Source organism: Streptomyces sp. NPDC048370 (genome assembly GCF_043200825.1).
In the GTDB taxonomy this organism is placed as follows: Bacteria; Actinomycetota; Actinomycetes; order Streptomycetales; family Streptomycetaceae; genus Streptomyces.
On record NZ_JBICYI010000007.1, the window covers coordinates 1 to 57,671 of the forward strand.

Below are 57,671 nucleotides of genomic sequence, written 5' to 3' on the forward strand. Positions count from 1 at the left end.
GGGACCCTGTGGGAGAGTAGGACGCCGCCGAACAATCATTGTGGGAAAGCCCCGCACCTTCTGGTGCGGGGCTTTTCTGCGTTCCAGGGCCGTTTCCCAGGAGCCTGTGGGCTCCTTTTCGGATCCACAGGCTCCGTCTCAGAGGCGGCCGGCTGCTTTCAGGGCGAGGTAGGCGTCTGCCAGGGCCGGGGCGAGGTTTTCTGGGGTGGCGTCGACGACTGTGACGCCGTAGCGGCGGAGTTGGTCCGCCGTGCGGTGGCGCTGGGCTTGGGCCTGGGTGGCGGCCGCGGCTTCGTAGACGCCCTCGATCGTGCCTCGGCGAGAGGCCATGCGGTCGGTGTGCGGGTCCGCGACCGAGGCCACGAGCACCGTGTGGCGCTGTGTGAGCTGCGGGAGGACCGGGAGGAGGCCCTCCTCGATCGGGGCCGCGTCGAGGCTGGTGAGGAGAACGAGGAGCGAGCGGCGGGGGGCTCGGGCCAGGGCCGTCGCCGCGAGGGCGCGAGCGTCGGTCTCGACGAGTTCCGGCTCCAGCGGGGCCAGGGCGTTGACCACGGCGGGCAGGACGTCGCCGGCAGAGCGGCCCTGTACCTGGGCGCGGAGGCGGCGGTCGTAGGCAAGGAGGTCGACGCGGTCGCCGGCGCGGGAGGCGAGGGCGGTGAGGAGGAGAGCGGCGTCCATCGCGGCGTCGAGACGGGGGACGTCGCCGACGCGGCCGGCCGATGTGCGGCCGGTGTCGAGGACGATCAGGATGTGCCGGTCGCGCTCGGGGCGCCAGGTGCGGACGGCGACGGTGGTCTGGCGTGCGGTGGCCCGCCAGTCGATGGAGCGGGTGTCGTCGCCGGGGACGTACTCGCGGAGGCTGTCGAACTCCGTGCCCTCGCCGCGGGTGAGGACGCTGGTGCGGCCGTCGAGCTCGCGGAGGCGGGCCAGGCGGGACGGCAGGTGCTTGCGGCTGGTGAACGGGGGCAGGACGCGGAGCGTCCACGGCACGGTGTGGTTGCCCTGGCGGGCGGCCAGGCCGAGGGGGCCGTAGGAGCGGACGGTGACGCGGGCGGCGTGGCGGTCGCCTCGACGGGTGGGGCGCAGGGACGTCGTGAGGCGTCGGCGCTCGCCGGCGGGGACGGTCAACTTCTGGCGTGAGGCGGCCTGTTCGGTGCCGGGGAGCCAGCTGCTGGGCGGCCACGCGTCGCGGAGTTGGGCGCGCAGACGGCGGCGGGAGGGGTTGGTGACGGTCAGCTGGACCTCCGCGCCGTCACCCAGTCGAACTGTTGTGTCACCGCTTCGGGTGAACTGCAGCGTTCGCACTGGCGCGGCCATCGCGTAGTCGCACAGAATTGCGAGTGAGAGGGGCGCGTTCACCGCGAGCATCCCCGTCCAGCTGGGGGCGAGGATGCCCACGGGGAGTGATCCGAGGGCGGTGAGCAGGGCGGTTCGTCCGGTGAGGGCCATGGGGCGCCGTTCTCAGCGGGGTACGGGGACGTGGGCGAGGATCGAGTTGATGACGGAGTCGGCGGTGACGCCCTCCATCTCGGCCTCGGGCCGCAGTTGGACACGGTGGCGGAGAGTGGGGAGCGCGAGGGCCTTCACATCGTCCGGGGTGACGTAGTCCCGGCCGGTGAGCCAGGCCCAGGCGCGGGCGGTGGAGAGCAGGGCGGTGGCACCTCGGGGGGAGACACCGAGGGTGAGCGAGGGGGAATGGCGAGTGGCACGACAGATATCGACGACGTAGCCGGCGATCTCGGGGGAGACCGAAGTCTTGGCGACGGCATCGCGGGCGGCCCCGAGTTCGGCGGGGCCGGCGACCGGGCGGACCCCGGCGGCCTTGAGGTCGCGTGGGTCGAAGCCGTTCGCGTGCCGGGTCAGGACGTTGATCTCGTCCTCGCGCGAAGGCAGGGGGACCGTCAGCTTCAGGAGGAAACGGTCGAGTTGGGCCTCGGGGAGGGGGTAGGTGCCCTCGTACTCGACCGGGTTCTGGGTCGCGGCGACGAGGAACGGGTCGGGGAGCGGGCGGGGTGTTCCGTCGACGGTGACCTGACGTTCCTCCATGGCCTCGAGGAGGGAGGCCTGGGTCTTGGGGGGCGTGCGGTTGATCTCGTCGGCCAGGAGCAGGTTGGTGAAGACAGGGCCGGGCTGGAAGGAGAACTCTGCGGTGCGGGCGTCGTAGACCAGTGAGCCGGTGACATCGCTCGGCATCAGGTCGGGGGTGAACTGGACGCGCTTGGTGTCGAGTTCGAGCGTGGCGGCGAGCGCGCGGACCAGGAGCGTCTTGGCGACGCCGGGGACTCCTTCGAGGAGGACGTGGCCGCGGCAGAGGAGGGCGACGACGAGTCCGGTGACGGCGGGGTCCTGGCCGACCACGGCCTTCGCGATCTCGGTGCGCAGGGCCTCCAGGGAGGCGCGGGCGCTGTCCGGATCCGTAGGGGTCTCGGGGGTCGGGGCGCTCATGAGGTGCGTACCTCTCTTTCGAGGGCGTCGAGTTGGTCTGCCAGGCGGATGAGTGCGGCGTCGTCGGCGGGAGCCGCGCCGAAGAGGAGGTCCCTGGGGTCCGCGTCGGTTCCGTCGAGCCGGGCGGTGAGCGCGGGGAGCAGGGTCTCGGGTGAGTGGGCGTCCTGGGCGGCGACGCCGAGGAGCGGGGCGATCCGGGTACGGGTCGCGGTGCGCAGGACGGCGGCGGCGCGGTCGCGGGCGTCGGCCTTGCGGTAGAGGCGGGCGCGGCCCTCGGTGGCTTCGGAGGCGCGGATGGCGACCGGGAGGGGCTCGGTCACCAGGGGGCCGAGGCGGCGGCCTCGCCAGATGGCGGCGAGGACGGCGGCGAGGGCGAGTTGGAGCGCGCCCCACAGCCAGCCCGAGGGGATGAGGGAGAAGAAGCTGTCGGTGGTGCTGCCGGGGGTCTCGCCCTCGGTGACGGATGTGTCGGAGAGCGAAGGGAGGTACCAGACGAGATGGGGGCGGGAGCCGAGGAGTTGCAGGGCGAGCGAGGCGTTGCCCTGCTGGTCGAGGTGTTCGTTGGTGAGGATGTCGGCGGAGCCGAGGAGGACGGTGTCGCCGCCGCCCGAGGTCGGGAGGGTGACGAGGGTGGGCTGCCCGTCGGCGGGGTAGCAGGTGGTCGCCTCGTCGAGGTCGGTGGTGTATCGCTCGCCGCCGAGGTCGACGCTGCCGGCGCGGACGGCGGCGGGAAGGGCGCAGCTTGGCTCGCGGACCGTCACCGAGGCGCTGGTGGCGGTGGTGACGCCGGGGGCGAGGGCGCCGAGGGAGGTGGCTCCGGCGCCGACGAGGAGGGTGCGGCCGCCGGAGACGGTCATGGCCCGGTGCAGGGTGGACTGTTGATGGTCGGTCAGCAGGTCCGGTGTGGTGACCAGGAGGGTGCTGTCGGAGTCGGCGGCGGTGGTCGCCTCGTCGAGGGTGGTGACCACCTGGAGGGTGACGCCCTGGGCCTTGAGGATCTCGGCGACGGCCCGGCTGCCGTCGGGGTCGGCGGAGCGGGGGTCGAGGTGGCCGTGGTGGTCGGCGGAGCGCACGGTCGCCAGGACGACGCCGCCGATGAGGATCAGGGCGAGGACGAGGAGGACGCCTCGGGTCCGGGTCCAGAGCTGGCGGGGGGTGAGCGACGCCGAGGTGGTGCTGGTGGGAGGCCGGGTCATCGGGGCGCTCCCGCGGCGGCGGTGTCGAGGGTCGGCCTGGTCCGCTCCAGGGAGGTGTCCAGGTCCTCGATGCGGCGGTACGCGGGCTCGTCGGCGGTGCGGCCGCCGTATGTGATGTCGTCGAAGGAGCGGGCCGCGGCGCGGAGTTCGTCGGTGTGCGAGGGCAGGGTGCGGGCCGCCTCGGCGGCTGCCTCGTCGGCGGTGCGGCCAGGGCGGGGGTCGAGCAGGGTGCGCTCCTCCAGGGAGCGGACGATGGCCCGCATCCGTTCCTGGACGGCCTGGTTCCAGCGGCCGGCGTCGGCGTGCCGGGCGGCGGCGGCCCGGTGGTCGTCGGCGGTGCGAGGGCCGTCCTCGAAGAGGGAGTCCCCGGTGGTGGGGGTGCGCCGGGGGGTGCCGAGCCGCCACCAGACTCCGCCGACCAGGGCGAGTACGACCACGACGATCACGAGAAGTCCGAGCAGGCCGCCGGGGGTTGCTCCCGCCGCCGCGTCGAAGAGGCCGCCGACCCACTCCCAGAAGCGGGTGAGGCCGCGTTCGAGGAGGTTGGGTTCGTTCTCGTGGTACATCGGCTTGGACAGTTCCCGCTCCGCCGCCTCCCGTGCGGGGACGCGGGGAACGTCCACGGGTACGTCGTCGGCGCCTAGGAGCGGCCTCCGCGCCGTGATCGTGCCCCCCGTTTCGATCACCCTGTCAGCTCCCGGTGGCCGTATCGCCGGGGGCGGGGCCGTAGCCGGGGACACCGGCGGCGCGGGCGAGTTCGAGGTCCAGGGCTTCGCGGCGGATGCGCTGGTCGATGTAGAGGAGGACGGTCACGCCGGCCGAGATCGGGTACGTGATCGCGTTGATGACGACGCCGCCGATGCCGGTGATGATCAGGAACGTCCAGCCGAACTCGGGGGTGGATCCGGAGAGGAGGCCGTCGAAGCCCTTGCCGTCCAGGGCGATCCCGAGGATCGAGAACGGGATCGCGATGATCATCGCCACGAGGAAGAGCATCAGCTGCGTCAGGAGCGTGATGCCGAAGATCCGCCACCAGGCGCCCTGGACCAGCTTGGCGGAGCGCTTCAGCGACGGGACGATGCCCTGTCGCTCCAGCATCAGGGCGGGCGTGGCCAGGCTGAAGCGGACCATCAGCCAGATGACGACGGCCAGGCCGCCGAACGCGCCGAGGAGGACGAGCGCCGCGCCGGCGGCGGAGCCGACGAGGAGGCCGGGCAGCAGGGCGACCAGCATGATGGCCGCGCTCATCAGCGGCAGGAGCAGGGTCAGCCCGAGCAGTCGGAGCAGCCGGGGCCGGGCCTCCTGCCAGGCGGCGCCGAGCGAGACCGGGCGGCCGAGGACCGCGCGGCTGATGACCACGGTGAGCAGCGCGGCGCTGACCAGGGTGGCCATGAGGAGGATGAGGATCGCCGGGATCGAGCCGACGAGGCTCGTCTGCAGGGTGTCGCCGAGCTGGGCGAGCGCCTCGTCCGGGCTCGCGTCCGCGTCGATCTTGGGCGGCCTCGGGACGAGGAAGCGTTGGACGAGGATGTCGGCGGTCTGGGAGATCACCGCGACGGTGACCGTGATCGTGAGGACGGTGCGCCAGTAGGTACGCATCGTCGACACCGCGCCGTCGAGGATCTCGCCCATGCCCAGGGGGCGCAGCGGGATCACACCGGGCTTGGCGGCCGGGGGCCTGCCCCAGTTCCCCTGCGGCGGCGGGCCGCCCCAGCCCTGGCCGGGCCGGGGGCCGGGCGCCTGGCCGGGGACCGGCGCGGTCGGCGGGGTCCACTGTCCGGCGGGCGGCTGGTCCTTGGACCACTGGGGGGCGGAGCCGTTCGCGTCACCGGGCGTCGTGGGCCGGGGGACTCCGGCGCCGTCGTGGCCGTCGGAGGGAGCAGATCCGGGCGAGGTCCAGCCCGGAGTGTCGTTCACGGTCGTCCACCTCGAGGAATGGTCGCGGGGCCGACTCGGCGAGCCGGCGCGGTCACAGTGGCCGTTCCCCTGTCGGGGCGGCGGGCCGTGAGCCATCGTGCCACGAGGGGCCCGCCGGTGGGCGGGGCCCGCTATCACGTTCGTACCTTCCTTGCGGGAGCGTCCGGGGGTGGGCCAGGGGGCAGACTGGGCCGATGCCTGATCAGTACGCACAAACCGCGGCGGTGGCGGGGCGGCGAACGCGTGCTGGGGGAGAGTCCATGATCCGGGCCGGGCGGTTCCGTGGGCCGAGTGAGGCCGGTCAGGGTACGGTTCAGCACGGCCGACGGGGGCTACGGGGGTGACATCCATGTCTGACATCGACACCCACAGGCACCGACCGTCAACGGCGGGCAACCGCGGACGTCACCGCAGGTCAGTGAGGTATCTCACCAGCCGCCTTGAGACTGATACGGAAATGGGATGATGTCGATATGAAGGGACGCGTTCTCGTCGTCGACGACGACACCGCACTGGCCGAGATGCTCGGGATCGTGCTGCGGGGTGAAGGGTTCGAGCCGTCGTTCGTCGCGGACGGCGACAAGGCGCTCGCCGCATTCCGGGAGGTCAAGCCGGACCTGGTGCTGCTGGACCTGATGCTGCCCGGAAGGGACGGCATCGAGGTGTGCCGGCTCATCAGGGCCGAGTCCGGGGTGCCCATCGTCATGCTGACCGCCAAGAGCGACACGGTCGACGTCGTCGTGGGGCTCGAGTCCGGGGCCGACGACTACATCGTCAAGCCGTTCAAGCCGAAGGAGCTCGTCGCCCGGATCCGGGCGCGGCTGCGGAGGTCGGAGGAGCCCGCGCCGGAGCAGCTCGCCATCGGTGACCTGGTCATCGACGTGGCCGGGCACTCCGTGAAGCGCGACGGGCAGTCCATCGCCCTGACGCCGCTCGAATTCGACCTGCTCGTCGCGCTGGCCCGTAAGCCGTGGCAGGTCTTCACCCGTGAGGTCCTGCTGGAGCAGGTCTGGGGCTACCGGCACGCGGCCGACACCCGCCTGGTGAACGTGCACGTCCAGCGGCTGCGCTCGAAGGTCGAGAAGGACCCCGAGCGCCCGGAGATCGTGGTGACGGTCCGCGGTGTCGGCTACAAGGCGGGGCCGAGCTGACATGAGCAAGGGCAGTTCTGCTCCTGAGGCCGGGGACCGAGGAGTCCGGTCGGGGCGGGCTGTCGGACCGGGGCGGGGGGGCTCGCGATTCGGCCGTCTGCTCCAGGACGGGGCGCCTGGTGGTTCGGCGCTCCGGCTCCTCGCGCGCTGGGTACGTCGTCCGCTGCTGCCTGCCGTACGGCTGTGGCGGCGGAACATCCAGCTGCGGGTGGTCGCGGGCACCCTCCTGATGTCGCTCGGTGTGGTCCTGCTGCTCGGCCTGGTCGTCATCGGCCAGGTCCGTAACGGACTTCTCGACGCCAAGGAGCAGGCCGCCCAGAGCCAGGCCGCCGGTGGTTTCTCCGCCGCGCAGGACAAGGCGGCGACCACGCCGGCGGGGCCGGGCGGGCAGGAGGGCGGCCGGGCCGGTTCCTCGCTCACCTGGCGTTCCACGCTGGTGGAGCAGCTCGCGAGTGGTGGCCAGAGCGCGTTCAACGTGGTCGCGCTCTCCCTGGAGGACTCCGACGGGCCCGCGAGCCGGGGCGCCCGAGCCTCCGGCGAGGTCGATCCGGCCACGAGTATCCCCGCCGACCTGCGGCACTCCGTGGCCCAGGGCGCCGGCACCTTCCAGACGTACACCCGTGTCCACTACACCAACGGCAAGGGCTCCGAGCCGGGGCTCGTGGTCGGCAAGCGGCTCAACGACGCCGAGGGCACCCAGTACGAGCTGTACTACCTCTTTCCACTGACGCAGGAGGAGGACTCCCTCACCCTGGTCAAGGGCACGCTGGCGACCGCCGGGCTCTTCGTGGTGGTGCTGCTCGGCGCCATCGCCTGGCTCGTGGTGCGCCAGATCGTCACACCCGTGCGGATGGCGGCCGGGGTCGCGGAGCGGCTGTCGGCCGGACGTCTGCAGGAGCGGATGAAGGTCACCGGCGAGGACGACATCGCCCGCCTCGGTGAGGCCTTCAACAAGATGGCGCAGAACCTTCAGCTGAAGATCCAGCAGCTGGAGGAGCTCTCGCGGATGCAGCGGCGGTTCGTCTCGGACGTGTCGCACGAGCTGCGGACCCCGCTGACGACCGTACGGATGGCGGCCGACGTCATCCACGAGGCGCGCGTCGACTTCGATCCGGTCACCGCGCGCTCCGCCGAGCTGCTCGGCGACCAGCTCGACCGCTTCGAGTCGCTGCTCTCCGATCTGCTGGAGATCAGCCGCTTCGACGCGGGCGCGGCGGCGCTTGAGGCCGAGCCGATAGACCTGCGCCAGGTCGTACGGCGGGTGATCGGCGGCGCCGAGCCGCTCGCCGAGCGCAAGGGCGGCCGGATCGTGGTCGTCGGCGACGAGCAGCCGGTCGTGGCCGAGGCGGATGCCCGCCGGGTCGAGCGGGTGCTGCGCAACCTCGTGGTCAACGCCGTCGAGCACGGCGAGGGCAAGGACGTGATCGTCAGGCTGGCCTCGGCCGGCGGGGCCGTCGCGGTCGCCGTACGGGACTACGGAGTGGGCCTCAAGCCCGGCGAGGCGACCCGGGTGTTCAACCGGTTCTGGCGGGCCGACCCGGCACGCGCGCGTACCACCGGCGGGACGGGCCTGGGCCTGTCCATCGCGGTGGAGGACGCGCGGCTGCACGGTGGCTGGCTGCAGGCCTGGGGCGAGCCCGGTGGCGGCTCGCAGTTCCGGCTCACCCTGCCGCGCACCGCGGACGAGCCGCTGCGCGGATCCCCGATCCCGCTGGAGCCGGAGGACTCCCGGCGCAACCGGGAGCAGGCCAAGGCCCGGCCCGGGACCCGGGGGCAGGCCCAGGGGGAGACGCGGCAGGGCGCGGCGCGCCACGTGTCGTTGCCGGTGCAGCCGGTGGGAGACCGTCCGGCCCTGCCCGTACCGCCGCGGGTGCCGCCCGCGGCGCGGGCCACGGTGGACCCGACGGCGCTGCCGGGCAGTGGTGCCCGGGTGGTCGCGAGGGCGGCGGCCGAGGCCGACAGCGGGGAAGCGATGGCGTCGACGCACGCCGAGGGGGAGGACGGGACACGTGGGCGCTGACTTCCGAGGAGGGCGGAAGACGGCCAGGTCGAGCGTGCTTCTCGCGTGCGGCGGGCTGCTGGTGGCCGGGTGCGCGACGATGCCCGACAACGGGGACGTACGGCAGGTGAAGGCGTCCAACCCGGGCGACTCGCAGGTCCGCGTCTATGCCGTGCAGCCGCGGGAGAACGCCGAGCCCGACGAGATCGTCGACGGCTTCCTCGAAGCCATGACCAGTGACGATCCCGGCTTCGCGACGGCCAAGAAGTACCTGACGAAGCAGGCCGCGCGGTCCTGGAAGCCTGAGCAGAGCATCACGGTGCTCACCACGGCGCCGGACCGCGAGCAGGCCGACCGGCTCCCCGACCCCGAGACCCAGGGGCGGTCCTATCCGATCCGCGGCCGGCAGATCGGATACGTGGACGCCCGGCACGCCTACCAGCCGCGCAAGCCCACCGACTACCGGGACTTCATCCACGTCGTGCAGCAGCCCGCCGCCGACGGCAAGGGCAAGGAGTGGCGCATCGACCACCTGCCCCCCGGCCTTGTGCTCAGCGATGCCGACTTCCAGCGGAACTACCGCTCCGTCAACACCTACTACTTCGCGTCCGGTGAGGACTGGGTCGTCGCCGACCCGGTGTACATCCGGCAGCGGCAGGACCCGGTGACCCGGATGGATCCGGTGACGCAGACCGTCAGGGCGCTCCTGGAGGGGCCGACGAACTGGCTGAAGCCGGCCGTCGATTCGCGTTTCCCGTCCGGTACGCAGCTGAAGGAGGGCGTCACCACGCTCACGACGGACGACCAGTCCACGCTGAAGGTGCCGCTCAACTCCAAGGCCGACCGGGTGGGCGGGGAGGTGTGCCGGCGGATGGCGGCTCAGCTGCTGTTCACGCTCGGCGATCTGACGTCCGTACGGGTCGAACAGGTGGAGCTGCAGCGGGGTTCCGACGGTGGGCGGCTGTGCGTGCTGTCCAAGGCGCAGGCCGAGGAGTTCGCCCCGGTGCGCGACACGGGACGGGCGGAGAACCCGTTCTTCGTCGACGAGGAGGGCACGCTGAAGACGCTGCCCATCGGCGGCAAGGAGGACGCGCAGGCGGACGCGACGCTGGGGCCGTTCGGCAAGGGCGCCACGCCGCTGCGGTCGGTCGCCGTCGACCGGGACGAGAGCCGCGCGGCCGGGGTCGGCAAGGACGGGCGGGAGCTGCGCGTGGCGTCGATCCTCACCGACCAGGAGCTGCGCCCCGCGCTGGTGACGAGCACCGCGGCCAGGCCCGAGGACCGGTTGTCGGCGCCCAGCTGGGACGGCCGCGGGGATCTGTGGGTCGCCGACCGCAACCCGGCCGAGCCGAAGCTGTGGACGGTTCCGGACGGTGAGGGCACGCCCGTGGAGGTACGGGCGCCCTGGATGACGGGCGGCGCGCGCCTGGAGTCGCTGCGGGTCTCCGCCGACGGCGTGCGGATCGCTCTTCTCCTGAAGGAGAAGGACGGCCGGACGACCCTGAAGATCGGGCGGGTGGAGCGCGAGGGTGACGCGTCGCGGCCGACGGTGTCCGTCGTGGACCTGCAGTCCGTGGCGCCGCGCATGGAGACGGTCACGGCCGTGTCCTGGGCCGGTCCGAGCCGGCTCGTGGTGGTCGGCAAGGAAGCCGGTGGCGTCCAGCAGGTCCGGTACGTCCAGACCGACGGCGCGACGTCGGCGGCCTCGGTGCTGCCGGGCCTCAACGGGGTGACGGCGGTCGCCGCCCCCAACGACGACAAGGCGCCCGTCGTCGCCGACTCCGGCAACGACGGCATCGTGCGGCTGGTGCCGGGCGCGAACTGGCAGCGACTCGTCAAGATCGCGGGCACCGCTCCCGTCTACCCGGGGTAGCCACCGCCCCCCTCCGGGCGTTCCGGGCGTTCCGGGCGTTGTCCACAGGGGTGGCCGGGTGGGTCCCGCAGGAGGACAGTGGGAGCCATGCGGGGGTGGTGGCGCGAGATCGCCGGACTGGTGCTGCCGGTCGCCTGCGGAGGCTGCGGCAGGCCCCGTACGGAGTTGTGCCCGCCGTGCCGTGACGAGCTGACGGGTCCCGGGCCGCGCCGGGTCAGACCCCTGCCCGAGCCCGCCGGTCTGCCGGTGGTGCATGCCGCCGCGCCCTACGCCGACGCCGTACGTTCCGTCCTGCTCGCCCACAAGGAGCGCGGCGCGCTCTGGCTCGCCGGACCGCTCGGCTCCGCCCTTGCGGGCGCCGTGGAGGCGGCTGCCGGGCGCTCTGACGGCCCGGGGGCCGGTCCCCTTCTCCTCGTACCGGTGCCGTCGTCCCGGCGCTCGGTGCGGGCACGTGGCCACGATCCGACCCGGCGCATCGCGCTGGCCGCCGCCGGTCGGTTGCGCGGTCGGGGGCGGGCCGCACGGGTGATTCCGGTACTGCGCCAGCGCCGTGCCGTCGCGGACCAGTCGGGGCTCGGCGCCCCCGGGCGGTTCGCCAACCTGGCCGGGGCGCTGGAGGTCGTGGCGGGCGGCGCGCGGCTCATGGGGCGCGGACGGGTGGTCCTGGTCGACGACCTGATGACCACCGGCGCCTCGCTGACAGAGGCGGCGCGGGCACTGAGTGCCGTACACCCGTCGTTCATTCCGGGGTTGATCGGAGGCGATGTGGAAAGAGGATTCGTACAGCCGACGGCCGCGGTGGTCGCCTGTTCGCCGTCGTCGTTCGATATAAACCGGAACTGACCGGCGACTTGCATCGTTGCAGGTGGTGAGAGGTGAAAACACCCGTACGGAGGTATGTGGCTGCAGCGGGTGCCGACACCCGACCGAACGAGCTATGTTCGGTTGTGAGGAATGGCGAAGGCTACGCCTCATCGAATGCACGGGTGCGCCTACAGGACAGGAGTTCAGGGCGAATTAACCTCAGGTTGGTGGGGTGGGGATCTTGCCGACTGGGGAGGAGGAGGTGAAAGTCGCCAAGTCCGAGGCTCCGGCATTCACCGGAGTCTGGTGCAAAGGGAGATGCTCAGTGGCGTAGGAGCCGATCTGAGCGATCCGGGAACGGAGTTCTGCGTGGACATCGTCGTCAAGGGCCGCAAGACCGAGGTGCCCGAGCGGTTCCGCAAGCACGTGGCCGAGAAGCTGAAGCTGGAGAAGATCCAGAAGCTCGACGGCAAGGTGATCAGCCTCGACGTCGAGGTGTCCAAGGAGCACAACCCGCGGCAGGCCGACCGGTCCGACCGTGTGGAGATCACCGTCCATTCCCGAGGCCCGGTCATCCGGGCGGAAGCGGCGGCAGGCGACCCGTACGCAGCGCTCGACCTCGCCCACGGCAAGCTCGAGGCGCGCCTGCGCAAGCAGCACGACAAGAGGTACACCCGCCGTGGCAACGGCCGTCTCTCGGCCGCCGAGGTCGCCGACGTGGTGCCGGGCGTCGCCCAGCTGAACGGAAACGGCGAGCTGGTCGCCGACGAGGCCGGTGCCGTGCCCACCACGATGATGGGCTCCATCGAAGTGCAGGGCGAAGGCCCCCTGGTGGTCCGCGAGAAGACGCACAGGGCCGCCCCGATGACCCTCGACCAGGCGCTCTACGAGATGGAGCTCGTCGGTCACGACTTCTACCTCTTCGTCGACTCCGACACGAAGCAGCCGAGTGTCGTCTACCGGCGACACGCGTACGACTACGGCGTCATCCACCTGGAGAGCGACCCGCTCGCCGAGGGTGGCGGCGCCGGCGGTGCCCTCGGCGGCTGACCCACAGCCCGCAGGCACCCCCCGACCAACCCCCACAACTGTCCGTCTCGGTGCCCCTGGAGCGCCCCTTGCGCCCCCAGGGGCACCCCCGTGCGACCACGGGATCGCCGCGTTGTCGCCCGGGCATGAAATCATGGCGTGCACGCCAACCGGTGCTCCAAGAGCAGCGGTTGGAGGACCGAACACGAATTCAGGCCACGGCCTTCAGGGGGAGGAACGATGGCGGACAGCTTCGGGCCGGTGCACAGCGGGCGAGAGTCCGATGGCGCGGCCATCCCCGAGGGATCGGATTCAGCCAGCGGGGACTCCCGCAAAGAGCCGATCCGGGTCCTTGTGGTCGACGACCATGCCCTCTTTCGCCGGGGTCTGGAGATCGTCCTCGCCCAGGAGGAGGACATCCAGGTCGTCGGAGAGGCGGGTGACGGGGCCGAGGCGGTCGACAAGGCCGCGGATTTGTTGCCCGACATCGTGCTGATGGATGTACGGATGCCCAAACGAGGTGGCATCGAGGCCTGTACCTCCATCAAGGAGGTCGCCCCCAGCGCGAAGATCATCATGCTGACGATCAGCGACGAGGAGGCCGACCTCTACGACGCGATCAAGGCGGGCGCGACCGGCTATCTCCTGAAGGAGATCTCCACGGACGAGGTCGCCACCGCGATTCGCGCGGTGGCCGACGGCCAGTCGCAGATCAGTCCCTCGATGGCGTCCAAGCTCCTCACCGAGTTCAAGTCGATGATCCAGCGGACCGACGAGCGCCGGCTCGTGCCCGCGCCCCGGCTGACCGACCGCGAGCTGGAAGTCCTCAAGCTCGTCGCGACCGGGATGAACAACCGGGACATCGCGAAAGAACTCTTCATCTCCGAGAACACGGTGAAGAACCACGTCCGGAACATCCTGGAGAAGCTTCAGCTGCACTCCAGGATGGAGGCCGTCGTCTACGCGATGCGGGAGAAGATCCTGGAGATCAGGTGAGGGCGGCGGCCAGGGCCTCGGCCTGGGCCGGAGTCTCGGCGCGCTCGATCCGGACCGCGTCGCAGCCCACCCACTCGGCCGCCTCGCGCAGCGCCTGAGCCATCGGCGCGACCGCCTTGGCGGACTCCAGCGACACCTGCCGGGCCACCAGCGTGCGGCCCTCGCGCGCCGGGTCGACCCGGCCGAGCAGCTTTCCGCCCGCGAGCAGCGGCATCGCGAAGTAGCCGTGCACGCGCTTCTGCTTCGGCACGTACGCCTCCAGGCGGTGGGTGAAGCCGAAGATCCGCTCCGTGCGCGCCCGCTCCCAGATCAGCGAGTCGAACGGCGACAGCAGCGTCGTACGGTGCCGGCCGCGCGGCTCGCTCGCCAGCGCCGCCGGGTCCGCCCAGGCGGGCTTGGACCAGCCCGCCACCGTGACCGGGACAAGTCCCGAGGCCTCGACGACCGTGTCGAACTGCTCGTTCTTCAGCCGGTGGTAGTCGGCGATGTCCGCGCGCGTGCCCACGCCGAGCGCCTCGCCCGCCTGACGGACGAGCTGCCGGAGGCACTCGGTGTCGTCCAGGTCGTCGTGGAGCACGGCGTCCGGGATCGCCCGCTCGGCCAGGTCGTAGACCCGCTTCCAGCCGCGCCGCTCGGTGCACACCACCTCGCCGTACATCAGCGCCCGCTCGACGGCGACCTTCGACTCGGACCAGTCCCACCACTCGCCCTTGTTCTTCGCGCCGCCGAGCTCCGTCGCGGTCTGCGGGCCCTCCGCCCGCAGCTGCTTGATCACCGCGTCGTACGCCCCGTCCGGCAGGTCGTGGTACCACTGCGGACGCGAGCGGTAGCCGCGGCGCCGGAAGGCGAAGAGCGGCCACTCCTCGACGGGCAGGATGCAGGCCGCGTGCGACCAGTACTCGAAGGCGTGGCCCTCGGTCCAGTACGCGTCCTCGACCGTCGTACGCCCCACGGAGCCCAGGCGCGCGTACGGGATCAGCTCGTGCGAGCGGGCGAGCACGGAGATCGTGTCGAGCTGGACCTGCCCCAGGTGACGCAGGACGCCCCGCACGCCCGCGCGGCGGTCGGGCGCGCCCAGGAACCCCTGGGCCCGCAGGGCGATCCGGCGGGCTTCGTCCGCGGACAGTTCGGCGACGGGAGGCGGCACAGTGGTCATGATCCGCAGCCTAGAGGGCGGCACTGACACTCAGGCCTCGAACGCCGGAGCCGACGGCGGAGCCGACCGCGGAGCGGCCTGGGGAGCCGGCAGGTACGGCAGTGAGCCAGGGAGACCCAGGTCCGACGGGAGCAGCGAGCCCACCCACGAGTCCCGCAGGACGCCCTTGTTCGGCAGTGCGGCCCGCAGCACGCCCTCGATCCGGAAACCGGCCTTCTCGGCCGTCGCCAGGGAGCCCACGTTGCCGACCTCGGCCCGCCACTCCAGGCGCGTGCAGGCCAGGTCCTTGAAGGCCCAGCGGGCCAGGGCGAGGACGGTCTCCGTCATGTAGCCGCGGCCCCGGTGCTCCTTGGCCGTCCAGAAGCCGACCTCCCAGCTGCCCGAGCGCGGGTGGTGGAGCGCGGCGGCGGCGAGGATCGGGCCGCCCTGCCGGAGCCGTACGGCGAAGGTGTACTCGGTGTCGTTCCGCCAGCCGTCCGGGACGATCCGGTTCAGGAAGAACTCGGCGTCCTGACGCACGTAGGGCGAGGGCACCGTCGTCCAGCGCTGGATGTCGGGGTCCTGGCAGTGGGCGAGGACCTCGTCGAGGTCCTCGGGCCGGAACGTGTCGAGGGTCAGGCGGTCCGTGGTCAGTGTCGTCGGCTCCATGACGGAATTCTGGTCAGTGGAGGGGGCGGGGGCGAGCAGTTTTCGGGTCCTGGGGGCGGGAGCGCGGACTCGGGCCCGATTCCGGGCTGGGCGCGGGGCTGTGAGTGGGGGTGGGCGTGGGGTGGGCGCGTGGGGCTGTGCATAGGGCTGTGCGTAGGGCTCGTGCGGGTTCCGGGCCCGGATTCCGGTCTGGATTCCGGCCCGTTTTCCGGGCCCTGGGCCCGGTCGGCGGGGAGTTTTGGAAGCGAACACTTTTCGGGCGCTGCGGCACCTTCGGCGCGTCTCGTGCGTTCTCATTCCGGGCAGCGGTGACGCTCCGGCCCTCGGGCCTCCCGACGCGGCGGCGGTCTCGCTTACGATGGCCGTTGCGGTGGGGACCACCTGCCGTGCCCGCGCCCGAGTCCATCACACGACCCAGTGCCAGGCCCGACCGGCAAGGAGACCAGCCTCAGTGTCCGTCTTCAACAAGCTCATGCGTGCAGGCGAAGGCAAGATCCTGCGCAAACTGCACCGCATCGCGGACCAGGTCAACTCCATCGAAGAGGACTTCGTCAACCTCTCCGACGCCGAGTTGCGGGCGCTCACCGATGAGTACAAGCAGCGGTACGCCGACGGTGAGAGCCTCGACGACCTGCTCCCCGAAGCCTTCGCGACCGTCCGCGAGGCCGCCAAGCGCGTCCTCGGCCAGCGTCACTACGACGTGCAGCTGATGGGCGGCGCCGCCCTCCACCTCGGCTATGTCGCCGAGATGAAGACCGGTGAGGGCAAGACCCTCGTCGGTACGCTCCCGGCCTATCTCAACGCGCTGTCCGGCAAGGGCGTCCACCTGATCACGGTGAACGACTACCTGGCCGAGCGTGACTCCGAGATGATGGGGCGCGTCCACAAGTTCCTGGGCCTGCAGGTCGGCTGCATCCTGGCCAACATGACGCCGGCCCAGCGTCGCGAGCAGTACGCCTGCGACATCACGTACGGCACGAACAACGAGTTCGGCTTCGACTACCTGCGCGACAACATGGCGTGGTCCAAGGACGAGCTCGTCCAGCGCGGCCACAACTACGCCTGCGTCGACGAGGTCGACTCGATCCTGGTCGACGAGGCCCGTACGCCGCTGATCATCTCCGGCCCGGCCGACCAGGCCACGAAGTGGTACGGCGACTTCGCCAAGCTCGTCACCCGCCTCACCCGCGGCGAGGCCGGCAACCCGCTCAAGGGCATCGAGGAGACCGGCGACTACGAGGTCGACGAGAAGAAGCGGACCGTCGGCATCCACGAGTCCGGCGTCGCCAAGGTCGAGGACTGGCTGGGCATCGACAACCTCTACGAGTCGGTGAACACCCCGCTCGTCGGTTACCTGAACAACGCCATCAAGGCCAAGGAACTGTTCAAGAAGGACAAGGACTACGTCGTCATGGACGGCGAAGTCATGATCGTCGACGAGCACACCGGCCGTATCCTCGCCGGCCGCCGCTACAACGAGGGCATGCACCAGGCGATCGAGGCGAAGGAAGGGGTGGACATCAAGGACGAGAACCAGACGCTCGCCACGATCACCCTGCAGAACTTCTTCCGCCTCTACGACAAGCTCTCCGGCATGACCGGTACGGCCATGACCGAGGCCGCCGAGTTCCACCAGATCTACAAGCTCGGCGTCGTCCCGATCCCGACGAACAGGCCGATGATCCGCAAGGACCAGTCGGACCTGATCTACCGGACCGAGGTCGCCAAGTTCGCCGCCGTCGTCGACGACATCGCGGAGAAGCACGAGAAGGGCCAGCCGATCCTCGTCGGTACGACGTCGGTCGAGAAGTCCGAGTACCTCTCGCAGCAGCTCTCCAAGCGCGGCATCCAGCACGAGGTGCTCAACGCCAAGCAGCATGACCGTGAGGCCACGATCGTCGCCCAGGCGGGCCGCAAGGGCGCCGTCACCGTCGCCACGAACATGGCCGGTCGAGGCACCGACATCAAGCTCGGCGGCAACCCGGACGACCTCGCCGAGGCCGAGCTGCGCCAGCAGGGCCTGGACCCGGTCGAGCACGTCGAGGAGTGGGCCGCGGCCCTCCCCGCCGCCCTGGAGCGCGCCGAGAAGGCCGTGAAGGCGGAGTTCGAGGAGGTCAAGGACCTCGGCGGGCTGTACGTGCTCGGCACCGAGCGCCACGAGTCGCGCCGTATCGACAACCAGCTGCGTGGTCGTTCCGGCCGTCAGGGCGACCCGGGCGAGTCCCGTTTCTACCTCTCCCTCGGCGACGACCTGATGCGCCTGTTCAAGGCCCAGATGGTCGAGCGCGTCATGGCCATGGCCAATGTGCCGGACGACGTGCCGATCGAGAACAAGATGGTCACGCGCGCCATCGCCTCCGCGCAGTCCCAGGTCGAGACCCAGAACTTCGAGACGCGTAAGAACGTCCTGAAGTACGACGAGGTCCTCAACCGGCAGCGTGAGGTCATCTACGGCGAGCGCCGCCGCGTCCTGGAGGGCGAGGACCTGCACGAGCAGATCCAGCACTTCATGGACGACACGATCGACGACTACATCCGCCAGGAGACCGCCGAGGGCTTCGCGGAGGAGTGGGACCTCGACCGGCTCTGGAACGCGTTCAAGCAGCTGTACCCGGTGAAGGTGACCGTGGACGAGCTGGAGGACGCGGCCGGTGACCGCGCGGGCATCACCGCCGAGTTCATCGGCGAGTCCGTCAAGGACGACATCCACGAGCAGTACGCCGCCCGTGAGAAGTCGCTCGGCTCGGACATCATGCGCGAGCTGGAGCGCCGCGTGGTCCTCTCCGTGCTCGACCGTAAGTGGCGCGAGCACCTCTACGAGATGGACTACCTGCAGGAGGGCATCGGCCTGCGCGCGATGGCCCAGAAGGACCCGCTGGTCGAGTACCAGCGCGAGGGCTTCGACATGTTCACCGCGATGATGGAGGGCATCAAGGAGGAGTCCGTCGGCTACCTGTTCAACCTGGAGGTCCAGGTCGAGCAGCAGGTCGAGGAGGTCCCGGTGCAGGACGCGGCGCCTTCCCTCACCAAGGACGCGGTGCCGGCCGGGCGCCCGGAGATCCGCGCGAAGGGCCTGGAGGCCCCGCAGCGTCCGGACCGGCTGCACTTCACCGCGCCGAAGGTGGACGGTGACGGCAGCGTCGTCGAGGGCGACTTCGTGAGCGAGGACGCCTCGGCCGGCGGTGACGGTCTGACGCGTGCGGAGCGCCGCAAGGCGCAGAAGAGCACGGGCGGGCGTCGCCGGAAGAAGTAACCCCTGTGGGGGAACCCCTTGTGGGGTAGGAGGGGCCGGGCACCTGAGGGTGGTCGGCCCCTTCGGCTTGGGTGGGGCTTCATGGGTGGGTTGGCTGGGTCGGTCGCGTCGGTCGCGTCGGTCGCGTCGGTTGGGTCGGCACGCGCGCGTGGAGGCCGCTGTCCAGACGGAGGCCGTCCAGCTCCACGGCGGCGCAGCGCCAGCGGCGGTCGGCGCCGAGCTCCAGCCTGAAGGCCATGGCGCGTACGCCCCGGCCCGTCGCGACGCTGGCGAAGGCCTCCAGGACGCCCGCGGTGGGCTGGGCCCGGCAGCTGCGGAGTACGGGGCGGATGCCGTGACCCCCGAAGGGGGTCGTGGGGGCGAGCTGGACCAGCTGCTCGTACGCCTCTCCCACGGTCTGGCCCAGCATCCAGTGAACGGGCCGCTGACCGCTCAGGACGAGCAGCAGGCGCTCGGCGAAGTAGGCGTGCGTGGGGACGACGCGTGGAGCCGTACGGGCGCGTGGAGCGGCCGTTCCTGGGCGCGCTCCGGCCGAGCCGCGCGGGCTGGTGCCGGCGGGGCCGCGTGGGGCCGAGCGGGGGCGTGGGGTCCGGGGGCGGGTGGTGGCGGCGGGTGCGGTGGTGGTGGGTGTGGCTGTGGTGCGTGTGGTGGGCGTGGTGGGCGTGGTGGTGGTGTTCATGGCTTGTCCCCGTTCCCTCGCGCCCGGTGATCTACCAGGCAGTAACTTCTGTCGGGGATCTTGTACGGGGACGGTTCGCGGCGTCGCAAGGCGGCGGCGACCGCTGGGCGGGCCTTCGGCAGGTTCACCTATCAGGGTGACGCGGGGGGCCTACTGGTCTGTCGGGGTGGGGTCAGGGGATCCCTCGGGTGGACCGACGAGACGGCGGCCTGGAGACCCCGAAGGGGTACTCCGCACGTATCCTGAGGGCGTTTCCGACTACGAAAGCGGCCAGCCATGCGCGTGTACGTCCCCCTGACCCTCCCCGGTCTCGCACAGGCGCACAAGGCGGGCGAGCTGGGCCCCGGTCCGCTGACCGCCTACGCCGTCACCCCCGCGCTGCGCGAGTGGTACGTCTCCGACGACATCGAGGAGCTCGAGTACGCGGCGCTCAGCCGGGCCGCCGCCGCGTCGCTGCGGCTGCTCGCCGGGGACCCCTCGGCCGCGCGGCGCCGGATCGTCGTCGCCGTCGACGTACCGGACAAGGAGGCCGTCGTCGACCCTGACCGCGGGCTCGACGCCGGCTCGCTGGGCGAGGTCCGTATCGCCGGAGCCGTACCGCTGGCCAAGGCCGCTGCCGTGCACGCCGACGCGGACGACGCGGAGGCGGACGTCTCGGCGGCGGCGGACGCGCTGGGCGCGGCGGACCAGGGGGACGACGACGCCCAGTTCACGGTGGACGGGGCGGAGGACCACGAGCTGCTCTGGTTCGGGGTGCAGGAGATTCCGGGGCTGCTCGGCTGACTCCTGCGTGTCGGTGCGGGCCGGTACCGTCTTTGCATGGGGAAGCACGGGAAGCACCTGGTCTGGGACTGGAACGGCACGCTGCTCGACGACATCGAGGCGGTCATCGGCGCGACGAACGCCGCCTTCGCCGAGCTGGGGCTCGAGCCGATCACACTCGCGCGGTACCGGGAGCTGTACACGGTGCCGGTGCCGAAGTTCTACGAGCGGCTGATGGGGCGGCTGCCCACGGATGCCGAGTGGGTGGTGATGGACGACGCGTTCCATCGGCACTACTGGCAGCGGGCCGAGGCGTGCGGGCTGACCACCGGGGCGGCGGAGCTGCTGGCCGCGCGGCAGGCGTCCGGGTTCACGCAGTCGCTGCTCTCGCTGGCTCCGCACGCGGAGCTGGTGCCTCTGGTGCGTCGGCACGGGATCGAGGAGCGGTTCGTCCGGGTGGACGGGCGGATCGGGGCGTCGACGGAGGGGAAGTCGGCGCACATGGTGCGGCACCTCGAGGCGCTGTCGGCGTTGGGTGGCGGCCTGCCCGTGCTCGCTGAGCGGGTGGTCGTCATCGGGGACGCGGCCGACGATGCGCGGGCGGCGGCGTATGTGGGGGCGCGGGCGGTGCTGTACACCGGGGGGTCGCACAGCCGGGCGTCTTTGGAGGCGGCGGGGGTGCCGGTCGTCGACTCGCTCGCGGAGGCGGTGGCTGTCGCGGAGGAGCTGGTCTAGGGGCGGGGCGGCTGCGGGCCGATGGGGGTGCGCCCGGCCTTTGGTCGGGCTTGTTGTTCCCGCCCGCACCGAGCGTGCGGCATGGATGGCAGAGGTGCGGGTCTTCCCGTGGGTGGTGTCGGCGCCGTCGGCGGCCGCGGGCCGGTACGGGGCGCAGTTCCGGGGGCGGCGGCGGGGGTTCGTCAAGGGTGCCGGGTTGCCGAAGTGGCGTGGCGCGCTGGCCAGAGTGTCAAAGTTCGGGGTTTGTGTTTGTACACATACTGCTCATGACGGGTCCCGGGAGGCGAGCGGTAGGCTCGTCACTGCGGCTCAACGGGCTTGTACCCAAGGTGTGTTGAGCGTTCGAAGCCCCCTGGACGTGGCGAAGGGAGATCCGGAAGAGGCCTCAGCTTGCCGGCCGGCCTCTCCTGTGGATCTCCCCTCGCGTGCCAACGGGGGCACCCCCTGTTGCGAGGAGAGTGGTTCCCTTGGCGTCTCACGACGGTATCTCAGACAGGCCCCCGGACGGCAGCCGTGCTTTGGCGTCGTTCGCCGTATCTGTGGGGCTCTGCGGGTGGCGGTGAGCGTCCGCCGGTGAGGAGGGTCGGGCGCGGGTCCCGCCCGCGCCTGCCCGCTGCCTCAGCCCGCCGCCCGCAGCACCTTCAGGAACTCGCGCATCCACGTCGGGTGGTCCGGCCAGGCTCGGGAGGAGACCAGGGTGCCGTCGACCACCGCCTCCGTGTCCTGGAAGGTCGCGCCCGCGGCCTGCATGTCCAGTTCCAGGGCCGGGTACGCCGTGACCCTGCGGCCCTCCAGGCCGCCGATCGCCGCCGTCAGGAGCGGGCCGTGGCAGATCTGCGCCACCGGCTTGTCCGCGTCGAAGAAGGACTTCAGGATCTTGCGGAGCTCGGGGTCGTTGCGCAGGTACTCCGGTGCCCGGCCGCCCGGGATCACCACCGCCACGTAGTCGCCCGGGTCCACCTCCGAGAACGCCAGGTCGGCGGGCCAGGAGTACCCCGGCTTCTCCGTGTACGTGTCGTAGCCCGGCTCGAAGTCATGCACCACGAACCTCAGCTGCTTGCGCGCCGGGGCCGCGATGTGGACGTCGTACCCCTCCTCCAGAAGCCGCTGGTAGGGGTACATCACCTCCAGCGACTCCGCCGCGTCCCCGGTCACGATCAAGATCTTTGCCATGGTCACTCCCGGCTCTCGGATCTCGGTTCCTGCCCCAGGACACTGTGTCGCTGTCCATAACGTCAAACTTCCACCCCTGCTTTTGTACACATACGGACCATGACGGCCGGGGGGTGTGGGGCGATAGGCTTTTCCCGTGATCAGCGCGATACGCCGAGGGGGCAGCGAAGCCCCCGGCCATCGCCCGGAGCGCTTCCGCGGCCGGGCCGACATGGCGTTCGCCGACTCTCACGGCCCGGGCGCGGCGCCAGAAATGGCTGATATCCGCTCGGGCATCTCCCATTGCGGCATAACGTTGACTCCGACCGGTATCACCGCGTCGTGGCGTTGTGTCCTTTCTTCCACCGACGTCACGCAATGGCGCGCGACAGGAGCCAGAGGACATGCAGACCAAGCTGGACGAAGCCAAGGCCGAGCTGCTCGCACGGGCCGCCCGGGTAGCTGAGACCGGCCCGGTCGGGGGGCAACTTCCGACAGGGCCCGAGAACGGAAAGCGCCCGGACGGCGACACCGTGCTCGACTACCTCCAGCGCTACTACCTGCACACCGCGCCCGAGGACCTCACCGACCGCGACCCGGTGGACGTCTTCGGCGCCGCTCTCTCGCACTACCGGCTCGCGGAGAACCGCCCCCAGGGCACCGCGAACGTCCGCGTCCACACCCCGACGGTCGAGGAGAACGGCTGGACCTGCAGCCACTCCGTCGTCGAGGTCGTCACCGACGACATGCCCTTCCTCGTCGACTCCGTGACGAACGAGCTGTCGCGCCAGGGGCGTGGCATCCACGTCGTCATCCACCCGCAGGTCCTCGTCCGCCGCGATCTCACCGGCAAGCTCATCGAGGTCCTCACCACCGAGCCCAAGGGCGACCTGCCCCACGACGCGCTCGTCGAGTCCTGGATCCACGTCGAGATCGACCGCGAGACCGACCGCGCCGACCTCAAGCAGATCACCACCGACCTGCTCCGCGTCCTCTCCGACGTCCGCGAGACCGTCGAGGACTGGGAGAAGATGCGCGACGCCGCGCTGCGCATCGCCGAGGAGCTCCCGAACGAGCCCACCGCCGACGACCTGCGCCCCACCGAGGTCGAAGAGGCCCGCGAGCTGCTGCGCTGGCTCGCCGCCGACCACTTCACCTTCCTCGGCTTCCGCGAGTACGAGCTGGTCAACGGTGACGCGCTGGCCGCCGTCCCGGGCACGGGGCTCGGCGTCCTGCGCTCCGACCCGCACCACAGCGGTGGGGACGAGAACCACGCCCACCCCGTCTCGCCGTCCTTCAGCCGGCTGCCCGCCGACGCCCGCGCCAAGGCGCGCGAGCACAAGCTGCTGATCCTCACCAAGGCCAACAGCCGATCCACCGTGCACCGGCCCTCCTACCTCGACTACGTCGGCGTCAAGAAGTTCGACGAGTCGGGGAACGTCGTCGGTGAGCGACGGTTCCTCGGGCTGTTCTCCTCGGCCGCCTACACCGAGTCCGTCCGTCGCGTTCCCGTCATCAGCCGCAAGGTCCAGGAAGTCCTCGACGGCGCCGGCTTCTCGCCGAACAGCCACGACGGCCGCGACCTGCTCCAGATCCTGGAGACGTACCCCCGCGACGAGCTCTTCCAGACCCCGCCGGACGAGCTGCGCGAGATCGTCACCAGCGTCCTGTACCTGCAGGAACGGCGCCGGCTGCGGCTCTACCTGCGCCAGGAGGAGTACGGCCGCTTCTACTCGGCCCTCGTCTACCTGCCGCGCGACCGCTTCAACACCACCGTCCGCGAGCGCCTCACCGACATCCTCAAGGAGGAGCTCGACGGGACCAGCGTCGACTTCACCCTGATGAGCACCGAGTCCGTGCTCACCCGGCTCCACTTCGTCGTCCGTGTCGCCCCCGGCACCGAGCTGACCCCGCTCACCGACGCCGACAAGGACCGCATCGAGGCCCGGCTCGTCGAGGCCGCCCGCTCCTGGGCCGACGGCTTCGCCGAGGCCCTCAACGCCGAGTTCGGCGAGGAGCGCGCCGCCGAGCTGCTGCGCAAGTACGGCAACGCCTTCCCCGAGGGCTACAAGGCCGACCACTCGCCGCGCGCCGCCGTCTCCGACCTGGTCCACCTGGAGCAGCTGAGCCGCAGCGACAAGGAGTTCGCGCTCTCGCTGTACGAGCCGGTCGGCTCCGCCCCCGGCGAGCGCCGCTTCAAGATCTACAAGTCCGGCGACCAGATCTCCCTCTCCGCCGTGCTCCCGGTGCTCAACCGGCTCGGCGTCGAGGTCATCGACGAGCGTCCGTACGAGCTGCGCTGCTCCGACCGTACGCACGCCTGGGTCTACGACTTCGGCATGCGGATGCCCGCCCCGACCACCAACGGCCAGTCGTTCTCCGACGACGCCCGCGAGCGGTTCCAGGAGGCGTTCGCCGCGACCTGGACCGGCGAGGCCGAGAACGACGGCTTCAACGCGCTGGTGCTCTCCGCCGGTCTGAGCTGGCGGCAGGCCATGGTGCTGCGCGCCTACGCCAAGTACCTGCGCCAGGCCGGTTCGACGTTCAGCCAGGACTACATGGAGGACACCCTCCGCAACAACGTCCACACCACCCGGCTGCTCGTCTCCCTCTTCGAGGCCCGGATGGCCCCGGAGCGCCAGCGGGCCGGCGTCGAGCTGATCGACGCGCTCCTCGAAGAGCTGGACGCCGCCCTCGACCAGGTCGCGAGCCTGGACGAGGACCGCATCCTGCGCTCCTTCCTCACCGTCATCAAGGCGACCCTGCGGACGAACTTCTTCCAGAGCGCCAGCGAGGGAAGCGGCAAGGGGGGCCAGACCACCGCGGAGGGCGTCCCGCACTCCTACGTGTCGATGAAGTTCGACCCGCAGGCCATCCCCGACCTGCCCGCGCCCCGCCCGGCGTACGAGATCTGGGTGTACTCGCCGCGTGTCGAGGGCGTCCACCTGCGCTTCGGCAAGGTCGCCCGAGGCGGCCTGCGCTGGTCCGACCGGCGTGAGGACTTCCGTACCGAGATCCTCGGCCTGGTCAAGGCGCAGATGGTGAAGAACACCGTCATCGTGCCCGTCGGCGCCAAGGGCGGCTTCGTCGCCAAGCAGCTCCCGGACCCGTCCGTGGACCGCGACGCCTGGCTCGCCGAGGGCATCGCCAGCTACAAGACCTTCATCTCGGCGCTGCTCGACATCACCGACAACCTGGTCGCGGGCGAGGTCGTCCCGCCGGTCGACGTGGTCCGCCACGACGAGGACGACACCTACCTCGTCGTCGCCGCCGACAAGGGCACCGCGACCTTCTCCGACATCGCCAACGAGGTCGCCGTCTCCTACGGCTTCTGGCTCGGCGACGCCTTCGCCTCCGGCGGCTCCGCCGGTTACGACCACAAGGGCATGGGCATCACCGCGCGCGGCGCCTGGGAGTCCGTCAAGCGGCACTTCCGCGAGCTCGGCCACGACACCCAGACCCAGGACTTCACCGTCGTCGGCGTCGGCGACATGTCCGGCGACGTCTTCGGCAACGGCATGCTCCTGAGCGAGCACATCCGGCTCGTCGCGGCCTTCGACCACCGGCACATCTTCATCGACCCCAACCCGGACGCGGCCGTCTCGTACGCCGAGCGGCGCCGCCTCTTCGAGCTGCCCCGCAGCTCCTGGGCCGACTACGACACCGAGCTGCTCTCCGCGGGCGGCGGCATCCACCCCCGTACCGCCAAGTCGATCCCGGTCAACGCGCAGATGCGCGCGGCCCTCGGCATCGAGGCCGGCGTCACCAAGATGACCCCGGCCGAGCTGATGCAGGCGGTCCTCCACTCGCCCGTCGACCTGCTGTGGAACGGCGGCATCGGTACGTACGTCAAGTCGTCCGCCGAGTCGAACGCGGACGTCGGCGACAAGGCGAACGACGCCATCCGCGTCAACGGCGAGGACCTGCGCGTCAAGGTCGTCGGCGAGGGCGGCAACCTCGGTCTGACCCAGCTCGGCCGCATCGAGTTCGCCCGCAAGGGCGGCCCCGAGGGCGAGGGCGGCAAGGTCAACACCGACGCCATCGACAACAGCGCCGGCGTGGACACCTCCGACCACGAGGTCAACATCAAGATCCTGCTCAACGGGCTCGTCTCCGAGGGGGACATGACCGTCAAGCAGCGCAACAAGATCCTCGCCGAGATGACCGACGAGGTCGGCGCGCTCGTCCTGCGCAACAACTACGCGCAGAACGTGGCCCTGGCCAACGCCGTCGCCCAGTCGCCGTCCCTGCTCCACGCCCACCAGCGCTTCATGCGCCGCCTGGGCCGCGACGGGGCCCTGGACCGCTCGCTGGAGTTCCTGCCCAACGACCGGCAGATCCGCGAGCTGCTCAACAACGGCAAGGGCCTGAGCCAGCCGGAGCTCGCCGTCCTCCTCGCGTACACCAAGATCACGGTGGCCGACGAGCTGATCCACACCGAGCTGCCGGACGACCCGTACCTGCGCGGGCTGCTCCACGCGTACTTCCCGACGCAGCTGCGCGAGAAGTTCGCCGACGCGGTGGACAACCACGCGCTGCGCCGCGAGATCGTCACCACGGTCCTGGTCAACGACACCGTCAACACCGGTGGCTCGACCTTCCTGCACCGCCTCCGCGAGGAGACCGGCGCGTCGATCGAGGAGATCGTCCGCGCGCAGACCGCCGCCCGCGCCATCTTCCGGCTCGGCGAGGTCTGGGACGCCGTCGAGGCGCTCGACAACGAGGTCCCTGCCGACGTCCAGACCCGGATGCGGCTGCACTCCCGCCGGCTGGTCGAGCGCGGTACGCGCTGGCTGCTCGGCAACCGTCCGCAGCCGCTCCAGCTCGCCGAGACCATCGAGTTCTTCGCCGAGCGGGTGGAGGAGGTCTGGGCGAAGCTCCCGCAGCTGCTGCGCGGCGCGGACCTGGACTGGTACAAGTCGATCCTGGGCGAGCTGACCGAGGTCGGCGTGCCGGAGGAGCTCGCCCTGCGGGTCGCCGGCTTCTCCTCCGCCTTCCCGACGCTCGACATCGTCGCGATCGCCGACCGCACCGACAAGGACCCGCTGGCCGTCGCCGAGGTCTACTACGACCTGGCCGACCGGCTGCGGATCACCCAGCTCATGGACCGCATCATCGAGCTGCCGCGCGCCGACCGGTGGCAGTCGATGGCTCGCGCCTCCATCCGCGAGGACCTCTTCGCCGCGCACGCCGCCCTCACGGCGGACGTGCTCTCGGCGGGCAACGGGACCTCGATGCCGGAGGAGCGGTTCAAGGCCTGGGAGCAGAAGAACGCGGCGATCCTCAGCCGGGCGCGCACCACGCTGGAGGAGATCCAGGGCTCGGAGACCTTCGACCTGGCGAACCTGTCGGTGGCGATGCGGACGATGCGGCAGCTGCTGCGGACGCACAGCTAGCCGGCAAGCGTTCGGTACGCGTGTGAGTGGGCCCCGTCGGATTTTCCGGTGGGGCCCACTCACGTCCCGCGTCTCATGCCTTCGTCACCTTCCACAGGCGGCGCGCCGCCAGCAGGGCCGCCGTGAGCAGCAGCGCGTTGCGGAGCACCATGACGGTCAGGCCCTCCCAGGAGCCGGCCACCACCTCGTCGTAGAGGACCGGGTACGCCAGTGAGCTGAGCCCGGCCGCGGGCAGGAGCAGCAGCGCGACCGGCCGCATCACGGTCCGGCGCGAGGTCAGACAGACGGCGGCGAGGCCGAGCAGCCAGATCATGTACTGCGGGCTGATCACCCGGCTGGTGACCGTGAAGAGCAGGACGGCGGCGAGCGCCGCGTCCAGCGGGGTCGCCTCGTTCCAGGTGCGCGCCCGTAGGCGCCAGACCAGCAGCCAGACGAAGGCCAGGGCGGTCAGGAGCAGTGCCACCCGGCCCACGCTGGAGACGTACGGGCCGACGTACTCGAAGGCGCCGTAGCGGTACTGGACCTGGCCCGGCCAGATGCCGGCCGCCCGCGCGAGCGAGAGCGCGGTACCGCCGAGCGACTCGATCTGGATGCCCCGGCTGCCCTGCTGGCGCAGGAAGCCGAGTGACTGGGAGAAGCAGAGCGCGAGGGTCGCGAGGAGCACGGCGACGGTCGCGGCGGCGGCGATCCAGGCGTCGCGGGTGGTACGTCCGCGGGGCGTGCCGATCAGGGTCAGCACCGGCCACACCTTGACCAGCGCGCCGAGCCCGGCGAGGGCGCCGCCGATCCGGTGTCCCGCGGCCGAGCGGGAGGCGACCGCGAGCAGGCCGAGCACGGCGAGGGCGGTGACCTGGACGTCGTACCGGGCGAGGGGGATGTGCAGGAGGAGGGGGAGCCCGGCGACCCAGACCCAGGCGCCGTGCGTGACGCGGCTGCTGTCGGCACGGGCGAGGGCCAGGGTGACGGCGGCGTCGGCGAGGAGGGTGAGGGCGACGAAGGCCTGGAAGTACGTGAGCCAGGGCAGCACGCCGGGGGACATGATGACCAGTCCGGCGCCGGGCGGGTACTGCCAGGTGACGTCGTCCACGGGGAAGGTGCCCTGGGCGAACTGGCGGTACCAGATCTGGTAGAGCACGTACACCTCGCGGCCCACCCCGCCGACGCCCAGGCTGTCGCGCAGCAGGAGCAGCAGCATGCCCGCGCGGGTGAGGGACCAGACGACGGCGAGGGCGAGGGCGGGGCCGCGGCCGACGTTGACGAAGGTCGCGGCGGTGAAGGTGTCCGACTCGAAGGGGGAGCTGGTGAGGGCGGGGGGCGCGGGGGCGCAGTTGGACGTGTCGGTGGCCCGCTCGGATCCGGGGGCGGCGTCGAGGGAGGATCCCGGGTCGGTTCCGGGAGCGGCGCCCGGGCCGGATCCGGGGTCGGATCGAGGGTCGGGCTGTGGCTGAGGGGTGCGGTCGCGATGCGTCGTCATCGAAACCGCACTCTATTGCGGTCTGGGGGTATTTCAGGTGTTTTGTCAGCCCTTCTTGGTGAACGCCTCGTACTCCGCCACCACCTCCTTCGCCGGACCGTCCATCCGCAGGGTCCCCGCCTCCAGCCACAGCGCCCGGTCGCAGGTCTGGGTGATCGTCGAGTTGGAGTGGGAGACGAGGAAGACGGTGCCCGCCTCGGCGCGCAGCTCGTCGATCCGCTCCTGGCTGCGGCGGCGGAACCGGGCGTCGCCCGTGGAGAGCGCCTCGTCGATCAGCAGCACGTCGTGGCTCTTGGCCGCCGCGATGGAGAAGCGGAGGCGGGCGCCCATGCCGGAGGAGTACGTCCGCATGGGCAGCGAGATGAAGTCGCCCTTCTCGTTGATCCCGGAGAAGTCCACGATGTCGTCGTAGCGGGCCTCGATCTCCCCGCGCGTCATGCCCATCGCGAGCCCGCCGAGCATCACGTTGCGCTCGCCGGTCAGGTCGTTCATCAGGGCCGCGTTCACGCCGAGCAGGGAGGGCTGGCCCCGGGTGTAGATGCTGCCCTGGTTGACGGGCAGCAGGCCTGCGACGGCCTTGAGGAGGGTGGACTTCCCCGAACCGTTCGAACCGATCAGGCCGATCGCCTCGCCCCGGTACGCGGCGAAGCTGACGCCCTTGACCGCGTGGACCTTGCGGGCGCCGGGTGTGGCGCGGCGCGCGAAGATCCGGTTGAGCGCGGCGGTGGCGCTGCCCTTGCCGGTACGCGCGCCGTTGACGGTGTACGTGATGTGGACGCCGTCGGCGACGACGGTGGGTTCCCGTTCCTGGGGCTGCGGCGGTGTGTGCGTCGGCGTCTTCGTCAGGGTCTGTTCAGCCACGGCCGTACGTCTCCTCTGCCTTCCAGAAGTAGATGAACCCGCCCGCGAAGGCCACCAGCGCCCACCCGGCGGCCAGCGCCCAGACGTGGGGCGGCAGTTGGCCGGCGGTGAAGCTCTCGATCAGCGCGAAGCGCATCAGGTCGATGTAGACGCTCGCCGGATTGCACTGGAGCGCCGTGACCACAAGGTCCGGGAGTCGGCCGCTCCGCGCCAGGTGGTCGAGCGACCACATGACACCGGAGACGTACATCCAGGTGCGCAGCAGGAAGGGCATCAGCTGGGCGATGTCCGGGGTGCGGGCGGCCAGCCGGGCCATGACGAGCGCGACACCGGCGTTGAAGAGTGCCTGCAGGAACAGCGCGGGGACGGCGAGCAGCCAGCTCGGGCGAGGGAACTCGCCGAAGCAGAACAGGATCCCGACCAGCGCGGCGAGCGAGAGCACCAGCTGCTGGAGCTGCTGCAGCGCGAGGGCGAGCGGGAGGCTCGCGCGGGGGAAGTGCAGGGCGCGGACGAGGCCGAGGTTCCCGCTGATGGCGCGGGTGCCGGTCATGATCGACTGGGAGGTGAAGGTCCAGACGAAGACGCCCGTGATCAGGAACGGGACGTAGTCGGGGATGCCCTCCTGGACGTTCATCAGAACGCCGAAGATCAAGTAGTAGACCGCCGCGTTGAGCAGCGGGGTCATCAGCTGCCAGAGCTGGCCGAGCTTCGCGTTGCTGTACTGGGCCGTGAGCCGGGCGGTCGCGAACGCGGTGATGAACGCGCGGCGGGACCAGAGCTGCCGGACGTACGCGGGGAGGCTCGGGCGGGCGCCGCTGACCGACAGGCCGTGGCGCAGGGCGAGCGCCCGGAGGTCCTCCGGGGCGGCCGTGGGGGTGTCCGTCGCGGTGGCCGTCGGGGTGTCCGCGAAGGCCCGGGGAGCGGACCCGGAGTCGGGTTTCGTGAGCGTCTCGGTGGTCACGAGGTCGCTTTCGACGAGGGCGGCATGGGCGTGGGGCGCATCGACGATGGAACGGGTCCGTATCGTCGCTACGGGGAGAGTAGGACGGACGTACGTCGCAACGCAACCGTTCCGTCGTGACGTCGGTGTGGCCGTTGGCTAGGATCCCGCTCATGACGCCACCTCCCGGACCCCCCCGCCGCGCCCCCGCGGGAGCCGCCGTGCTCCGGGAGGACGTGACCGAGGCCATCCGCGCCGCCGTCTTCGACGAGCTGGCGGCCGTCGGATTCGCCCGGATGTCCATCGAGGGCATCGCGCGCCGCGCGGGGGTCGGCAAGACCGCCGTCTACCGCCGCTGGAAGTCCAAGCTCTCGCTCGTCCTCGACCTGCTCGGCGCCTTCGCGACGCAGGGGCTGCCGGCCCCGGCGACCGGTTCGCTGTACGGGGACGTCCGAGCGCTCCTCGAAGTCGCCTCGCACGCCCTGCGCCACCCGGTGGCCTCCCAGGTCATCCCGGACCTGCTGGTGGAGGCCGCGCGGCAGCCGGAGATCGCCCAGGCGATCAAGGCCGCGCTGCTCGACAGCCAGCAGGGCGTCGTGGCGCAGATCGTCCGCGAGGCCGTGGCGCGCGGCGAACTGTCGGAGGACGCCGACCCGGACCGGGCCCTCGACCTGGTCGTCGGCCCGCTCTACTGGCGGCTCGTGGTGGTGCGCGGCGAGCTGCCGAAGGGGTACGTGGACGACCTCGCGCGCTCGGCTGTGGCGGCGCTCAAGGCGTAGGGCCGCCGCAGGGGTCGGGGGACGCGGGGGCGGGGCACGCGGGGGTCGGGGCGCGCGGGCGTGCCGCTTGGGCCCGGACCCTCCCCTTCCCCCACGCCCGGTTACTTCACCGCCCCCGCCATCACCCCCGACACGAACTGCCGCTGGAAGGCGAAGAAGACCGCCAGCGGGATCAGCATCGACAGGAACGCGCCGGGCGCGAGCACGTCGATGTTGTTCCCGAACTGCCGGACCTGCTGCTGCAGCGCCACCGTGATCGGCGGCGACTCGGAGTCCGCGAAGATCAGCGCGACCAGCATGTCGTTCCAGACCCACAGGAACTGGAAGATGCCGAGCGAGGCGATCGCCGGCCCGCCGAGCGGCATGACGACCCGTGTGAAGAGCCGGATCTCGCCGGCCCCGTCCAGCCGGGCCGCCTCAAGGAGCTCCTTCGGGATCTCCGCGAAGAAGTTCCGTAGCAGGAAGATCGCGAAGGGCAGCCCGAAGGCGGTGTGGAAGAGCACGACCCCGAGGGTCGTCTCGAAGATGCCGATCGTCCCGAACAGCTTCGACACCGGAATGAGCGCGACCTGTACCGGGACCACCAGCAGCCCCACGACCACCAGGAACCACCAGTCGCGGCCGGGGAAGTCCAGCCAGGCGAAGGCGTACCCGGCGAGGGAGCCGATGACGAGGACGAGCAGCGTGGCCGGGACGGTGATGAGGACGGTGGAGAGGAGGGAGCGGGTGATGGTCTCGTTGGCGAGGAGCGCGGAGTAGTTCTCGACGGTCAGCTGGGCGGGGGAGCCGAAGACCTGCCACCAGCCGCTCTCGCTGATGTCGGTGGGGCCGCGGAGGGAGGAGAGCAGCAGTCCGACCGTCGGCATCAGCCAGAAGAGGGCGACGAGGACGAGGAAGACCCGCATGCCGCCACCGGCGGCCTGCGAGGCGAGGCGCGCGCCGAGCCCGGCGGACGGCCGTGAGGCCGAGCCCCCGGCACGCGGCCGCGCCGCCTGTCCGGCGACCGGCGCGGCCGGCCCGGAGCCGCGCCCCTGCGGCCCCGAGCCGATTCCGGTGGCGGGCGGCGCCGACGATCGTTCGGCCGGTCCGAAGTCGGGGGATGTCACCTGCGGGCCTCCCTTCGCATCCGGCGGATGTTGAACGCCATCACCGGGATCACCAGCAGGAGCAGCAGTACGGCGATGGCTGAGCCCACCCCGAGATCCGCGTCCGTCCCGAACGACGAGCGGTACAGCTGCAGCGCGAGCACGTTCGCGTCGTCCTGCGCCGAGCCCGGCGCGATGATGAACACCAGGTCGAAGATCTTCAGCACGTTGATCATCAGGGTCACCAGGACGACGGCGAGGACCGGCGCGAGGAGCGGCACGGTGATCCGGCGGAAGACCTGCCACTCGTTCGCCCCGTCGACCCGGGCCGCCTCCATCAGCTCCCGCGGCACGCTCGCGAGGCCGGCCGCGATCAGGACCATCGCGAACCCGGCCCACATCCACACGTAACTGCCGATGATCGCCGGTGTGACGAGCGAGGGGCCCAGCCACTCCACCCCGTTGTACTGCTCGCGGAAATTGCTCGCGGGCAGCCGCAGGAGGGCGCCGTCGGCGGAGGCCGGGAGGCTGAACGAGCCGTCGGCCGCCGCCCGTGTCGTGGCCACCACCGTCCCGTCCTTCACCGCCTCGATCCGCAGCCCCTTGAGGCCGACCTCCTTCGGGTCGACGGCGTTCGGCTTTCCGCCACCGCCCCGGGTGAAGTCCAGCCAGGCCGTGCCGGTGATCCCGCCACCCTGCCCGGACGCCGCTTCCGGCTCGTGCGCCGGCCGGGCGTCCCCCGGCATCTGCGCGGGCGGTACGCCGATCAACGGGAGCCGTACCGCCTCTCCGGTACGGACCGGGGTCTTCGTGACGTACGCGCCGCCGCCCGCCTTCTCGAGCGGATGCACCGGCAACGGGCGGGCCCGGGGGAAGCCTGAGGACTCGGCGAAGGTGTCGTGGACGCCGACCCAGACGGCGTTGGCCACGCCGCGGTCCGGGTCCTGCTCGTACACGAGCCGGAAGATGATCCCGGCCGCCAGCATCGAGATCGCCATGGGCATGAAGACGATCAGCTTGAACGCCGTACCCCAGCGCACCCGTTCGGTGAGCACCGCGAAGATCAGGCCGAGGGCGGTCGCGACGGCCGGGGCGACGACCGCCCAGATCGCGTTGTTCTTGACGGCGGTGAGGATCGTTTCGTCGGTGAAGAGGGCGATGTAGTTGTCGAGGCCCACGAAGGAGTCCCCGGAGCTGTCGAAGAACGAGCGCTGGACGGAGTACCCGATCGGATAGACGACGAGCGCGCCGAGCAGCACCAGGGCGGGGAGGAGGAACCCCGCCGCGACCGTCCTGCGCGTGCCGGTGACCCGGGCACCGGAGGCGGAGGCCACGGCGTCAGCTCTTGTACGCCTTGGCGGCGTCGGCCTCGAGCCGCGCCTGGGTACCCGCGATGTCCTTCGGGTTCTTCAGGAAGTCCTGCAGCGCCTTCCACTCGCCCTTGCCGGGCGTGCCGCCGAAGGACTGCGGCATCTGGTCCGACATGTCGAAGCGGAAGTCGTCCCCGGCCTCCAGGAGCGCCTTGGCGATCTCGCGCTGGACGTCGTTCGGGTACGCGGTCAGGTTCAGGTTCTTGTTGGGGGAGAGGAAGCCGCCCGCGCCCGCCCAGATCGCGGCCGCGTCAGGCGAGGCGAGGAAGGTCAGCAGGGCCTGGGCGCCCTTGGTGTCCTTCAGGGCCACCGCCGCGTCGCCGGCCGTGACGACCGGGGATTCCGCGCCCACCGCGGGGAACGGGAACACCTTCGCGTCCGTACCGATCTTCGCGCTGGTCTGCGCGATGTTGACGGCGGAGAAGTCACCCTCGAAGACCATCGCGCCCTTGGGCTGGTCGCCGCCGGTGAAGGTCTGGGTGACCGAGACGGGGAACTCCGTCTGCAGCGCGCCGTCCGCGCCGCCCGCGATCAGCTCCGGCTTGCCGAACAGCTCGGCGAGGGTGGTGAGCGCCTGGGTGACGGAGGCGTCCGTCCACTTGATCTCGTGCTTGGCGAGCTGGTCGTACTTGGCCGGGCCCGCCTGGGACAGGTAGATGTTCTCGAACCAGTCGGTGAGCGTCCAGCCGTCCGCGCCGCCGACGGAGACCGGGGTGACGCCGGAGGACGAGATCGTCTCTGCGGTGGTCAGGAACTCCTTCCAGGTCGTGGGCTCGGTGGCGCCCGCGTTCTCGAAGGCGGCGTTGTTGTACCAGATCAGGGACTTGTTGGCGGCCTTGAAGTACACGCCGTACTGGGTGCCGTCGACCGCGCCGAGGTCCCGCCAGCCCTGTGAGTAGTTCTTGGCGAGCTGCGCCTCGGCCTCGGGGCCGACCGGCTTGAGCCACTTCTGGGCGGCGGCCTGCTGGATCGCGCCGACCTGGGGGAGCATCGCGATGTCGGGCGGGGAGCCGCCGGCGATCTTCGTGCCGAGGAAGTTCACGATCGGGTCCTGGGCGGGCACGAAGGTGACGGTGGCGCCGGTCCGCTTCTCGAACTCCTTCAGGACCTTGGTGAAGTTCTCCTGCTCGGGGCCGGTCCAGACGGCCGCGACCTCGATCTTCTCGCCCTTGAGCGAGGGCAGGGCGAGGGAGCTTCCGGAGGCCGCGGGCGGGCCGGGTTCCTTCGCGCCCTTGTCCTTGTCCCCGCCGTCGCCGCAGCCGGCGAGGGCGAGTCCGAGCGTGAGTGCGGTGACCGTGGCCATGGTCCGTGCGGCCCTGCGTGTACGAAGAGTTGTACGCATTTCTGCCCCGTCTCTCCTGTGCGCGGTGCGTGTCCCGTGCGCTCAGGTCTACGCCGGGGGCCCGGGCCCCGCAATACCGCCTTCCGTGGCAATCGGGGGATCGTGATGGGCTCGTGACGTGCCGTCAGGTGCGGGTCGCGGGGGTGAGGGGGGAGATCGGGGTGGCGTCGAGGGAGCGCGCGGCACGGTCGAGCGCGCTGGCGAGGAGCGCCAGGTCGGTCGGGCCGTTGCCGAGTTCGCGGACGGGTCTGCGGGTGGGTGGGTCGCCCATTCGCTCCCACTCCAGCGGGACGACGGTCGGCCGGAGCGTCGCCGTGCGCGGGATGCGGCCGGTGACCCGCCCGGCCTGGAACGGGGTGACCCGGCCGTCCGGGTGCCCGAGCCGTCCCCGGCCGGGCGCGGGGTCGTCGGGACCCGGCGCGGCGGGGGCCGCGTCGAGCACGATCCGCAGCCGGGCGCCGTGGGCCAGCTCCGTGTCGGCCGTACGGTCGGGGCGCGCCGAGGTCGCGACCAGGTGCACCCCGAGGCGCGCTCCGCCGCGTGCGACGGCTTCCAGGGCCCGTACGACGGACCCGGCGGCGGGCCGCCCGGGGGAACCGAGCGCGGGCGCGACGAGCGCGTCGAAGTCGTCGACCAGGACGACGAGCCGGGGGAGCGCGGCGGCCTCGTCGCCCGCCTCGCCCCACACCTGTCGTGCGTCCGACTCTTCGCCGGACCGTGTCACCCGCCCGGAGCTCCGCTCCACGAGGTCGTCGGCACCGCCGAGGCGTTGGACCCGCCCGCTGGGCCGGTCGGTGAGGTCGCCGGAGCCGGGGTGGGGTGTGCGCCCGCTCGGGCGGTACGTGAGGTCCTCGGCGCCCGCGCCCGGGCGGGGCGTCCGTCCGCCGGTGCGGTCGGTGAGGTCGCCGGAGCCGGGGTGGGGCGTCCGTGCGCTGGGGAGGTACGTGAGTTCGTCCGAGCCGGGGCGGGGCGTCCGGCCGCCGGCGCGGTCCCCGACGGTGCCGTCGCCCGCGTCGGCCGTCCGCGGGGTCCGGCCCCCGGCGAGGTACGCGAGGTCGTCCGTGCCCGGGCGGTCGCCCACCGTGCCCTCGCCCGTGCGGAGGGTGCGGCCGATCGGGCGGTCGGCCGGTTCGCCCGCGCGGGCGTCCGGGATCCGGGCCGTCGCGCGGCCGCCCGGCGCCAGGGACTCCGCCGCGCTCGGCGCGCGCTGGCCGATCATGCGGGCCGCCTGGCGGTCCGTGAAGTGCCCGTCGCCCAGGATCTCCGCCCGGCGCTTCAGCTCCGCGCCCAGCGCCTGGGCGAACTCCCGCATCCGCACCGGGTCGGACGCCACGAGATGCTCGGTGACGTGCGGCAGCTCCGTACACGCGGCGAGCCCGTCGCCGCGCTCACCGCCCGCGCCGTCCACAAGGAGCAGCCCCAGGCGGTCCGGGCGGCCGCCGGCCGCCAAGGACGCCGCGATCGAGCGCAACAGCTCCGTGCGCCCGCTGCCCGCGGGCCCCTCGATCAGCAGATGCGGCCCTTCCTCCGTCAGGTCGACGGAGACCGGCCCGCGCGGCCCGGCGCCCAGGACGGCCGTACCGTCCCCGGCCGCGGCCCACCGCGCCAACAGCGAGGCGGGCGTCGCCCGGGCCAGACCCAGCTCGTCGAGGAGTCGCGCGGACCGGGGCAGCGCCGTCGCGGCCGTCCGACCCCGCGCCGCGGGGGCGTCCGTACGCAGCGGTGCGAGCGCCCGTCCGAAACGCTCCGCCCAGGCCACCGACACCGCGTCCACCACGCCCACGGTCCCGTGGCCCGCCGCCCGGCCCCCCGCCGTACGCAGCAGCCGCAGCGCCGTCGCCACGTCGCCGCTCAGCAGGGCGACCGCCCCGCACTCGCGGAACGCGAGCGAGGCCGCGCACGCGCTCTCGTAGGTCGCCGCGACCGGGGAGACCGGCGACGCGGCCGGTGCCTCCGCCAGGCAGAGCAGGTGGATACCGGCGGCCGACCCCGCCCCCGCGAGCCGCGCGGTGGTCTCGCGCAGCGCCGCCGAACCGGGGTCGCCGTCCACGATCACGACCGTGACAGGGCCTTCGTACCGCGCCGCGGCCTCGGCGACCGTCGCGCGGTCGGCGCTCGGCCAGCCGGGCCCGAGCGGCCCGTCGTCGAGCCGCCGGGTCAGCTCCGCCGTACGGGCATGGGCCTGATCACGGTCGTACGCGAGGAGGAGGCGGCAGTCCTGACCGTGCGCCGGACGCAGGTGCGGGAGCCAGCCGAGCCAGCCCCAGGCCCGCCGCCGCTCCTCCAGGGAACGCCCACGGTCCGCGCTGATCAGCACGATCTCCAGGTCGGCCGGGGAGTGCAGGGCGGCCAGCTGGGCCACCACGGAGCGCGCGAGACCGGCAAGGCGGTCACCGGGGCCCGCGAGGCCGAGCGAACCGGCCTCCCGCAGCCCGACGGTGACGGGCACCCCGCACAGCTCCGCCCGGTCGGTCGTGCCGAGCCGGACGACGAGGGCCTCGGGATGGTCCGCCCCGCGCTCCCAGAGCCGGGGGCCGGGACCGAGCGCCGTGAGCAGCACGGCCGCCGGGTCGGGCCAGGTCTCGGCGGTCGGCGTCGCGGGACCGGCGGCCCGGTCCGCGCCCGGCCACGCACCCGCGTCCGCACCGCCCTCGCCACCGGGCCCCTGGGCCGGTACGTCCTCCCTGCCGCCGGTGAACCGGCGGGCCCAGGCTCCTATCCCGCGCCTGCCGCGCGGGGCCGTCGCCTGACGCTCGGTCTGCCGGGTCCTGCTGTGCCCCTCGCCGGGGCCCTCGCCGTCCGTGTCCGAGCCGAAGGGGGCGTGCGGGGGCGATTGCGGCGATTGCCGGGGTGATCCGGCGTCGTCGCCGTGCTCGTGGGCGTAGCCGTGGGCCTGGCCGTGGCCGTGGCTGTGGGCGGACGGGCCGCGGCCGTCGGAGGCCGCATCCGTGCCTGTTCCGTACGAGGACCCGGACCCGTACGAGGAACCGGACCCGGACGTCGCCCCGGGGACAGCCCCCGTCCCCGCGCCCCGCGTCAGCTCCACCCGCAGGTGGCCCTCGCCGTCCGGGGTCGTCGGGAGGGGGTCCTGACCGCCGTCCTCGGGGCCCGTCAGGCGGAGGGCGGATTCGCCGAGGCGCAGGAGGGCTCCCGGGGACAGGCGGACCGGGCGGTCGCCGACCGTCGCGCCGTCCAGCGTCGTGCCGTTCGTGGAGCCGAGGTCCGCGACCGTGACCCGGCCGTCGTCCCCGACCGTCACCGTGCAGTGCACCCGGGAGACGTCCGGGTCGTCCAGCGGGACGTCCGCGTCCATGGAACGGCCGATTCTGATCGGTCCGCGGTGCAGCAGGTGCACCCCGCCCGCGTCGGGCCCCGCGACCACATGGAGCCGGGCCGAGGCGTCCTCGCCCGGGCGGTCGTCCTCGCCGGGGACGTGGAGCGTGAGGATCGCGCCGTCGACCAGCGGGGGCTCTCCGAGCGAGCAGCGTCGCGCGTCGAGCCGCTCCCGGCCGGCGTACAGCACGGTGGAACCGGACAGGGACGTGTCCGGTCCCGAGACGGCCGCGGCGAGATTGGAGGCCACGGCGGCGAGGGCCGTCCCCGCCGGTGCGGTGAGGAGCACGTCGCAGGCGCGCCCGGCGCCGTGCCCGGCGTGCGGCGCGAGGACGGTCAGCCGGATCTGCATCGCCGTCAGCGGTCCCTTCTGCGCGTGTGCCCGGCAGGGGACCGCCCTGTGCCTCCCCCCACCCGGCACGGACGCGTCGTCCGGTACAGGTCGGCACGGCGCAGGGGGCTCCCGACCCGCTACGCGACGTGCTGTGTGCATCCTCGCACCTGCCACTGACAACCCGCCCGCGGGTCGCCTCCAAGTGATCTTGAATGGTCGGCTGTGGACCTAAAAGTGCCTGGTTGAGTACGCCTTCCGACCTCCGTGGCAACCACCGGTACGACAAGCGCGTCTTGTTTTCGGACAAGTCGGATGCCGGAATCAGCCGTCCCGGGGTCGACCGTTGACCCGATCGGCGGCACTAAAGTGGGTCGGACACCCGGACGGGTCACAACTCATCACAGGAACCCCGGGAACCCCAGGGCCACGATCAGCAGGGAGCGCGTGACGTGCGGCCAATCGGCAGCAAGTACCTGCTCGAGGAGCCGCTCGGACGCGGCGCCACGGGCACCGTCTGGCGAGCCCGCCAGCGGGAGGCGGCCGGCGCCGACGCGGCCGTCCAGGGCCAGCCCGGCGAGACCGTGGCGATCAAGGTCCTGAAGGAGGAGCTGGCCAACGACGCGGACATCGTGATGCGCTTCCTGCGCGAGCGGTCCGTGCTGCTCCGGCTCACCCACCCCAACATCGTGCGCACCCGCGACCTGGTCGTCGAGGGCGATGTCCTCGCCCTGGTCATGGACCTCGTCGAGGGCCCGGACCTGCACCGGTACATCCGCGAGAGCGGCCCGCTCACCCCGGTCGCCGCCGCGCTGCTCACCGCGCAGATCGCCGACGCGCTCGCCGCCAGCCACGCCGACGGCGTCGTCCACCGCGACCTGAAGCCCGCCAACGTGCTGCTCGCCGAGCAGGACGGCCAGATGCACCCGATGCTGACGGACTTCGGCATCGCGCGCCTCGCCGACTCCCCGGGCCTGACCCGTACGCACGAGTTCGTCGGTACGCCCGCGTACGTCGCGCCGGAGTCCGCCGAGGGCCGCCCGCAGACCTCCGCCGTCGACATCTACGGCGCGGGCATCCTGCTCTACGAGCTGGTCACCGGCCGTCCTCCGTTCGCCGGCGGCACCGCCCTCGAAGTGCTGCACCGCCACCTCAGCGAGGAGCCGCGGCGCCCCTCGACCGTGCCAGGGCCGCTGTGGACGGTCATAGAGCGCTGCCTGAGCAAGAACCCCGACCACCGGCCGAGCGCCGAGAACCTGGCCCGCGGGCTGCGTACGGTCGCCGCCGGCATCGGCGTGCACTCCACGCCCGCGCAGATCGAGGCCGCCGACGGCGTCGGCGCGCTGCTCGCCCCCGACCCGGCGCCCGCGCCGGTCCCGGGCACCCCCGGCGCGGCCGACCCGACCCAGGTGCTGCCCAGCGGCCAGGGCGGCCACTTCGACCCGGCCGCCCCGACCAGCGTCATGCCCACGAGCGGCCCGGGCAGCGGTCGGATGGGCGGCGCCGACCCGACGGCGGTCCTGCCTCCCGTACCGTCGCAGCCGCCGCAGGTCGCGTCGAACGAGGAGCAGCCGCACCCCTGGCAGAGCCAGCTGGCCGCCGCCCGCGACCGCAACGAGCAGACGCAGGTCCAGTACCTGGACCCGAGCCAGGACCCCCTGCGCCGCCGCCCGCAGCGCCAGCCGCAGCCGCCGCAGCACCAGGCTCCACAGCAGTACCAGCAGCCTCAGCAGCAGCCCCGGTACCAGCAGCAGCCTCCGCCGCAGCAGTACCAGCAGCCCCAGCAGCACCAGCCGCAGCAGTACGCGCGGCCGCAGCAGGCGTACAACCCGCCGCAGCCCGCCCCGCAGGCTCCGCAGCCGCCGGCTCCCCGCGAGCCGCGCCCGCCGCGCCGGCGCGGCGCCAACCCGATGCGGATCCCCGGGCTCGGCTGCCTGAAGGGCTGTCTGTTCTCGGTCGTGCTGTTCATGGTCGCCGGCTGGCTCATCTGGGAGCTCACCCCGCTCCAGAGCTGGATCGCCGAGGGCAAGAGCTACTGGCAGGCCATCGGCGACGGAATCTCGTCCTTCACCGAGTGGGTCTCCGGCCTCGCGGACTCGGGGAGTGGTACTACTACCGGCGGTACGGGGCAGTAGTACTGCCGATTTATCGACTTCCGAGGGGTGATTTCCCTTCGGAGGTGACGACCGGCGGCTGCGGACGCGTAACTTTGACGCGTCCGCCAGCCGCTGAGGGAGCAGTCTTGGCACGGAATATCGGCAGCCGCTACACGGCCCACCAGATCCTCGGTCGGGGCAGCGCCGGCACGGTGTGGCTCGGCGAGGGCCCCGAGGGCCCCGTCGCCATCAAGTTGCTGCGCGAGGACCTGGCCTCGGACCAGGAGCTCGTCGGCCGCTTCGTCCAGGAACGCACCGCCCTGCTCGGTCTCGACCACCCCCGGGTGGTCGCCGTCCGCGACCTCGTCGTCGACGGCAACGACCTGGCGCTCGTCATGGACCTGGTCCGCGGCACCGATCTGCGGACCCGGCTCGACCGCGAGCGCAGGCTCGCCCCCGAGGCCGCCGTCGCGATCATCGCCGACGTCGCCGACGGGCTCGCCGCCGCGCACCGCGCCGGGGTCGTCCACCGGGACGTCAAGCCCGAGAACATCCTGCTCGACATGGAGGGCCCGCTCGGCCCCGGCGGCGCCCACCCGGCGCTCCTCACCGACTTCGGCGTCGCCAAGCTCATCGACACCCCGGGCCGCACCAAGGCGACGCGGATCATCGGCACGCCCGACTACCTCGCCCCGGAGATCGTCGAGGGCCTGCCGCCGCGCGCCGCCGTCGACATCTACGCCCTCGCGACCGTCCTGTACGAGCTCCTCGCCGGCTTCACGCCCTTCGGCGGGGGCCACCCGGGCGCGGTGCTGCGCCGCCACGTCACGGAGACGGTCGTCCCGCTGCCGGGCATCCCCGAGGAGCTGTGGCAGCTGATCGTCCAGTGCCTGGCCAAGGCCCCGGCCTCCCGGCTGCGCGCCTCGGAGCTCGGCAGCAGGCTCCGGGAGTGCCTGCCGCTCCTCGCCGGTCTGCCGCCGCTGGACGTGGACGAGCCCGACGACGCGGAGCAGCAGGCGCAGGAACCGCGCGAGGAGGACCCGTACCCGACGGGCGGCGGCGCGGCCGCCGGAGCGAACGCGCCGCGCCGGGCCGCCGTGCCCCTGGTGCCCGGCGCGTCCCCCGACTCCAACCGGGACACCCACACCTCGATGCGCGTCCCCGCCCCCGACGAGCTCGCGGGCGGCCCCCTGGGCACGGCCCGCGCTCCCCGTCCGTCGGGCGCCCGCCGCCCGGGCTCGGCCCGCCACAAGGCGGAGCAGGTCCGCAAGCGCCGGATCACCCTCTCGATCGCGGCGGTCGTGGTCGCCGGCGCGCTGGGGGTGGGCGGCTACCTGGCGACCGCCGACGAGGCCGACGCACCGCCGCAGGACTCCAAGACGTCGACCCAACCGTAAGGCCCGGCCGCAGGACCCGGCACCAGGGCCCGGCACGCGACCCGGGCCCAGGACCCGGCCCCAGCGCCCGCCGGGGCCTGCCGGGGCCTGGGGGGCGGGGGATTCGCGGCGAGCCGTTACGCTGGACGCGTGGCAGTCGTCGATGTATCCGAAGAGCTGAAGTCCCTCTCCTCGACCATGGGGTCGATCGAGGCCGTCCTGGACCTCGAAAAGCTGAGGGCCGACATCGCCGTGCTCGAAGAGCAGGCCGCGGCCCCGTCCCTGTGGGACGACCCGGAGGCGGCGCAGAAGATCACCAGCAAGCTTTCGCACCTCCAGGCCGAGGTCCGCAAGACCGAGGCCCTGCGCGCCCGGATCGACGACCTCGCGGTGCTCTTCGAGCTCGCCGAGGAGATGGACGACCCGGACACCCGCGTCGAGGCGGAGACGGAGCTCGTCTCCGTCCGCAAGGCGCTGGACGAGATGGAAGTCCGTACGCTCCTCTCCGGCGAGTACGACGAGCGCGAGGCGCTGGTCAACATCCGCGCCGAGGCGGGTGGCGTCGACGCCGCCGACTTCGCGGAGCAGCTCCAGCGCATGTACCTGCGCTGGGCCGAGCGGCACGGCTACGGCACCGAGGTCTACGAGACCTCGTACGCCGAAGAGGCCGGCATCAAGTCGACCACCTTCGTGGTCAAGGCCCCGTACGCGTACGGCACGCTCTCCGTCGAGCAGGGCACGCACCGTCTGGTCCGCATCTCGCCCTTCGACAACCAGGGCCGTCGCCAGACGTCGTTCGCGGGCGTCGAGATCCTGCCGGTCGTCGAGTCCTCGGACCACGTCGAGATCGACGAGTCCGAGCTGCGCGTGGACGTCTACCGCGCGTCCGGCCCCGGCGGCCAGGGCGTCAACACCACGGACTCGGCGGTCCGCATCACGCACCTGCCGACCGGCATCGTGGTCTCCTGCCAGAACGAGCGCTCCCAGATCCAGAACAAGGCGAGCGCCATGAACGTCCTCCAGGCCAAGCTCCTCGAGCGCCAGCGCCAGGAGGAGCGCGCCAGGATGGACGCCCTGAAGGACAGCGGCAGCTCGTGGGGCAACCAGATGCGCTCGTACGTCCTGCACCCGTACCAGATGGTCAAGGACCTCCGTACGGACTTCGAGGTCGGCAACCCGCAGTCGGTCCTCGACGGCGAGATCGACGGCTTCCTGGAGGCGGGCATCCGCTGGCGCAAGCAGCAGGAGAAGTAGCCTTCCGCATCATCACGGCGCCGGGGGGGGGGGGGGGGGGGGGCGGCGGGGCCGGCGGGCGGGGGGGGGGGGGGGGGGGGGGGGGGGGGGGGGGGGGGCGGGGGGCCGCCCCCCGCCCCCCCCGCCCCCCCCCCCCCCCCCCCCCCCCCCCCCCCCCCCCCCCCCCCCCGCCCCCCCCCCCCCCCCCCCCCCCCCCCCCCCGGCGCCGTTTCGTGCGTTCGCGGGCGCAAGGGGGAAGTCGGCATTCCTGACGCTTTGTCGACATGGGAACTGGCCTTGGAGGGCCGGTAGTTCCACGCTTACGTCACAGTTGCATCCCCACATGGTGGGCAACTGGTGATCTTTCGGGCATCGCACGCGCAACGACCTTGACGCGTATGCGGAAACTCGGAAGGGTGACAGGTTGCATGCGTATCTCTGGGGCGTGTGTGAACGGGGGTTGGTTGAGTGTCACACCGCTCCCGATGCCCGAGGCCCCGAGCGCTGCTCCAAAGACTAGATGAGCTACTGGGGGTAGCAGCCAGATGACGAAGAAGACGCGGATCCGTGTAGCGCGCATAGCGGCCGGCGCGGTGATCGCCGCCGGTGCCTCGCTCACCGCGGCGGGTGCCGCTTCGGCCGTGGGTGTGTCCCTCGGCGCCGAGGTGAACGACGGCACGATCGAGGTCCAGGCCGACGTCGACACCAGCCTGGACGGTGGCCAGGACGGCGGCACCGACCCCATCGGCGGCGTTGACGGCGGCACCGACCCGATCGGCGGCGTTGACGGCGGCAACGGGAACGGCGAGAACGGGAACGGCGAGAACGGCAACGCCGGCAACGGGAACGGCGAGAACGGGAACGGTGGCAACGCCGGGAACGGGAACGGCGAGAACGGCAACGGCGAGAACGGCAACGCCGGCAACGGCAACGGCGAGAACGGGAACGGTGGCAACGCCGGGAACGGGAACGGCGAGAACGGCAACGGCGAGAACGGCAACGCCGGCAACGGGAACGGCGAGAACGGGAACGGTGGCAACGCCGGGAACGGGAACGGCGAGAACGGCAACGCCGGCAACGGCAATGGCGGCAACGGGAACGCCGGCAACGGCAATGGCGGGAACGGCAACGCCGGCAACGGCAACGGCGGGAACGGGAACGGCGGCAACGACGGCGGTTCCGAGAACGGCGGGAACGGCAACGGCGGCAACGGCAACGGCGGCAACGGCAACGGTGGCAACGCCACGGGCAGCGCCACCGGTGGCGACGACGCGGGTACCTGCATCGTCGACGTCGACGGTGCCGAGTGCGTGAGCAACAACCCCGACACCGACAACGCCGGCTCGCAGCCCGTCGAGCAGGGCAAGGCCAAGGAGGAGCTGGCGGAGACCGGCGCCGCCGAGACCTCGTTCCTGATCATCGGTGCCGCGACCATGATCGCCGGTGGCATCGGCTTCCGGATGCTGCCGCGTCTGGTCGGCGGTGGCCGCGCCGCCGTCTGAGCGGAGCGTCGCCGCTAGGCCGTAAGGCCGTACAGGCATGAAAGAGAGGGCCGGGGGCGTACCCCCGGCCCTCTCTCCTTGTCCGGCTCGTATGCGGAGCCCTACGCGGGTCCTGCGCCGCTTCTGCGCCGCTTCTGCGAGTGGGTCCTACGAAGTGGTCCTACGCGGTCTGCAGCGCCGCGAGCAGCGCCATCGTGGCCAGCAGGGCGATCACCAGTGCCAGCACCATCGCCGGGGTCAGACCCGTCGACGGGTCCAGTCGCTCCCGGTTCGCGCGGCAGACGGGGCAGCGGCCCTCCGCGACGGGGGCCGCGCAGTTGGCGCACACCAGTCGGTCATACGTCATGCGCTCTCCTCCTCCCGCACAGGGGTCCACACGGGCTTCACACCAAGGACAACGCCCGGTGGCACCCGAGCGTTCCCCCTACCACTGTGCCAGCTCCGAGGCGTTTCGGCGCGCCCCGTCGGATTACACCCGTATCGCAGCCGTTCCGCCCCGAGGGGCGAAAAGGATAAAGCACGCAAGCCGGGACCGCGACTGCGCAGCCCTTCCCCGGTCGCGTAAGGTCGCGCACACCTACTCCCGGCCGACCGTGGTGCATCCGTGATCCGATTCGACAACGTCTCCAAGTCCTATCCGAAGCAGAACCGCCCCGCGCTCCGGGATGTATCCCTGGAGATCGAGAAGGGGGAGTTCGTCTTCCTCGTCGGTTCCTCCGGCTCCGGAAAGTCGACTTTTCTCCGGCTGATCCTGCGCGAGGAGCGCTGCAGCCACGGCCAGGTGCATGTCCTCGGCAAGGACCTCGCCCGGCTGTCCAATTGGAAGGTGCCCCACATGCGGCGCCAGCTCGGGACCGTCTTCCAGGACTTCCGGCTGCTGCCCAACAAGACCGTCGCCGAGAACGTCGCCTTCGCCCAGGAGGTCATCGGCAAGCCGCGCGGCGAGATCCGCAAGGCCGTGCCCCAGGTCCTCGACCTCGTCGGCCTCGGCGGCAAGGAGGACCGGATGCCGGGCGAGCTCTCCGGTGGTGAGCAGCAGCGCGTCGCCATCGCCCGGGCCTTCGTCAACCGGCCCATGCTGCTGATCGCGGACGAGCCCACCGGCAACCTCGACCCGCAGACCTCCGTCGGCATCATGAAACTGCTCGATCGCATCAACAGGACAGGGACCACCGTCGTCATGGCGACCCACGACCAGAACATCGTCGACCAGATGCGCAAGCGCGTCATCGAGCTCGAAAAGGGCCGCCTCGTCCGCGACCAGGCGCGCGGCGTCTACGGATACCAGCACTGAGCAGGTAGGGGATAGAACACCATGCGCGCTCAGTTCGTGCTCTCCGAGATCGGCGTCGGCCTCCGGCGCAATCTCACGATGACCTTCGCCGTCATCGTCTCCGTGGCCCTCTCGCTCGCCCTCTTCGGCGGTGCGCTGCTCATGCGCGAGCAGGTCAGCACGATGAAGGACTACTGGTACGACAAGGTCAACGTCTCCATCTTCCTCTGCAACAAGAACGACGCGGCCACCTCCACCAAGTGCGCCAAGGGCGCGGTGACCGCCCAGCAGAAGGAACAGATCGAGGCCGATCTGAAGAAGATGGACATCGTCGAGACCGTCCACCACGAGACGACCGACGAGGCCTACAAGCACTACAAGGAGCAGTACAGCGACACCGCCATCGCCTCGGTCATCACGCCCGACCAGATGCAGGAGTCGTTCCGGGTCAAGCTGGACGACCCGGAGAAGTACAAGGTCGTCGCCACCGCCTTCGCGGGCCGTGACGGCGTGGAGTCCGTCCAGGACCAGCGCAACATCCTGCAGAACCTCTTCGACCTGATGAACGGCATGAACATCGCCGCCCTCGGCATCATGGGGCTGATGCTGGTCATCGCGCTGATGCTGATCGTCAACACGGTGCGCGTCTCCGCCTTCAGCCGACGGCGCGAGACCGGCATCATGCGGCTGGTCGGCGCCTCCAGCTTCTACATCCAGATGCCGTTCATCATGGAGGCCGCCTTCGCCGGTCTCCTCGGCGGCGCCGTCGCCTGCGTCATGCTCCTGGTCGGCCGGTACTTCCTCATCGACCACGGCATCGCGCTCGCCGACAAGATGCAGCTCGTCAACTTCATCGGCTGGGACGCGGTCCTCGCCAAGCTGCCGCTCGTCATCGCCATCGGTCTGCTGATGCCGGCCCTTGCGGCCTTCGTGGCGTTGCGCAAGTACCTGAAGGTGTGACAAGGACCCCTGTGTCACCCTTGGCGCCGTACGGTCAACCACCGTACGGCGCCATTGCTTTGTCCTAGAGTGAGCGCCATGCCTACCGGCGCCGACCTCTGTATCAGGCCCCGCGGAGTCCTCCGCGGGGCGGCTTTGACGCTGGTCTTCGCCGGAGTGCTCGCGACGGCCGCGGCCACCGGAGCCCTGCCCCGGCAGGAGCCCACCACCGTGAAGCGCGCCCAGCAGGCCGCGGTGCGCGACACCGTCGACCCCGACGACCTCTCCCGCGCCGCCGCCGAGGCGATGGCCGACGGCAAGTCCGGCAAGCAGGCCGCCGAGGAGTTCGTCAGCCGCAGCGGCGACCGCTGGGGCGCGGTGTACGGCAAGGCCGAGTTCGAGGAGTTCGAGCAGGCCCTCGACGGCTCGTACACCGGCGTCGGGCTCTCCGCGCGGAAGGCGGGCGCGGACCGGATCGAGATCTCCCGCGTCCAGACCGGCGGACCCGCCGCCAAGGCCGGACTGCGCGCCGGTGACCGGCTCGTCACCGTCGACGGACGCTCCCTCGCCGGACGCTCCGTCTCCGAGGTCGTCGCCCTGCTGCGCGGCGACGGCGCCGCCCAGGCCGGTTCCACCGTCGCCCTCGGGGTGGAGCGCGGCCGCTCCGCCTGGACCCAGACCCTGACCCGGGCCCGGCTCGCCACCGACGACGTCACCGTGCGGCGCCTCGACGACGGCACGGTACTGATCAAGGTGGCCGCCTTCACCAAGGGCGTGGGCGAGCGGGTACGGGACGCGGTACGGAACGCCCCGGCCGGCGCCGGCGTCCTCCTGGACCTGCGGGGCAACGCGGGCGGCCTGGTCGCCGAGGCCACCGTGGCCGCCTCCGCCTTCCTCGACGGCGGCCTGGTCGCCACGTACGACGTCGACGGCGAGCAGCGGGCCCTGTACGCGCAGAGCGGCGGGGACACCGCGCGGCCCGTGGTGGCGCTGGTCGACGGGGGCACCATGAGCGCCGCGGAGCTGCTCACCGGCGCCCTGAAGGACCGCGGCCGGGCCGTCACCGTCGGCTCGCGCACCTTCGGCAAGGGCTCGGTGCAGATGCCGAGCACCCTGCCCGACGGTTCCGTCGCCGAGCTCACCGTCGGCCACTACCGCACCCCCGCAGGACACGGCGTCGACGGCCTGGGCATCACACCCGACCTCGTCGTCAGCGACAGCACGGGCGAGCGGGCCGAGGAACGGGCGAGAACGGTATTGAGTGGCCTCGGAGGGGGCTCGTAGTGCGAAAATGGCCGCACTATGGCAAAGGGACTCGTGAACGTGCAGGGCAAGCCTGCCAAGAAGAAGGACCCTGAGAAGGCTCCTGAGCGCAAGATCATCGCGCAGAACAAGAAGGCGCGCCACGACTACCACATCATCGACACCTACGAGTGCGGTGTGGTGCTCATGGGCACCGAGGTGAAGTCGCTCCGGATGGGCCGGGCGTCGCTGGTCGACGGCTTCGTCCAGATCGACGGGCACGAGGCGTGGCTGCACAACATCCACGTCCCGGAGTACTTCCAGGGCAGCTGGACCAACCACTCGGCGAAGCGGAAGCGCAAGCTGCTCCTGCACCGCGCCGAGATCGACAAGCTGGAGGCGAAGTCCCAGGAGACGGGACACACGATCGTCCCCCTGGCGCTGTACTTCCTGAACGGCCGGGTGAAGGTCGAGATCGCGCTCGCCAAGGGCAAGAAGGAGTACGACAAGCGGCAGACGCTGCGGGAGAAGCAGGACACCCGCGAGACGAACCGGGCGATCGCGGCGGCGAAGCGACGCCAGCGGGCGTCCCAGGTCGCGTAGGGCCCGTTAAGTCGCTGGCAACCGTACGCGGTCGTCACGTACGATGGGTCACGCACCTCACAGCGGGTGCGCGCTTTGAAAAATCAACATGGGGATGATCGGTTTCGACAGCGGATGTCGAAGCAGGGGAAGCGTGTCGAGGAAGCGGCAATGATCTCGTTAACCATATGTCGCAACCAATAATCGCCAACACCAAGCGCGATTCCTTCGCCCTCGCTGCCTAAGTAGCGACTTGCGAAGTGTCAGCCCGGGGGTGATCCCGACCCGGATCCTGGCATCATCAAGGGATCTAAACTCACCGTCCCGGTCACGGGGACGGTGAGGAAATCAAACAGTGACTGAGCCCGTCGGAGACTTGTCTGCGTGATCTCCGGGGCCGAGAAAATCGCAGCAGACTGCACACGGAGAAGCCCTGATTCTGCACCGTTGGACGCGGGTTCGATTCCCGCCATCTCCACTCATCCCATGTGGGCACGGGCCCGGCAGTCGTCACCGACGACCGCCGGGCCTTTGTCATGCCGGGGCCCGTGGTGCCTGAGGCCTGAGGCCTGAGGCCTGAGGCCTGAGGCCTGGGGCCCGGGGACCTGGGGGCCCGGGGCGCTCACAGCAGGTGTGCAGGTCCGGTGAGAGCTAGGTTCCGTACCCGTCACTTTGCGCCACCGGGCCCGAAACGCGGCTTCCATAGCCTCTGATCGCAGAGGTCCGGAGCATCTGGACGCTCGGGACCCGAAACCGTGGAGGTACGTGATGGGCGGCCGGTGGATCGAACGCTGGGAGCCGGAGGACGACACCTTCTGGCGTGAACAAGGAGAGCGGATCGCCCGGCGCAATCTGCTCTTCTCCGTGCTCTCCGAGCACATCGGGTTCTCCGTCTGGAGCCTCTGGTCCGTGATGGTCCTCTTCATGGGGCCGCAGTACGGGGTCGACCCGGCGGGCAAGTTCTTCCTGATCGCGACCGCCACCTTCGTCGGCGCGCTCATCCGCGTCCCGTACACCTTCGCCGTCGCCCGCTTCGGCGGCCGGAACTGGACGATCGTCAGCGCGCTGCTGCTCCTCCTGCCGACGGGCGTCGCCTACGCGGTGATGGAGCCGGGCACCTCGTACGGCACCTTCCTGCTGGTCGCCGCGCTCACCGGCGTCGGCGGCGGCAACTTCGCCTCCTCCATGACCAACATCAACGCCTTCTTCCCGCTGCGGAAGAAGGGCTGGGCGCTCGGCCTCAACGCGGGCGGCGGCAACATCGGCGTCCCCGTCGTCCAGCTCGTCGGCCTGCTCGTCATCGGCACCGCCGGCGCACTGCACCCGCGGATCGTCCTCGGCGTCTACATCCCGCTCATCGTCGTCGCCGCCGTGTGCTCGGCGCTCTTCATGGACAACCTCGCGCCGGTGAAGAACGACACCGGAGCGGTCAAGGAAGCCGTGGCGGCCAAGCACACCTGGATCATGGCCTTCCTCTACATCGGCACCTTCGGCTCCTTCATCGGCTACAGCTTCGCCTTCGGGCTCGTGCTGCAGACCCAGTTCGGGCGCACCCCGCTCCAGGCCGCCTCGCTCACCTTCATCGGCCCGCTCCTCGGCTCGCTGATCCGGCCCGTCGGCGGCTCGCTCGCCGACCGGTACGGCGGCGCCCGGATCACGCTGTGGACGTTCGCGGCCATGGCCGTGTCCACCGGGGTCGTGGTCTACGCCTCGGTCGTCGAGTCCCTCACCGTCTTCCTCGTCGGCTTCATCGGGCTCTTCGTCCTCAGCGGCCTCGGCAACGGCTCCACGTACAAGATGATCCCCGCGATCTTCCTCGCGCAGGGGCACCGCCGGGGGCTCGCGGGCGAGGCGGCGGAGTCGTACGGCCGCAGGCTCTCCGGGGCCTCCATGGGGCTGATCGGGGCCGTGGGCGCGCTCGGCGGGCTCGGCATCAACCTGGCCTTCCGGCAGTCCTTCCAGACCGCCGGCACCGGCACCGGGGCCTTCGTCGCCTTCCTGCTCTTCTACGCGGCCTGCATGGCCGTGACCTGGGCGGTATACCTTCGCCGGCCTGCGGTCGTACCGGACACGGCCGAGGGTGCAGAGGGCGCCGAGGAGAAGACCCGGCAGCTCGGTTACGCCGAGGTGTGATCCGGAGTGGTCCGTAACGGGCAGGAAATCCAGGTGAACCGCATCCGTCACGCATCGCCGTCAGGCTCGGGCGTCATGTACGAGCAAGAGCAGGGGCCCCTCGCGGGGTTCACCGTGGGGGTCACCGCGGCACGGCGCGCGGACGAGCTGGGCGCGCTGCTGCGGCGCCGGGGGGCGGCCGTGGTCCACGGTCCTGCGCTGCGGATCGTGCCGCTCGCCGACGACACGGAACTGCTCGCCGCGACGAAGGAACTCATCGACCACGCGCCGGACGTCGTCGTCGCCACGACGGCGATCGGCTTCCGGGGCTGGATCGAGGCGGCGGACGGCTGGGGCCACGGCGAGGAACTCCTGGACTGCCTCCGGGGCGTGGAGCTGCTCGCCCGCGGCCCCAAGGTCAAGGGCGCGGTACGGGCGGCCGGGCTCACGGAGTCGTGGTCGCCGTCGTCGGAGTCCATGGCCGAGGTGCTCGACCGGCTGCTCGCCGAGGGGGTGGCCGGGCGGCGGATCGCGCTCCAGCTGCACGGGGAGCCGCTGCCGGGGTTCGTGGAGGCGCTGACGGCGGGCGGCGCCGAGGTCGTCGTCGTACCGGTCTACCGGTGGATGCCGCCCGAGGACATCGGTCCGCTCGACCGGCTCCTGGACGGGGTCCTGGCGGGCTCCCTGGACGCGGTGACCTTCACCAGCGCCCCGGCCGCCGCCTCGCTGATGTCCCGGGCGGAGCACCGGGGCGTGCTGCCCCGGCTCCTCGAAGCGCTGCGGCACGAGGTGCTGACGGTGTGCGTGGGGCCGGTGACCGCGCTGCCGCTCCAGGCACACGGCATCGACACCCTCCAGCCCGAGCGCTTCCGGCTCGGCCCGCTGGTGCAGCTGCTCTGCCAGGAGCTGCCCACCCGGGCGCGCAGCCTGCCGGTGGCCGGCCACCGGATCGAGATCCGCGGCCACGCGGTCCTCGTCGACGGCGCCCTGCGCCCTGTCCCGCCGGCCGGGATGGCCCTGCTCGCCACCCTGGCCCGACGCCCCGGCTGGGTCGTCTCCCGCGCCGACCTGCTCCGCGCCCTGCCCGGCATGGGCCGGGACGAACACGCGGTGGAGACGGCGATGGCCCGCCTCCGCACGGCCCTCGGCACCCCGAAGCTGATCCAGACGGTCGTCAAACGCGGCTACCGGCTGGCACTCGACCCGGTGTCGGACACGAAGTACGCGGACGGGTAGGGGGCGGGCTCCCGGGGGCCCGGGCTCCCGGGCTCGTGGGTCGCGGCCTCCCGGCCTCCCGGCCTCCCGGCCTCCCGGCCTCCCGGTCTCCGGCCTCCCGGACCCCGGCCTCGCGGGCTCCGGCCTCCCGGACCCCGGCCTCGCGGGCTCCGGCCTCCCGGGCTCCGGGCTCCCGGGCTCCCCAGCTCGCGGTCTCCCGGACTCGGCCGACCGCCTCGGGCCTCGCGGCGCGGGCCGCGCCGCGGCGGCTCGGGCGTGCGGCGCCCGTGACGGATCGGCACCCCCGACGGATCTCCCTGACGACCCTCCGCCAGAGGGGTAGCCGGACCCGCCCCGGCTCGGCACTCTGGTCGGGACGACTGCTTCCGATCGCGAGGTGGTGACAGGGGCATGACCGTACGGTTCGAGTCCGGCCGGATCAGCCTGGACCTGGCCGCCCAACCGCTCGGTGATCCCCGGGCGCTCGACCACTTCCTGCGCGCCGCGGGACTCGTCCCCGCCGCCACCCCGCTCCGCGGGATCGACGCCCTCTGGGTCGTACGCTTCCGCGAACTGCGCGACTGCGTCGGTGAACTGGCGCACGCCCAGCTCGACGGCCGCCGCGCGGCCGACCGGGCCCTGGAACGGCTCAACGCCCTCGCCGCCGCCTCCCCGCCACCCGCGCCCCGCGCCGTACGCACGGAAACCGGGGGACTCGTCCGCGCGTTGTACGCCGAGCCCGACTGCCGCGCCCTGCTCGCCGCCGTCGCCAGGGACGCCGTCGACCTGCTCACCGACCCCACCGCCCGCGCCCTGCTTCGCCGTTGCGAGCGCGACGACTGCCGCCGCTGCTACCTCGACACCTCGCGCGGGCGCCGTCGCCGCTGGTGCTCCAGCGAGGCGTGCGGCAACCGCGAGCGCGTTGCCCGGCATCGGGCAGCCCGGAGGGCCGGAACGCCCGCCTGACCGGCCCTCGGGGCGGTGGTGAGGCATCCCCGAAAAAACTTCGCGCGCCGTTGAGTCGAACCCGCACCCCGCTCCGTACCCCTGCACGACAACAGGGACTCGACCGGGGAGGTTCAGGTGCGCAAGGATGCGGCCGTGGCCGATGAACGTCCGCATCGGGCCCGGCATCGCAGCGAGGCGCCGAGGGGCAACCCCGACGTCCCCGACGAGGAGTTGATGCGTGCTCTCTACCGCGAACATGCCGGGCCCCTGCTCGCCTACGTACTACGCCTCGTCGCCGGCGACCGCCAGCGTGCCGAGGACGTCGTGCAGGAGACGCTCATCCGTGCCTGGAAGAACGCCGGCGCGCTCAACCGGGCGACCGGCTCCGTCCGACCTTGGCTGGTGACGGTTGCCCGGCGCATCGTCATCGACGGGCACCGAAGCCGGCAGGCCCGGCCGCAGGAGGTCGACCCGTCACCGCTCGAGGTCCTGCCCGCGGAGGACGAGATCGACAAGGCGCTCTGGCTGATGACGCTCTCTGACGCGCTCGACGATTTGACCCCCGCCCACCGGGAAGTGTTGGTCGAGACCTACTTCAAGGGGCGTACGGTCAACGAGGCGGCCGAGACCCTCGGCATACCCGCAGGGACCGTGCGTTCCCGGGTGTTCTACGCACTGCGTTCGATGAAGCTCGCGCTGGAGGAGAGGGGGGTATCGGCATGAGCAACGACATGACACCGCCGCACGACGCGGCGGGCGCGTACGTGCTGGGCATCCTGGACGACGTCGACGCCGCCGCCTTCGAGGCGCACCTGGTGAACTGCGAACTCTGCGCCGCGCACGTGGAGGAGTTCGCCGGCATGGAGCCGATGCTCGCCATGCTCGCGGATGCCGGGGCCCCGGGCTCCGCCCGACGGTCGGCCCCCGACCCGTACGGGGCCCCCGACCCCTACGCGAGCCCCGACCCGTACGCGAGCCCCGACCCGTACGGGGACGAGGCCTTCGACGCCTTCGCGCCCAGGCCGCCCGCGCCCCCGGCCCCGCCGGGCCCGGGCCGCGCCCCCGGCGAACCCGTCGGCCTCAGGGCCGTCGCCGACCCGCCCGGACCCCAGCTGCTCGACCGGCTCATCGACGAGGTCGGAGCCAAGCGCGCCCGCTCGCGCCGCCGCTCCTTCTACCTCGTCGCGGCCGCCGCCGTCCTCGTCGTCGGCGGTCCCGCCGTCGCCGTCGTCGCCACTTCGGGCGGCGACAAGGACCACCGGGCGATCGAGCCGCACCCCACCAGCCCGGCCGAGGACGCCTTCTTCAACCACATGGACGAGAAGATCCACGCCACCGACCCGACGACCAAGGTCAGCGCCACCGTCGGCATGGAGAAGAAGGGCTGGGGCACCCACACCGTCCTGGAGCTCAAGAACGTCAAGGGCCCCCTGAAGTGCCGGCTCGTCGCCGTCTCCAAGAGCGGCGAGGAGGAGACCGTGACCTCCTGGGCCGTGCCGAAGTGGGGGTACGGCATCCCCGGCGCGACCCAGGAGTCCGCCAAGAACCCGCTGTACGTCCACGGCGGCTCGGCCATGGACCGCAACGACATCGACCACTTCGAGGTGCGGACCTTCGACGGCGAACGCCTCGTGGAGGTCGAGGCCTGACATTTTGCCCCCCTGTGGCGTACGCTCGACGGCTGCCCAGTGCACGTCAGAAGGGGGCCTCAGTGGCCGCGCAGGAAGCCGTGGAGGCCATGGCCGCCATGGACGCCACCGATACGGTCCGCGACCGTGAGATCGGTGTCGAGCAGGAACATCTGGACAAGGTCTACCGCCGCCTCGAGGAGAAGATCCACGAGGCGGAGTTCCTGATGAACGACGCCGCCAAACGCGGCCAGGTCGGCACCCCGGGCGCGCTCGCGGAGCGGGACGCCCAGGTGTTCCGGGCCGGCGTGCACCTGAACCGGCTCAACAACGAGTTCGAGGACTTCCTCTTCGGCCGCATCGACCTGCTGTACGGCAAGGACGGCAAGAAGGGCCCCGACGGCGCGTACACCTCCGTCGAGCCCGCGGAGGACGCCGTACGGCCCGACAACACGGCCGAGATCGGCGAGACCCTCCACATCGGCCGGATCGGCGTCCTGGACTCCGACTACGCGCCGCTCGTCATCGACTGGCGGGCGCCGGCCGCCGCGCCCTTCTACCGCTCCACGCCGGTCGACCCCGGCCGCGTGGTGCGTCGGCGCGTCATCCGCTCCAAGGGCCGCAAGGTCCTCGGCGTCGAGGACGACCTGATGCGCCCGGAGCTGACCGCGACCCTCGACGGGCGCGCGCTGCCGGTGATCGGCGACGGCGCCCTGATGGCCGCGCTCGGCCAGGCCCGCAGCCACACCATGCGGGACATCGTCTCCAGCATCCAGGCCGAGCAGGACCTCGTCATCCGCGCGCCCGCCGCCTCGATCACGTACGTCGAGGGCGGCCCGGGCACCGGGAAGACGGCGGTCGCCCTGCACCGGGCGGCCTACCTGCTCTACCAGGACCGGCGCCGGTACGCGGGCGGCATCCTGATCGTCTCCCCGACGCCGCTGCTCGTCTCGTACACCGAGGGTGTGCTGCCCTCGCTCGGCGAGGAGGGCCAGGTCGCCATCCGCGCCCTCGGCTCGCTCGTGGACGGCGTGGAGGCCACCACGTACGACGAACCGGCCGTCGCCCGCGTCAAGGGCTCCTCCCGCATGCTCGCCGTGCTGCGCAAGGCGGCCCGCGGGGCCCTGGAGACCCCGGCGCCCAGGGCCCAGGCCCAGCTGGCTCTCGGCGAGGAGGAGGCCGCCCCGGCCCCCGCCGGCACCCCCACCCGCCTCCGGGTCGTCGCCTTCGGCCGCCGCCTGGAGCTGGAGGGCGACGAGCTCCAACGCATCCGGCACAACGTCCTCGGCGGCACCGCGCCCGTCAACCTCCTGCGCCCGCGCGCCCGCAAGCTGCTGCTCGACGCCCTGTACGCCAAGTCCGGCGCCGCCGGGCGGCACAGCGATCCCGAGCTCGCCGCCGAGCTGCGCTCCTCCTTCGACGAGGACGTCTCCACCGAGGACTCCTTCCTCGGCTTCCTCGACGCCTGGTGGCCCGAGCTGACCCCCCGCCAGGTCCTCGACGCGATGGGCGACGAGAAGCGCCTCGGCCGCTGGGCCCGGCGCGTGCTCAACCCCGGCGAGGTCCGCCGGCTCGCCCGCTCGCTGCGCCGCGACGGCCTCTCCGTGCACGACGTGGCGCTCCTCGACGAGCTGCACACCCTCCTCGGCACCCCGGCCAGGCCGCGCAAGAAGCGGGAGTACGACCCGCTGGACCAGCTGACGGGCCTTGAGGAGCTGATGCCCGTACGGGAGGAGACGCAGCGCGAGCGGGCCGAGCGGCTCGCGGCGGAGCGCACCGAGTACGCGCACGTCATCGTCGACGAGGCCCAGGACCTCACGCCCATGCAGTGGCGGATGGTCGGGCGGCGCGGCAGGACGGCGACCTGGACGGTCGTCGGCGACCCGGCGCAGTCCTCCTGGTCCAGCCCGGACGAGGCCGCAGAGGCCCGCGACGAGGCGCTGGGCCGCCGCCCGCGCCGCCACTTCGAGCTGACCGTGAACTACCGCAACCCGGCCGAGATCGCCGAACTGGCCGCCAAGGTGCTCGCCCTCGCCATGCCCGGCAAGGAGTCACCGCGCGCGGTCCGCTCGACCGGCGTGGAGCCCCGGTTCGTGGCGCTGCCCGGCAAGGACGATCTGGCCGAAACCGTACGGGCGGAGGCGCGCCGGCTGCTCGAACGGGTGGACGGGACGGTCGGTGTCGTGGTCGCCATGAACCGCCGCGAGCAGGCCGCCGGTTGGCTGGCCGAGCTCGGTGACCGGGTGGTGGCGCTGGGCTCGCTGGAGGCCAAGGGCCTGGAGTACGACGCCACCGTGGTCGTCTCGCCCGCGGAGATCGCGGACGAGTCCCCGGCCGGCCTGCGGGTCCTGTACGTGGCGCTGACCCGGGCGACCCAGCAGCTGACGGTGGTCTCCGGCGCCCGTGACGTACCGGACGAGGCAGGGGTCCCCGACCTGCTCCGGGACTGATTTCAGGTCAACCTGCGTCGCAGGAATCACTTACCAGGGTGGTTTGTTAGCCTGTCTATGGCACCGGCTCGATCCAAGCCCCCGGGCCCAACCTTCGTCCCTTAGAGGGACCACTTGCCGCGAGGCGAGCATGGCGGGTCGGTGCCACCTTGTACGTACATACAGAAGAGGCCCGCGTCACCCCAGGGTGATCGCGGGCCTCTTCTGTTTCCCCGCAGGTTCTCGTATGGTGGAAACTACTTTCCGAAAACGAAATGACCGCATTACCTGCTACCGGCGGGTAGGTGCGACGATCGGAGGGCGCCGCCGGGCAACCAGCCGGGGCGGCGTAGCAACGAAGCTCAGGGAAAGCAGAGGAACTCGGCCATG

Annotated in this window: 43 protein-coding genes and 1 other RNA gene (1 of these 44 running past the window's edge); 27 read left to right on the forward strand and 17 right to left on the reverse strand. The window is 71.8% G+C overall.

Going from position 1 to position 57,671, the window contains the following annotated elements:
- Positions 1–138: 138 nt before the first annotated feature.
- From ACGFYP_RS17065 to ACGFYP_RS17085, 5 genes are read right to left on the reverse strand one after another with little or no spacing between them, the layout of a single operon-like run.
- Positions 139–1,449, reverse strand: a complete 1,311-nt coding sequence (locus tag ACGFYP_RS17065; protein WP_393493516.1) for a DUF58 domain-containing protein — start codon at positions 1,447–1,449, stop codon at positions 139–141.
- A 12-nt stretch (positions 1,450–1,461) separates the two neighbouring features.
- A complete protein-coding gene (locus ACGFYP_RS17070; RefSeq protein WP_393493519.1) occupies positions 1,462–2,445 on the reverse strand; it encodes an AAA family ATPase in 984 nt (327 codons plus the stop codon).
- A complete protein-coding gene (locus tag ACGFYP_RS17075) occupies positions 2,442–3,641 on the reverse strand; it encodes a DUF4350 domain-containing protein (RefSeq protein ID WP_393493522.1) in 1,200 nt (399 codons plus the stop codon). Before ACGFYP_RS17075 ends, ACGFYP_RS17070 begins: the two co-directional genes overlap by 4 nt.
- Positions 3,638–4,327 carry a DUF4129 domain-containing protein gene (locus tag ACGFYP_RS17080; protein WP_393493525.1) on the reverse strand — a complete coding sequence of 230 codons (690 nt, stop codon included), beginning with the start codon at positions 4,325–4,327 and terminating at the stop codon, positions 3,638–3,640. Before ACGFYP_RS17080 ends, ACGFYP_RS17075 begins: the two co-directional genes overlap by 4 nt.
- Before the next feature lie 4 nt (positions 4,328–4,331).
- A complete protein-coding gene (locus ACGFYP_RS17085; protein WP_393493528.1) occupies positions 4,332–5,558 on the reverse strand; it encodes a hypothetical protein in 1,227 nt (408 codons plus the stop codon).
- Positions 5,559–6,031: 473 nt separating this feature from the next.
- Here ACGFYP_RS17085 and mtrA point away from each other — a divergent pair, with 473 nt between their 5' ends.
- From mtrA to ACGFYP_RS17115, 6 genes are all read left to right on the forward strand, one after another.
- Complete coding sequence (mtrA, locus tag ACGFYP_RS17090) at positions 6,032–6,709, forward strand: two-component system response regulator MtrA (RefSeq protein WP_055539974.1); 678 nt, start codon at positions 6,032–6,034, stop codon at positions 6,707–6,709.
- A 1-nt stretch (position 6,710) separates the two neighbouring features.
- Positions 6,711–8,729 (forward strand): MtrAB system histidine kinase MtrB, encoded by a 2,019-nt coding sequence (gene mtrB / locus ACGFYP_RS17095; protein ID WP_393493533.1) that lies wholly within the window; start codon positions 6,711–6,713, stop codon positions 8,727–8,729.
- A gap of 79 nt (positions 8,730–8,808) precedes the next feature.
- Entirely contained in the window at positions 8,809–10,581 is a 1,773-nt protein-coding gene (locus ACGFYP_RS17100; RefSeq protein ID WP_393493536.1) for an LpqB family beta-propeller domain-containing protein, read from the forward strand.
- A gap of 87 nt (positions 10,582–10,668) precedes the next feature.
- Positions 10,669–11,424 carry a ComF family protein gene (locus ACGFYP_RS17105; RefSeq protein ID WP_393493538.1) on the forward strand — a complete coding sequence of 252 codons (756 nt, stop codon included), beginning with the start codon at positions 10,669–10,671 and terminating at the stop codon, positions 11,422–11,424.
- A 330-nt stretch (positions 11,425–11,754) separates the two neighbouring features.
- Entirely contained in the window at positions 11,755–12,435 is a 681-nt protein-coding gene (gene hpf / locus ACGFYP_RS17110; RefSeq protein WP_361962496.1) for a ribosome hibernation-promoting factor, HPF/YfiA family, read from the forward strand.
- A gap of 219 nt (positions 12,436–12,654) precedes the next feature.
- The gene (locus ACGFYP_RS17115) at positions 12,655–13,410 is read left to right on the forward strand and encodes a response regulator transcription factor (protein ID WP_361962498.1); all 756 of its coding nucleotides are present in this window, start codon (positions 12,655–12,657) and stop codon (positions 13,408–13,410) included.
- On the opposite strand, the gene ACGFYP_RS17120 is transcribed toward ACGFYP_RS17115, so the two are convergent.
- Both ACGFYP_RS17120 and ACGFYP_RS17125 read right to left on the reverse strand, forming a co-directional pair.
- On the reverse strand, positions 13,403–14,566 hold the full coding sequence (locus tag ACGFYP_RS17120) for a DNA glycosylase AlkZ-like family protein (protein ID WP_361962500.1): 1,164 nt from the start codon (positions 14,564–14,566) through the stop codon (positions 13,403–13,405). The genes ACGFYP_RS17115 and ACGFYP_RS17120 overlap by 8 nt on opposite strands.
- Positions 14,567–14,596: 30 nt before the next feature.
- Positions 14,597–15,214, reverse strand: coding sequence for a GNAT family N-acetyltransferase (locus ACGFYP_RS17125; protein ID WP_393493545.1), 618 nt, complete (start codon positions 15,212–15,214; stop codon positions 14,597–14,599).
- A 451-nt stretch (positions 15,215–15,665) separates the two neighbouring features.
- Here ACGFYP_RS17125 and secA point away from each other — a divergent pair, with 451 nt between their 5' ends.
- Positions 15,666–18,467 carry a preprotein translocase subunit SecA gene (gene secA, locus ACGFYP_RS17130; protein ID WP_393493548.1) on the forward strand — a complete coding sequence of 934 codons (2,802 nt, stop codon included), beginning with the start codon at positions 15,666–15,668 and terminating at the stop codon, positions 18,465–18,467.
- A 79-nt stretch (positions 18,468–18,546) separates the two neighbouring features.
- Here the strand turns inward: secA and ACGFYP_RS17135 are convergent, their stop codons facing one another.
- Complete coding sequence (locus ACGFYP_RS17135; RefSeq protein ID WP_393493551.1) at positions 18,547–19,146, reverse strand: Rv3235 family protein; 600 nt, start codon at positions 19,144–19,146, stop codon at positions 18,547–18,549.
- Positions 19,147–19,422: 276 nt separating this feature from the next.
- Here ACGFYP_RS17135 and ACGFYP_RS17140 point away from each other — a divergent pair, with 276 nt between their 5' ends.
- Both ACGFYP_RS17140 and ACGFYP_RS17145 read left to right on the forward strand, forming a co-directional pair.
- Positions 19,423–19,929 carry a DUF6912 family protein gene (locus ACGFYP_RS17140; RefSeq protein WP_393493553.1) on the forward strand — a complete coding sequence of 169 codons (507 nt, stop codon included), beginning with the start codon at positions 19,423–19,425 and terminating at the stop codon, positions 19,927–19,929.
- Between the two features lie 36 nt (positions 19,930–19,965).
- Complete coding sequence (locus tag ACGFYP_RS17145; RefSeq protein ID WP_393493556.1) at positions 19,966–20,643, forward strand: HAD family hydrolase; 678 nt, start codon at positions 19,966–19,968, stop codon at positions 20,641–20,643.
- A 618-nt stretch (positions 20,644–21,261) separates the two neighbouring features.
- On the opposite strand, the gene ACGFYP_RS17150 is transcribed toward ACGFYP_RS17145, so the two are convergent.
- Positions 21,262–21,816, reverse strand: coding sequence for a DJ-1/PfpI family protein (locus tag ACGFYP_RS17150; RefSeq protein WP_361962512.1), 555 nt, complete (start codon positions 21,814–21,816; stop codon positions 21,262–21,264).
- Between the two features lie 383 nt (positions 21,817–22,199).
- On the opposite strand from ACGFYP_RS17150, the gene ACGFYP_RS17155 reads away from it, so the two are divergent.
- Positions 22,200–27,191 (forward strand): NAD-glutamate dehydrogenase, encoded by a 4,992-nt coding sequence (locus tag ACGFYP_RS17155; protein WP_393493560.1) that lies wholly within the window; start codon positions 22,200–22,202, stop codon positions 27,189–27,191.
- Between the two features lie 73 nt (positions 27,192–27,264).
- Here ACGFYP_RS17155 and ACGFYP_RS17160 read toward each other — a convergent pair whose 3' ends face one another.
- From ACGFYP_RS17160 to ACGFYP_RS17170, 3 genes are read right to left on the reverse strand one after another with little or no spacing between them, the layout of a single operon-like run.
- The gene (locus ACGFYP_RS17160) at positions 27,265–28,665 is read right to left on the reverse strand and encodes a glycosyltransferase 87 family protein (RefSeq protein WP_393493563.1); all 1,401 of its coding nucleotides are present in this window, start codon (positions 28,663–28,665) and stop codon (positions 27,265–27,267) included.
- A gap of 45 nt (positions 28,666–28,710) precedes the next feature.
- Positions 28,711–29,526, reverse strand: coding sequence for an ABC transporter ATP-binding protein (locus ACGFYP_RS17165; RefSeq protein WP_393493566.1), 816 nt, complete (start codon positions 29,524–29,526; stop codon positions 28,711–28,713).
- On the reverse strand, positions 29,519–30,364 hold the full coding sequence (locus ACGFYP_RS17170; RefSeq protein WP_393494312.1) for an ABC transporter permease: 846 nt from the start codon (positions 30,362–30,364) through the stop codon (positions 29,519–29,521). The genes ACGFYP_RS17165 and ACGFYP_RS17170 overlap by 8 nt, the downstream gene beginning before the upstream one ends.
- A gap of 275 nt (positions 30,365–30,639) precedes the next feature.
- Between ACGFYP_RS17170 and ACGFYP_RS17175 the strand changes: the two genes are divergently transcribed.
- A complete protein-coding gene (locus ACGFYP_RS17175) occupies positions 30,640–31,245 on the forward strand; it encodes a TetR/AcrR family transcriptional regulator (protein ID WP_393493569.1) in 606 nt (201 codons plus the stop codon).
- A gap of 101 nt (positions 31,246–31,346) precedes the next feature.
- On the opposite strand, the gene ACGFYP_RS17180 is transcribed toward ACGFYP_RS17175, so the two are convergent.
- The 4 genes from ACGFYP_RS17180 to ACGFYP_RS17195 form a co-directional block, all read right to left on the reverse strand.
- Positions 31,347–32,294: a carbohydrate ABC transporter permease gene (locus tag ACGFYP_RS17180; protein ID WP_393494314.1), complete on the reverse strand. Its 948-nt coding sequence runs from the start codon at positions 32,292–32,294 to the stop codon at positions 31,347–31,349.
- Between the two features lie 53 nt (positions 32,295–32,347).
- Positions 32,348–33,664 (reverse strand): carbohydrate ABC transporter permease, encoded by a 1,317-nt coding sequence (locus ACGFYP_RS17185; RefSeq protein WP_393493572.1) that lies wholly within the window; start codon positions 33,662–33,664, stop codon positions 32,348–32,350.
- Between the two features lie 4 nt (positions 33,665–33,668).
- The gene (locus ACGFYP_RS17190) at positions 33,669–35,042 is read right to left on the reverse strand and encodes an ABC transporter substrate-binding protein (RefSeq protein ID WP_393493575.1); all 1,374 of its coding nucleotides are present in this window, start codon (positions 35,040–35,042) and stop codon (positions 33,669–33,671) included.
- A gap of 124 nt (positions 35,043–35,166) precedes the next feature.
- Positions 35,167–38,727 (reverse strand): FHA domain-containing protein, encoded by a 3,561-nt coding sequence (locus tag ACGFYP_RS17195; protein WP_393493578.1) that lies wholly within the window; start codon positions 38,725–38,727, stop codon positions 35,167–35,169.
- A gap of 431 nt (positions 38,728–39,158) precedes the next feature.
- Here ACGFYP_RS17195 and ACGFYP_RS17200 point away from each other — a divergent pair, with 431 nt between their 5' ends.
- The 4 genes from ACGFYP_RS17200 to ACGFYP_RS17215 all read left to right on the forward strand — a co-directional run bounded on the left by ACGFYP_RS17200 (position 39,159) and on the right by ACGFYP_RS17215 (position 44,913).
- Positions 39,159–40,841 carry a serine/threonine-protein kinase gene (locus ACGFYP_RS17200; RefSeq protein ID WP_393493581.1) on the forward strand — a complete coding sequence of 561 codons (1,683 nt, stop codon included), beginning with the start codon at positions 39,159–39,161 and terminating at the stop codon, positions 40,839–40,841.
- Between the two features lie 107 nt (positions 40,842–40,948).
- Positions 40,949–42,199 carry a serine/threonine-protein kinase gene (locus tag ACGFYP_RS17205; protein WP_393493584.1) on the forward strand — a complete coding sequence of 417 codons (1,251 nt, stop codon included), beginning with the start codon at positions 40,949–40,951 and terminating at the stop codon, positions 42,197–42,199.
- Positions 42,200–42,328: 129 nt separating this feature from the next.
- Positions 42,329–43,432, forward strand: a complete 1,104-nt coding sequence (prfB, locus tag ACGFYP_RS17210; RefSeq protein WP_393493587.1) for a peptide chain release factor 2 — start codon at positions 42,329–42,331, stop codon at positions 43,430–43,432.
- 524 nt (positions 43,433–43,956) lie between these two features.
- Positions 43,957–44,913, forward strand: a complete 957-nt coding sequence (locus tag ACGFYP_RS17215) for an LPXTG cell wall anchor domain-containing protein (protein WP_393493589.1) — start codon at positions 43,957–43,959, stop codon at positions 44,911–44,913.
- Positions 44,914–45,073: 160 nt separating this feature from the next.
- On the opposite strand, the gene ACGFYP_RS17220 is transcribed toward ACGFYP_RS17215, so the two are convergent.
- Positions 45,074–45,259: a hypothetical protein gene (locus ACGFYP_RS17220; RefSeq protein ID WP_393493591.1), complete on the reverse strand. Its 186-nt coding sequence runs from the start codon at positions 45,257–45,259 to the stop codon at positions 45,074–45,076.
- Between the two features lie 258 nt (positions 45,260–45,517).
- Here ACGFYP_RS17220 and ftsE point away from each other — a divergent pair, with 258 nt between their 5' ends.
- The 12 genes from ftsE to ACGFYP_RS17280 form a co-directional block, all read left to right on the forward strand.
- Positions 45,518–46,207, forward strand: a complete 690-nt coding sequence (gene ftsE / locus ACGFYP_RS17225; RefSeq protein WP_215071052.1) for a cell division ATP-binding protein FtsE — start codon at positions 45,518–45,520, stop codon at positions 46,205–46,207.
- A 21-nt stretch (positions 46,208–46,228) separates the two neighbouring features.
- A complete protein-coding gene (gene ftsX, locus ACGFYP_RS17230) occupies positions 46,229–47,146 on the forward strand; it encodes a permease-like cell division protein FtsX (protein ID WP_393493595.1) in 918 nt (305 codons plus the stop codon).
- A 78-nt stretch (positions 47,147–47,224) separates the two neighbouring features.
- Complete coding sequence (locus ACGFYP_RS17235) at positions 47,225–48,409, forward strand: S41 family peptidase (protein ID WP_393493598.1); 1,185 nt, start codon at positions 47,225–47,227, stop codon at positions 48,407–48,409.
- Positions 48,410–48,427: 18 nt separating this feature from the next.
- On the forward strand, positions 48,428–48,970 hold the full coding sequence (smpB, locus tag ACGFYP_RS17240) for an SsrA-binding protein SmpB (RefSeq protein ID WP_361962538.1): 543 nt from the start codon (positions 48,428–48,430) through the stop codon (positions 48,968–48,970).
- Positions 48,971–49,060: 90 nt separating this feature from the next.
- Positions 49,061–49,430, forward strand: a transfer-messenger RNA (tmRNA) gene (ssrA, locus tag ACGFYP_RS17245).
- Between the two features lie 287 nt (positions 49,431–49,717).
- Positions 49,718–51,082, forward strand: a complete 1,365-nt coding sequence (locus tag ACGFYP_RS17250; protein ID WP_361962540.1) for a nitrate/nitrite transporter — start codon at positions 49,718–49,720, stop codon at positions 51,080–51,082.
- 75 nt (positions 51,083–51,157) lie between these two features.
- Positions 51,158–52,297, forward strand: a complete 1,140-nt coding sequence (locus ACGFYP_RS17255; RefSeq protein ID WP_393493603.1) for a uroporphyrinogen-III synthase — start codon at positions 51,158–51,160, stop codon at positions 52,295–52,297.
- A 390-nt stretch (positions 52,298–52,687) separates the two neighbouring features.
- Entirely contained in the window at positions 52,688–53,242 is a 555-nt protein-coding gene (locus ACGFYP_RS17260; protein ID WP_393493606.1) for an ABATE domain-containing protein, read from the forward strand.
- Positions 53,243–53,359: 117 nt separating this feature from the next.
- The gene (locus ACGFYP_RS17265) at positions 53,360–53,947 is read left to right on the forward strand and encodes a sigma-70 family RNA polymerase sigma factor (RefSeq protein ID WP_361962546.1); all 588 of its coding nucleotides are present in this window, start codon (positions 53,360–53,362) and stop codon (positions 53,945–53,947) included.
- Positions 53,944–54,873 carry a zf-HC2 domain-containing protein gene (locus tag ACGFYP_RS17270; RefSeq protein ID WP_393493609.1) on the forward strand — a complete coding sequence of 310 codons (930 nt, stop codon included), beginning with the start codon at positions 53,944–53,946 and terminating at the stop codon, positions 54,871–54,873. The genes ACGFYP_RS17265 and ACGFYP_RS17270 overlap by 4 nt, the downstream gene beginning before the upstream one ends.
- An 89-nt stretch (positions 54,874–54,962) precedes the next feature.
- Positions 54,963–57,302: a HelD family protein gene (locus ACGFYP_RS17275; protein ID WP_393494317.1), complete on the forward strand. Its 2,340-nt coding sequence runs from the start codon at positions 54,963–54,965 to the stop codon at positions 57,300–57,302.
- A gap of 366 nt (positions 57,303–57,668) precedes the next feature.
- Positions 57,669–57,671, forward strand: partial view of an NAD-dependent malic enzyme gene (locus ACGFYP_RS17280; protein WP_393493612.1) — the beginning only. 1,434 nt of this gene lie beyond the right edge of the window; only the first 3 of its 1,437 coding nucleotides appear in the window; its start codon is at positions 57,669–57,671; the stop codon falls past the right edge of the window.

Bases quoted from the DNA above. Each gene is read 5' to 3' on its own strand.
- smpB (WP_361962538.1), top strand. From the start codon at position 48,428: ATGGCAAAGGGACTCGTGAACGTGCAGGGCAAGCCTGCCAAGAAGAAG.
- ACGFYP_RS17125 (WP_393493545.1), bottom strand. From the start codon at position 15,214: ATGGAGCCGACGACACTGACCACGGACCGCCTGACCCTCGACACGTTC.
- ACGFYP_RS17235 (WP_393493598.1), top strand. From the start codon at position 47,225: ATGCCTACCGGCGCCGACCTCTGTATCAGGCCCCGCGGAGTCCTCCGC.
- ACGFYP_RS17190 (WP_393493575.1), bottom strand. From the start codon at position 35,042: ATGCGTACAACTCTTCGTACACGCAGGGCCGCACGGACCATGGCCACG.
- ACGFYP_RS17120 (WP_361962500.1), bottom strand. From the start codon at position 14,566: ATGACCACTGTGCCGCCTCCCGTCGCCGAACTGTCCGCGGACGAAGCC.
- ACGFYP_RS17195 (WP_393493578.1), bottom strand. From the start codon at position 38,727: ATGCAGATCCGGCTGACCGTCCTCGCGCCGCACGCCGGGCACGGCGCC.
- ACGFYP_RS17270 (WP_393493609.1), top strand. From the start codon at position 53,944: ATGAGCAACGACATGACACCGCCGCACGACGCGGCGGGCGCGTACGTG.
- ACGFYP_RS17250 (WP_361962540.1), top strand. From the start codon at position 49,718: ATGGGCGGCCGGTGGATCGAACGCTGGGAGCCGGAGGACGACACCTTC.
- ACGFYP_RS17075 (WP_393493522.1), bottom strand. From the start codon at position 3,641: ATGACCCGGCCTCCCACCAGCACCACCTCGGCGTCGCTCACCCCCCGC.
- ACGFYP_RS17275 (WP_393494317.1), top strand. From the start codon at position 54,963: ATGGCCGCCATGGACGCCACCGATACGGTCCGCGACCGTGAGATCGGT.
- ftsX (WP_393493595.1), top strand. From the start codon at position 46,229: ATGCGCGCTCAGTTCGTGCTCTCCGAGATCGGCGTCGGCCTCCGGCGC.
- mtrB (WP_393493533.1), top strand. From the start codon at position 6,711: ATGAGCAAGGGCAGTTCTGCTCCTGAGGCCGGGGACCGAGGAGTCCGG.
- ACGFYP_RS17105 (WP_393493538.1), top strand. From the start codon at position 10,669: ATGCGGGGGTGGTGGCGCGAGATCGCCGGACTGGTGCTGCCGGTCGCC.
- ACGFYP_RS17160 (WP_393493563.1), bottom strand. From the start codon at position 28,665: ATGACGACGCATCGCGACCGCACCCCTCAGCCACAGCCCGACCCTCGA.
- ACGFYP_RS17115 (WP_361962498.1), top strand. From the start codon at position 12,655: ATGGCGGACAGCTTCGGGCCGGTGCACAGCGGGCGAGAGTCCGATGGC.
- ACGFYP_RS17175 (WP_393493569.1), top strand. From the start codon at position 30,640: ATGACGCCACCTCCCGGACCCCCCCGCCGCGCCCCCGCGGGAGCCGCC.
- ACGFYP_RS17135 (WP_393493551.1), bottom strand. From the start codon at position 19,146: ATGAACACCACCACCACGCCCACCACGCCCACCACACGCACCACAGCC.
- ACGFYP_RS17065 (WP_393493516.1), bottom strand. From the start codon at position 1,449: ATGGCCCTCACCGGACGAACCGCCCTGCTCACCGCCCTCGGATCACTC.
- ACGFYP_RS17260 (WP_393493606.1), top strand. From the start codon at position 52,688: ATGACCGTACGGTTCGAGTCCGGCCGGATCAGCCTGGACCTGGCCGCC.
- ACGFYP_RS17255 (WP_393493603.1), top strand. From the start codon at position 51,158: ATGTACGAGCAAGAGCAGGGGCCCCTCGCGGGGTTCACCGTGGGGGTC.
- ACGFYP_RS17070 (WP_393493519.1), bottom strand. From the start codon at position 2,445: ATGAGCGCCCCGACCCCCGAGACCCCTACGGATCCGGACAGCGCCCGC.
- mtrA (WP_055539974.1), top strand. From the start codon at position 6,032: ATGAAGGGACGCGTTCTCGTCGTCGACGACGACACCGCACTGGCCGAG.
- ACGFYP_RS17215 (WP_393493589.1), top strand. From the start codon at position 43,957: ATGACGAAGAAGACGCGGATCCGTGTAGCGCGCATAGCGGCCGGCGCG.
- ACGFYP_RS17145 (WP_393493556.1), top strand. From the start codon at position 19,966: ATGGGGAAGCACGGGAAGCACCTGGTCTGGGACTGGAACGGCACGCTG.
- ACGFYP_RS17140 (WP_393493553.1), top strand. From the start codon at position 19,423: ATGCGCGTGTACGTCCCCCTGACCCTCCCCGGTCTCGCACAGGCGCAC.
- ACGFYP_RS17100 (WP_393493536.1), top strand. From the start codon at position 8,809: ATGCCCGACAACGGGGACGTACGGCAGGTGAAGGCGTCCAACCCGGGC.
- ACGFYP_RS17155 (WP_393493560.1), top strand. From the start codon at position 22,200: ATGCAGACCAAGCTGGACGAAGCCAAGGCCGAGCTGCTCGCACGGGCC.
- ACGFYP_RS17150 (WP_361962512.1), bottom strand. From the start codon at position 21,816: ATGGCAAAGATCTTGATCGTGACCGGGGACGCGGCGGAGTCGCTGGAG.
- ACGFYP_RS17220 (WP_393493591.1), bottom strand. From the start codon at position 45,259: ATGACGTATGACCGACTGGTGTGCGCCAACTGCGCGGCCCCCGTCGCG.